44 protein-coding genes are annotated in these 46,783 nt (G+C 42.5%); 20 read left to right on the plus strand and 24 right to left on the minus strand.

Going from position 1 to position 46,783, the window contains the following annotated elements; all coding sequences use genetic code 11:
- Window positions 1-247 precede the first annotated feature (247 nt).
- A complete protein-coding gene (locus H5125_RS16565) occupies window positions 248-424 on the plus strand; it encodes a PA3496 family putative envelope integrity protein (protein ID WP_011638952.1) in 177 nt (58 codons plus the stop codon).
- A gap of 84 nt (window positions 425-508) precedes the next feature.
- On the opposite strand, the gene H5125_RS16570 is transcribed toward H5125_RS16565, so the two are convergent.
- A complete protein-coding gene (locus H5125_RS16570; RefSeq protein ID WP_101085127.1) occupies window positions 509-1,486 on the minus strand; it encodes a PDC sensor domain-containing protein in 978 nt (325 codons plus the stop codon).
- Between the two features lie 234 nt (window positions 1,487-1,720).
- Between H5125_RS16570 and H5125_RS16575 the strand changes: the two genes are divergently transcribed.
- The 4 genes from H5125_RS16575 (at window position 1,721) to H5125_RS16590 (ending at window position 6,273) form a co-directional block, all read left to right on the plus strand.
- Window positions 1,721-3,073 carry a flavohemoglobin expression-modulating QEGLA motif protein gene (locus H5125_RS16575; protein WP_182744785.1) on the plus strand — a complete coding sequence of 451 codons (1,353 nt, stop codon included), beginning with the start codon at window positions 1,721-1,723 and terminating at the stop codon, window positions 3,071-3,073.
- Between the two features lie 139 nt (window positions 3,074-3,212).
- On the plus strand, window positions 3,213-4,184 hold the full coding sequence (locus H5125_RS16580) for an HlyD family secretion protein (RefSeq protein ID WP_101085125.1): 972 nt from the start codon (window positions 3,213-3,215) through the stop codon (window positions 4,182-4,184).
- Window positions 4,181-5,152 carry an ABC transporter ATP-binding protein gene (locus tag H5125_RS16585; protein ID WP_182744786.1) on the plus strand — a complete coding sequence of 324 codons (972 nt, stop codon included), beginning with the start codon at window positions 4,181-4,183 and terminating at the stop codon, window positions 5,150-5,152. The genes H5125_RS16580 and H5125_RS16585 overlap by 4 nt, the downstream gene beginning before the upstream one ends.
- An 11-nt stretch (window positions 5,153-5,163) precedes the next feature.
- Window positions 5,164-6,273, plus strand: coding sequence for an ABC transporter permease (locus H5125_RS16590; RefSeq protein WP_101085123.1), 1,110 nt, complete (start codon window positions 5,164-5,166; stop codon window positions 6,271-6,273).
- A 44-nt stretch (window positions 6,274-6,317) separates the two neighbouring features.
- On the opposite strand, the gene H5125_RS16595 is transcribed toward H5125_RS16590, so the two are convergent.
- The 8 genes from H5125_RS16595 to metF all read right to left on the minus strand — a co-directional run bounded on the left by H5125_RS16595 (window position 6,318) and on the right by metF (window position 12,970).
- Window positions 6,318-6,716: a hypothetical protein gene (locus H5125_RS16595; protein WP_101085122.1), complete on the minus strand. Its 399-nt coding sequence runs from the start codon at window positions 6,714-6,716 to the stop codon at window positions 6,318-6,320.
- A 212-nt stretch (window positions 6,717-6,928) separates the two neighbouring features.
- Window positions 6,929-8,293, minus strand: a complete 1,365-nt coding sequence (locus tag H5125_RS16600; RefSeq protein WP_182744787.1) for a sodium:alanine symporter family protein — start codon at window positions 8,291-8,293, stop codon at window positions 6,929-6,931.
- A 204-nt stretch (window positions 8,294-8,497) separates the two neighbouring features.
- Entirely contained in the window at window positions 8,498-9,031 is a 534-nt protein-coding gene (locus H5125_RS16605) for an SRPBCC family protein (RefSeq protein ID WP_182744788.1), read from the minus strand.
- A gap of 228 nt (window positions 9,032-9,259) precedes the next feature.
- The gene (locus H5125_RS16610; protein WP_101085119.1) at window positions 9,260-9,625 is read right to left on the minus strand and encodes a cupin domain-containing protein; all 366 of its coding nucleotides are present in this window, start codon (window positions 9,623-9,625) and stop codon (window positions 9,260-9,262) included.
- Between the two features lie 54 nt (window positions 9,626-9,679).
- The gene (locus H5125_RS16615; RefSeq protein ID WP_182744789.1) at window positions 9,680-9,982 is read right to left on the minus strand and encodes a cysteine-rich CWC family protein; all 303 of its coding nucleotides are present in this window, start codon (window positions 9,980-9,982) and stop codon (window positions 9,680-9,682) included.
- A gap of 179 nt (window positions 9,983-10,161) precedes the next feature.
- Window positions 10,162-11,280, minus strand: a complete 1,119-nt coding sequence (locus H5125_RS16620) for a c-type cytochrome (protein WP_259395476.1) — start codon at window positions 11,278-11,280, stop codon at window positions 10,162-10,164.
- A gap of 10 nt (window positions 11,281-11,290) precedes the next feature.
- Window positions 11,291-11,878 carry a c-type cytochrome gene (locus H5125_RS16625; protein WP_259395478.1) on the minus strand — a complete coding sequence of 196 codons (588 nt, stop codon included), beginning with the start codon at window positions 11,876-11,878 and terminating at the stop codon, window positions 11,291-11,293.
- Window positions 11,879-12,085: 207 nt separating this feature from the next.
- Window positions 12,086-12,970, minus strand: coding sequence for a methylenetetrahydrofolate reductase (gene metF / locus H5125_RS16630; RefSeq protein ID WP_011638965.1), 885 nt, complete (start codon window positions 12,968-12,970; stop codon window positions 12,086-12,088).
- A 539-nt stretch (window positions 12,971-13,509) separates the two neighbouring features.
- Here metF and H5125_RS16635 point away from each other — a divergent pair.
- A complete protein-coding gene (locus tag H5125_RS16635) occupies window positions 13,510-14,001 on the plus strand; it encodes a DUF1097 domain-containing protein (RefSeq protein WP_162023932.1) in 492 nt (163 codons plus the stop codon).
- Between the two features lie 181 nt (window positions 14,002-14,182).
- Here the strand turns inward: H5125_RS16635 and H5125_RS16640 are convergent, their stop codons facing one another.
- From H5125_RS16640 to metB, 3 genes are all read right to left on the minus strand, one after another.
- A complete protein-coding gene (locus H5125_RS16640) occupies window positions 14,183-15,040 on the minus strand; it encodes an HNH endonuclease signature motif containing protein (protein WP_102036599.1) in 858 nt (285 codons plus the stop codon).
- Between the two features lie 510 nt (window positions 15,041-15,550).
- Complete coding sequence (locus H5125_RS16645) at window positions 15,551-17,944, minus strand: bifunctional aspartate kinase/homoserine dehydrogenase II (RefSeq protein WP_182744790.1); 2,394 nt, start codon at window positions 17,942-17,944, stop codon at window positions 15,551-15,553.
- A gap of 131 nt (window positions 17,945-18,075) precedes the next feature.
- Entirely contained in the window at window positions 18,076-19,245 is a 1,170-nt protein-coding gene (metB, locus tag H5125_RS16650) for a cystathionine gamma-synthase (protein WP_101085113.1), read from the minus strand.
- Between the two features lie 208 nt (window positions 19,246-19,453).
- Between metB and metJ the strand changes: the two genes are divergently transcribed.
- The 5 genes from metJ to H5125_RS16675 all read left to right on the plus strand — a co-directional run bounded on the left by metJ (window position 19,454) and on the right by H5125_RS16675 (window position 24,588).
- Window positions 19,454-19,768 (plus strand): met regulon transcriptional regulator MetJ, encoded by a 315-nt coding sequence (metJ, locus tag H5125_RS16655; RefSeq protein WP_011638970.1) that lies wholly within the window; start codon window positions 19,454-19,456, stop codon window positions 19,766-19,768.
- 75 nt (window positions 19,769-19,843) lie between these two features.
- Window positions 19,844-20,584, plus strand: coding sequence for a sulfite exporter TauE/SafE family protein (locus tag H5125_RS16660; RefSeq protein ID WP_101085112.1), 741 nt, complete (start codon window positions 19,844-19,846; stop codon window positions 20,582-20,584).
- 356 nt (window positions 20,585-20,940) lie between these two features.
- Complete coding sequence (locus H5125_RS16665) at window positions 20,941-21,270, plus strand: cytochrome c (protein ID WP_101085111.1); 330 nt, start codon at window positions 20,941-20,943, stop codon at window positions 21,268-21,270.
- Window positions 21,271-21,418: 148 nt separating this feature from the next.
- Window positions 21,419-23,131, plus strand: a complete 1,713-nt coding sequence (locus tag H5125_RS16670; protein WP_162023936.1) for a DUF3373 domain-containing protein — start codon at window positions 21,419-21,421, stop codon at window positions 23,129-23,131.
- A 62-nt stretch (window positions 23,132-23,193) separates the two neighbouring features.
- Entirely contained in the window at window positions 23,194-24,588 is a 1,395-nt protein-coding gene (locus H5125_RS16675) for a tetrathionate reductase family octaheme c-type cytochrome (RefSeq protein ID WP_182744791.1), read from the plus strand.
- 94 nt (window positions 24,589-24,682) lie between these two features.
- On the opposite strand, the gene H5125_RS16680 is transcribed toward H5125_RS16675, so the two are convergent.
- From H5125_RS16680 to H5125_RS16690, 3 genes are all read right to left on the minus strand, one after another.
- Window positions 24,683-25,663, minus strand: coding sequence for a pseudouridine synthase (locus H5125_RS16680; RefSeq protein WP_182744792.1), 981 nt, complete (start codon window positions 25,661-25,663; stop codon window positions 24,683-24,685).
- A gap of 112 nt (window positions 25,664-25,775) precedes the next feature.
- Window positions 25,776-26,354, minus strand: a complete 579-nt coding sequence (locus H5125_RS16685) for an LON peptidase substrate-binding domain-containing protein (protein WP_101085107.1) — start codon at window positions 26,352-26,354, stop codon at window positions 25,776-25,778.
- A gap of 213 nt (window positions 26,355-26,567) precedes the next feature.
- Window positions 26,568-27,623 carry an alpha/beta hydrolase gene (locus H5125_RS16690; protein WP_162023939.1) on the minus strand — a complete coding sequence of 352 codons (1,056 nt, stop codon included), beginning with the start codon at window positions 27,621-27,623 and terminating at the stop codon, window positions 26,568-26,570.
- 105 nt (window positions 27,624-27,728) lie between these two features.
- Here H5125_RS16690 and H5125_RS16695 point away from each other — a divergent pair, with 105 nt between their 5' ends.
- Together H5125_RS16695 and H5125_RS16700 are read left to right on the plus strand one after the other, a co-directional pair.
- A complete protein-coding gene (locus H5125_RS16695) occupies window positions 27,729-28,190 on the plus strand; it encodes a YhcH/YjgK/YiaL family protein (RefSeq protein ID WP_102036963.1) in 462 nt (153 codons plus the stop codon).
- 372 nt (window positions 28,191-28,562) lie between these two features.
- Entirely contained in the window at window positions 28,563-29,486 is a 924-nt protein-coding gene (locus H5125_RS16700) for a manganese-dependent inorganic pyrophosphatase (protein ID WP_162023940.1), read from the plus strand.
- An 89-nt stretch (window positions 29,487-29,575) separates the two neighbouring features.
- Here the strand turns inward: H5125_RS16700 and H5125_RS16705 are convergent, their stop codons facing one another.
- The 4 genes from H5125_RS16705 to H5125_RS16720 all read right to left on the minus strand — a co-directional run bounded on the left by H5125_RS16705 (window position 29,576) and on the right by H5125_RS16720 (window position 34,777).
- The gene (locus H5125_RS16705; RefSeq protein ID WP_182744793.1) at window positions 29,576-29,980 is read right to left on the minus strand and encodes a DUF1850 domain-containing protein; all 405 of its coding nucleotides are present in this window, start codon (window positions 29,978-29,980) and stop codon (window positions 29,576-29,578) included.
- The gene (locus tag H5125_RS16710; RefSeq protein WP_162024405.1) at window positions 29,980-32,013 is read right to left on the minus strand and encodes a TRAP transporter permease; all 2,034 of its coding nucleotides are present in this window, start codon (window positions 32,011-32,013) and stop codon (window positions 29,980-29,982) included. Before H5125_RS16710 ends, H5125_RS16705 begins: the two co-directional genes overlap by 1 nt.
- Before the next feature lie 203 nt (window positions 32,014-32,216).
- On the minus strand, window positions 32,217-33,170 hold the full coding sequence (locus H5125_RS16715; RefSeq protein WP_011638983.1) for a TAXI family TRAP transporter solute-binding subunit: 954 nt from the start codon (window positions 33,168-33,170) through the stop codon (window positions 32,217-32,219).
- A 332-nt stretch (window positions 33,171-33,502) separates the two neighbouring features.
- Window positions 33,503-34,777, minus strand: a complete 1,275-nt coding sequence (locus tag H5125_RS16720) for a glycerophosphodiester phosphodiesterase family protein (RefSeq protein ID WP_101085103.1) — start codon at window positions 34,775-34,777, stop codon at window positions 33,503-33,505.
- Between the two features lie 236 nt (window positions 34,778-35,013).
- Here H5125_RS16720 and H5125_RS16725 point away from each other — a divergent pair, with 236 nt between their 5' ends.
- From H5125_RS16725 to H5125_RS16740, 4 genes are all read left to right on the plus strand, one after another.
- A complete protein-coding gene (locus H5125_RS16725; protein ID WP_182744794.1) occupies window positions 35,014-35,655 on the plus strand; it encodes a DsbA family protein in 642 nt (213 codons plus the stop codon).
- A 191-nt stretch (window positions 35,656-35,846) separates the two neighbouring features.
- A complete protein-coding gene (mtgA, locus tag H5125_RS16730; protein WP_182744795.1) occupies window positions 35,847-36,527 on the plus strand; it encodes a monofunctional biosynthetic peptidoglycan transglycosylase in 681 nt (226 codons plus the stop codon).
- A 273-nt stretch (window positions 36,528-36,800) separates the two neighbouring features.
- On the plus strand, window positions 36,801-38,735 hold the full coding sequence (locus H5125_RS16735) for a radical SAM protein (RefSeq protein WP_182744796.1): 1,935 nt from the start codon (window positions 36,801-36,803) through the stop codon (window positions 38,733-38,735).
- Between the two features lie 237 nt (window positions 38,736-38,972).
- Window positions 38,973-39,407: a dCMP deaminase family protein gene (locus tag H5125_RS16740; protein WP_123776657.1), complete on the plus strand. Its 435-nt coding sequence runs from the start codon at window positions 38,973-38,975 to the stop codon at window positions 39,405-39,407.
- A 186-nt stretch (window positions 39,408-39,593) separates the two neighbouring features.
- On the opposite strand, the gene H5125_RS16745 is transcribed toward H5125_RS16740, so the two are convergent.
- Together H5125_RS16745 and H5125_RS16750 are read right to left on the minus strand one after the other, a co-directional pair.
- The gene (locus H5125_RS16745) at window positions 39,594-40,004 is read right to left on the minus strand and encodes a hypothetical protein (RefSeq protein WP_182744797.1); all 411 of its coding nucleotides are present in this window, start codon (window positions 40,002-40,004) and stop codon (window positions 39,594-39,596) included.
- Window positions 40,005-40,190: 186 nt separating this feature from the next.
- Window positions 40,191-40,640: a hypothetical protein gene (locus H5125_RS16750; protein WP_182744798.1), complete on the minus strand. Its 450-nt coding sequence runs from the start codon at window positions 40,638-40,640 to the stop codon at window positions 40,191-40,193.
- Window positions 40,641-41,424: 784 nt separating this feature from the next.
- On the opposite strand from H5125_RS16750, the gene H5125_RS16755 reads away from it, so the two are divergent.
- The 3 genes from H5125_RS16755 to H5125_RS16765 all read left to right on the plus strand — a co-directional run bounded on the left by H5125_RS16755 (window position 41,425) and on the right by H5125_RS16765 (window position 44,646).
- Window positions 41,425-42,081 carry a protein tyrosine phosphatase family protein gene (locus H5125_RS16755; RefSeq protein WP_182744799.1) on the plus strand — a complete coding sequence of 219 codons (657 nt, stop codon included), beginning with the start codon at window positions 41,425-41,427 and terminating at the stop codon, window positions 42,079-42,081.
- A 493-nt stretch (window positions 42,082-42,574) separates the two neighbouring features.
- Window positions 42,575-43,549, plus strand: coding sequence for a DUF1852 domain-containing protein (locus H5125_RS16760; protein ID WP_182744800.1), 975 nt, complete (start codon window positions 42,575-42,577; stop codon window positions 43,547-43,549).
- Window positions 43,550-43,593: 44 nt separating this feature from the next.
- Complete coding sequence (locus H5125_RS16765; protein WP_182744801.1) at window positions 43,594-44,646, plus strand: methionine synthase; 1,053 nt, start codon at window positions 43,594-43,596, stop codon at window positions 44,644-44,646.
- Window positions 44,647-44,708: 62 nt separating this feature from the next.
- On the opposite strand, the gene H5125_RS16770 is transcribed toward H5125_RS16765, so the two are convergent.
- From H5125_RS16770 to H5125_RS16780, 3 genes are all read right to left on the minus strand, one after another.
- Complete coding sequence (locus tag H5125_RS16770; RefSeq protein WP_182744802.1) at window positions 44,709-45,671, minus strand: hypothetical protein; 963 nt, start codon at window positions 45,669-45,671, stop codon at window positions 44,709-44,711.
- Window positions 45,672-45,799: 128 nt separating this feature from the next.
- Window positions 45,800-46,075, minus strand: coding sequence for a hypothetical protein (locus tag H5125_RS16775; protein WP_182744803.1), 276 nt, complete (start codon window positions 46,073-46,075; stop codon window positions 45,800-45,802).
- A gap of 33 nt (window positions 46,076-46,108) precedes the next feature.
- On the minus strand, window positions 46,109-46,333 hold the full coding sequence (locus H5125_RS16780) for a hypothetical protein (protein ID WP_182744804.1): 225 nt from the start codon (window positions 46,331-46,333) through the stop codon (window positions 46,109-46,111).
- Window positions 46,334-46,783: the final 450 nt, after the last annotated feature.

Genomic DNA, 46,783 nt, shown 5'->3' on the forward strand with positions numbered 1-46,783 from the left:
ATCAGCACATCAGCACATCAGCACATCAGCACATCAGCACATCCAGAATAGTTGATCACAAGCATACTCTTCGCACAAGCTAATTTGTTTTACTAGCAAGAAAAACATTTACTGCTAAGCTCAAAGAGAAAGGTAAAAATAGCTGTCCAACTGAGGAAAAATATTTTACTTCCCTATTTAGGTTTTTTTAGTTAGAAAATGCTCATTGAATTAATACCACGCTTTTATTCAACATGAGGGTTTTGTTATGGCTAATCTTAGTGAAAGAGTGCCTGATGACACAGAAATGGACGCGATGACAACGCCTAGAAACGTTAAATCCGCAGAAACATTACAACATAAACGCCAAGTAAAACGCAGGTTAGAAGATTTCCTCGAACAAGCTCAATTACGTAAAGCGATTGGTGACGACGACTTTTTCTAAAAAATAGGGATAAACGCTAATGTCGTTTATCCCTGTCTATTTTAAGCGAGCGAACTTAAACACTATTAAGCGCTAATTAATCGCCTATTCACTCTTAGTTTGTACGCGCCTAGTGTGCTTACCGGCTTGTGTTTGTGTGAGTAGCAGCTCAGCTTTGGCCCCTAAGTACACATATATCCCTAACCCAACCAATAGCCCAACGACCGCCAACATCATCAGAATGGCTGGTTCAATATATTGCTTTTCTCCCAGCGACGCTTTAAACATGGTCAGCAAAGCTTCAATTGAAATCGCGATCAAAATGGTCGAAATAAACCGCGTAATCGTTCTTCGGGTCGAACTGTGGCGGAAGATATCTTTATGCATAAGCACTTCTTCTTCCAAAATGGTTTTACCCAAATCAAAAATAGCTAATGCCAATGTAAGAAAAATGATAATACCAAAGGGCTGTAGCGGATCATGGGTCGCAGATATTTGGCTAAATAAGGTATAAATATCGCGGATCACGGTCCACATAAGTACACTCACCAACACAAACAGACACAGTACAATCGCAGCATAAATGCTTTTAAAAAACGGTGACATTTTACGCCGAGCACTGTCGCCCATCATAAACTCGATCAATCGTGTTAGGTTGACATCAATAACCACAATAACCACTTGTCCAGAGGCCGATTTAATCATTTGTGATGCCGACAAACACAGCCCACCACCGGAGTTAGATAAATAAGGTCGAGTGATATGAACGGTGTCGATGGCAGTCAATTGAGTAAAATAAGGTCGCTGACTTCGGTCAGCATGATGACCGCAAGCCATTAGCTTAACTTGCTGATTAATGACACTGATATTAGGGCAAATCTGCATCCCTTGCTGATCAAGTAAATAAATGAGTTCCACAAAGGGATAACTAATCGCCATGTCTTCAAAAATTTTAGCTGAAATAGGCTGTTCGAATAGATTAATGTCTCCCACACCGATCAAAATCGATTCTAATAATTCGTGTACCAGGTGTTCATATTCATGGTAACGCTCAATCACACTTAAATAGCTCATCGCTGCCATAGGTTTTCCTTTTAATCAAGACTACTTTAGCTAAAGCAGTTTTAATGCCAAATAAATAATCTATAATTTTTATAGACTTAAATAATATGACTAAAAGGGGTTGCGATATAAACTGATTTGTCGCACCAAAACAGTGCTACATTTGAGGTATTTTTTCATTGCCGTTTTGCGATCAACATCTGCTAATATAAGTGCTAATACTGCTTACAACATTCTCAAGATTAGGAAAAGACAATGTCTGACTCTTTATTGCGTTATCAACAAGATATTCGTCGTTTTTCTGATGAATTAATTCGCATCCAAGCACCGATTAAAATTTTAGATTCGATAAAATGGCCAAGACAAGTTGAAGATGACTTTTTAGCCAAACAAAGCAAAGAATTACCCAGCGTCAGTAATGATTTCTATCAATCGATTCCTTTATCATTTAACGCAGATCAGACCCAGACCGACCTTCAAGGGTTAAAAAATGCCGTTGAGCGAGGTTTAGGCAAACGCGATAAGCTAGGTAAAATTTTACTGGCTAACATTGACCAATATCGAATAGTAATAGACATGCTGCATAACCGCGGCAAGCCAATGTTTGGTAAACTCAGCCAAGAGCTATACGGCAGTGCGAGCGACAAATTACATGGCGATCGTCATACGGTACGCCAACTGGGCGATCGCTTAAGCCATATATTTTCGCTGCCAGCAGCGCGTCACATGAGTAGCCGTCATCCTAAAATAGTGACCGCCCCAGAAGCGGTAACTATTCTTAGCGAACGCTTAGTGAAGTATTTTCATAACGATGAAATTCACGTTAAATTGAGCGATGGTATTGTCTCTGATGCGGCAGTAGGTGGCGATACCGTTAAGCTCAATACCCGCGCCATGTTCAGCGAATCGGATCTCAATGTATATGAAGTGCACGAAGGCTGGGTGCATGTGGGCACCACACTTAATGGTCGGGCGCAACCACATGCAACTTGGCTCAGTGTTGGTTCACCACGAGTGACAGCGTCGCAGGAAGGCTTAGCAGTGTTGATGGAAATGCTGACATTAAGCTCAAATCCAGGCCGTGCTCGTCGAATTAGCGATCGAGTATCTGCTGTCGACATGGCAGAACAAGGTGCCGACTTTATTGAAGTCTATCGATACTTTAGAAATCTCAACCTGAGTTCAAAAGACAGTTATCGTGTTACTCAACGGGTGTTTCGTGGTGGCATGGTTGGTGGTGGCAGCTTTTTCACTAAAGATATCTCCTACGTACGCGGTTATGTTGAAAACATTAACTTTATTCGTAGCGCCATCAGCACAGGTTTACCAGAACTAATCCCAATGCTGTTTTTGGGTAAATTAGCCATCGAAGACATTCCTGTTCTGTATCAAGCTTACCAAGAAGGCATTATTGCTCACCCTAAATATTTACCCCCAATGTTTGAAGACATTAGCGGTCTGTATGCTTGGTTTGGTTTTGCGTCTGGTATCGGCAATATCGACTTAAAAGGGGTGCAACGTCATTTTGCACGCCAATTCAAAAATGTTGTCCCGACTTCTGCTGTCGACTTATTTGAAGATTCAGAATTTGATAACAACTTCGAATAAAGAGTAAACAAAGGAAACTCGCTAAGTGTGGCATAGGTCACACTTAGCTGGCTTTACAAGTGCAATCATCAAATAAGCTAATGCATTGTTACACGACAAGTTTGCTATAGTGTAATGACCACGATGGTTGAGACTTACTATGAAACACATTCTATTTTCAGCGTTATTTTCAACGTTATTCTCCAGCTTGATATTAATAAGTGGCTGCACCCCAGCCACCCCTTCACAAGCATTAGGTACCTTAGAGCGCGATCGAGTCATTCTTCGTTCAACCGCCGCAGAAATCATTACTGCACAACCCATTAAAAAAGGCATGCAAGTCAACGCCGGTGATTTATTAGTCCAATTTGATACCCAAAAACAAGCCGCGCGCTTAGCGGTAATGCAAGCCGAAGTGGTCAAAGCCCAAGCCTACTTACTAAAACTCACCAATGGCGAGCGCCCTGAAGATATCGCCAGTGCCAATTCGGCATTAAAAAGTGCTAACGCCGCCAAAATAGAAGCACAAAAGTCTTATCAACGCAGCGCGAGTTTATTATTAAAAAATCTAGTCAGTGAAGCAGAACGCGATCGTGCTTTAGCGCTTCGCGATCAAGCCAATGCAGAATATGACGCCGCCAACGATCGGCTAACCATATTAATCAAAGGTGTTCGCCAAGAAGATATTTTTCAAGCCCAAGCGGCACTCGATGCTGCCAATGCCAACCTACGTTACGAGCAGCAGGTTTACAGCGACTTAAGCATTCGTGCAACTCGCAGCGGTAAGCTAGATAACTTACCTTACAATGTAGGCGAACGCGTCCAACTGAGTGCAATCGTTGCAGTTATTCAAGCTGATGCAGCGCCCTACGCCAGAGTGTATATACCTGAACCCTATGCTGCCAAACTTCACATTGGCCAAACGTTGTCGGTCAGTGTAGATGGTATCGACGGCACATTTAACGGCACACTACGTTGGATAAGTACTGAACCAGCATTTACCCCCTACTATGCGCTGAATCAATCAGATCGGTCACGATTAGCCTTTCTAGCTGAAGTCAATTTAGACAGTTCGGCCAGCGAGCTACCTACGGGCATACCAGCCCAAGTTATATTGCCGACACAAAAATGACACCATCCGTAGACCCACAATGGGTAATTCAAGCTCATGGCCTCACCAAAAAATTTGGCGACTTTGCTGCGGTCGAGCAATTAGATTTATTGGTGCCGAAAGGCAACATTTATGGGTTTTTAGGCCCAAATGGCTGTGGTAAATCAACCACCATTAGAATGTTAACTGGTTTACTCACTCCCACCGAAGGCACCATCAATGTCATGGGGTTAGCCATCCCGGAGCAGGCTGAAGCATTACGCCATAACATTGGTTATATGACCCAAAAGTTTTCCCTCTACGATGACTTAACGGTTACAGAGAACCTGCAATTTATTGGCCGAATCTATGGTATCGACAGTAGCACCTGCAAAAAACGCATTGATCAACTGCAAAGCACTTACAAGCTAAGCCAGTATCAACATCAACTGGCTGGCACCCTCAGCGGTGGACAAAGACAACGATTGGCCCTTGCATGCGCCTGTTTAAATCAACCTAAGCTACTGTTTTTAGATGAACCCACCTCAGCCGTTGATCCACAAAACAGGCGTGACTTTTGGGAGCAACTGTTCGATTTATCTGAACAAGGCACCAGTATTTTAGTCACTACCCATTATATGGATGAGGCCGAACGCTGCCATAAAATTGCCATTATGGAAAAAGGCAGGATCAGAGCAGATGACACGCCAAAAGCATTAATGGATAACATCAATGCCCATGTGGTTGAAATCAACACCACTGATTTAAGGCTGTTAAAACAAGTATTAATCAGTCACGTTGAAGTGACCTCTGCGGCGCAGTTAGGCCATAGATTACGGGTCTTGGTCAGCAAACAAGTGGCAGATCCTATCTCTTGGCTACTGCATCAGTGCCAACAGCATAATCGCCCCGTTAACCTGCAAGATATTCACTTGGTTAGCGCTAATCTTGAAGACGTTTTTGTCAGTCATACTGGACAGCGTGTTCCAGCCTCCCATGAAGCAACATAAGGGCTAACAACATGCTGAACAGTATTCGCCATAGCTACATGCGCATTCACGCCATTACCGCTAAAGAAGTTAAGCAGCTTATGCGCGATCGAATTACCTTTGCTATGGTGATAATGATCCCGCTGATCCAGCTGTTGTTATTCGGCTATGCCATCAATACTGATGTACGGGCAATACCAGTCGCTATTGTTGATCAAAGTGACTCAGCAGCAGGGCGCTGGATAGTCGAGGCGGTAAAAGTCACCCAGGTAGTGGAAGTCACATCCTATCTCACCACAGCCGAACAAGCTCAGGCTGCTATTCGCCGTGGCGACATTAAAGCGGCATTAATTTTACCGCCTACGTTGAACGAAAAAATCGCTCGCAATGAACCGATTGGCCAATGGATAGTCGATGGTTCAGACACCATGATTGCTGGCGCGATAAAGCAACTACGAAACCTATCGCTCAACGATATTGTACCTGAGCAAACCAGCAGCCAATCTCGGTTTGAAGTTAGCTTGTTTTATAATCCGGAGCAGCGATCAGCGGTAAATATTGTTCCAGGTTTAATCGCCGTCATTCTGACCATGACCATGGTACTGTTTACTTCATCAGCCATCGTTCGTGAGCGTGAACGCGGTAATCTTGAATTATTAATCACCACTCCGATTAAACCAATAGAACTAATGATTGGAAAAATATTGCCCTACATCGTCATCGGCTTAGTGCAAATGACCATTATTTTGGGCTTGGGCAATATTATTTTTGCAGTGCCCATCAATGGCGCTATCAGTCATTTATTATTAGGCACTTTACTGTTTATTACCGCGAGTCTGACATTAGGGTTAATCATATCCACTATTGCAAAAACCCAGCTACAAGCCATGCAAATGACCATTTTTGTATTATTACCGACCATATTACTCTCTGGATTTATCACCCCATTAGAAGCCATGCCGACGGCAGCCAAATGGATTGCTGAAGCACTACCAGGGACCCATTTTATGCGGGTGATCCGAGCGATTGTGTTAAAAGGGGCGACGTTGGGTGAGTTAATTAGCGATGTGTTATGGCTGGTGGGTTTTACAGTCATTGGATTATGGATTGCAGCGATGCGATTCAGTAAACGATTAGATTAGCGCCTATTGCATGACTCCAATAGGCGCTAGAAAGATGGGTCTAGTTATAAGCCACGGTCGATGACATATGCCTCGCCGTTACACTCTAAATAAACAGCACAAGACGGGTAATTAACTTTGCCACATTGCTTCAACACAATGGCATTACCGCCTCGTTGAGTCACTTGTAATTTGAGTGACTTAGTCATTGAAGACAAACTTGGAAGATCATCTAACTTTTCAGGATCCGATGAATTTTCACAATATGACGTGGTCACATCGCCAAGAAACTGTGCTTTGAACCTAGACATTTCTGCTGAGGTGTAGGTATCAACTCCAGCTATTGTGGCATTGCCTAGCGCAATTGTACCCGCATTGGTTCGCAGTGACAGGTTAGAGCAACCCGACACTAACACCGCACTCAAGATAGCTGCAACAGAGGCAGTAAAAAAAACGTGCTTCATAAAAAATCCTTTTAAAAAAGCATGTTTATCAATGTACTGATAAACATGCTTAGCTATTATTATTGTTGAATTATATTGCTCGGTGCCATTATCCGGCGATTGCTGAATGATTTAGCCAAGCGATTCAGCCAAACAAATTATCCGAACAAATTATCCGAACAATGCACCTGCACTATTTACCCACACTATTTTACCCACACGATTTACTCACACTATGCTTTGGCTTTTAGTGCGCGTTGCTTGATAAAGTATTCACGGGTTAAGCCAAATACTACAGGGCTTAATAGCACTAACGCAATTAAGTTTGGAATCGCCATCATCGCATTCAATGTATCGGCTAATAACCAAATAAACTCTAGCGAACTTACTGCACCCAAAGGCACAACCAAGGTCCAGATTAGACGAAATGGTTTTACGGCTTTATCGCCTAATAAGTATTGAATACATTTTTCACTGTAAAAACTCCAACCCAAAATAGTGGTAAAGGCAAACACAGCCAATGCGATGGCCACAATATAATTACCCATGGGCAAAGCATGTGAAAATGCAAGAGAGGTTAATGCAGCGCCGTTTTCGCCAGATGTCCACGCACCAGAAACTACAATCGCCAAGCCCGTTATTGAACACACAATGAGCGTGTCAATAAACGTCCCTAACATGGCCACTAAACCTTGTTTTACTGGGTTATTAGTTTGCGCCGCCGCATGAGCAATTGGCGCACTCCCTAACCCCGCTTCATTTGAAAATACACCACGTGCCACACCAAAACGAATCGCAGCCCATACCGCTGCACCCGCAAAACCACCTTGAGCTGCTACTGGGTTAAAGGCACTTTCAATAATCAACATAAAAGCAGCAGGTACTTCGTCTGCATATACAATCAATACCGCTAAACCTGCGGTAATATAAAATACCGTCATCAATGGCACTAACTTACCCGCCACTTCAGCAATACGTTTAATACCGCCCATGAGTACCGCACCCACTAGCACCATTAACACCACACCAGTAACCCAATTAGGTACACCAAAGTTACTGCTCATTGCATCAGCGACTGAGTTAGCTTGTACAGTATTACCAATACCAAAACCGGCAATAGATCCAAACAGAGCAAATGCAGTGCCTAACCAGGCCCATTTACTGCCTAAACCATTTTTGATGTAATACATCGGGCCGCCAACATGGTTTCCATTAGCATCGGTCTCACGATATTTTACCGCCAGTACAGCTTCCGAAAACTTAGTCGCCATACCCACGAGCGCCGTACACCACATCCAAAATAATGCCCCGGGTCCGCCAATAAAAATCGCCGTAGCCACACCAGCGATGTTACCCGTACCAATGGTGGCCGATAATGAAGTCATGAGAGCATTAAACGGACTGACATCACCTTTTTCACTTTCATCAGTAACCTGACGACCCGACCATAATAATTTAAAACCTCGATTCAGTTTTAAAATAGGCATAAATTTTAAGCCTATCGACAGAAACAGCCCGACCCCTAAAATCAAAATCAGCATGGGAACGCCCCATACTATACTGTTAATCATACTGACAAATTGCGTGACTGCTTCCATGTAAAAAACCTCATAATGAGTAATGACTTATGTCGAATATTATAATTATTAGATGTTTGGTTATTTTTATTATGGTTACGGTGGCCCAACTCCACTGCAACGATTGCATTTTTTAGATTACCCCGATTAAGTTAACCATGGCAAGCCACTGCATGAGCTAATGAATCATCTTCAAGATGATTCATTAGCTCATGCACATACAAATTATTTTTCGAGTACCACTTTCAATGACTCTAGACCTTGCTGTAAATCAGCACCTATCATGGTTTCAAAATCGATAAACAAAAACATTAAGTTAGTTGGATAAGCAAAATGGCCACTAAAACCCCAATCAACTTTAGTTTGATTAGCATTAACGGCTGTAGTGCTCATATAGGCAGGCTCGGTCGCTTCAAAGGGTGAAATAAACCGTAATTCAAAATCGATACGTTTACCTTCATCTATGGCAATAATTTCTTGCTCGCCAACACCTACATCTGGGTTTTCACTTGCCCAAGCAGACACAAAGCCTACTGTCGCATCGGTACCGCGGTAGGCTTTCACCATCTCGAGATCCATTTGCGCCCACTTACTAAAATTATCTTGGTTTTTTAGATGTTTAACGTAATCAAAAACCTCGGAGATCGGTTTATCTATGGTGATAGTACGAGTGACTGAATAGTCTTTTTGAACAAATAGGGCGACAACAAAAGGGATCGCTATAATAGTCGCGACAGCAACGAGAATTTTTCTAAGCATTATTATTATCCTCTAGTATACATAGCGTTATATGTCAGACTTTTTGGCTTAATGGCCAACACGCAATCTCCTCAGTATACCGACTAACAGCAGGCTAACAATAAAAATTAACATTGGGTTAACAATGGCTTCTCATTAAACATCGTGTTGACGTCACACCTGCGGCTATTGCTTGAAATGCGATCGCATGAACAGAGTCCTGTCATAAATGACCAGAAAGGGTCTGCTTTATATCCACTGATCATTTAACGCAGTTCGATCGCTATCTATCTCACCCGTATTGACGACACCTCGAGGTTCGATAATCATGATTTTGCATTCTTTTTTCGCCATGGGTTTATGCTCAACCCCTTTAGGAATAACAAACATTTCCCCTGCCTGAAGCGTAATGTCCTGATCGCGAAAAGCGATCTGCAACGTTCCTTCCATTACAATAAACACTTCGTCAGTATCGGCATGTTCATGCCAAACAAACTCACCCTCGACTTTAACCAATTTAAATTGATAGTCATTCATTTCTGCAATTACACGAGGAGACCAATGCTGGTCGAACAAAGAGAACTTGTCATTGAAATTAATCACTTTCGTTGGCATAGAAACGTTCCTAATAAATGGTCATTATTATTATGGTTATAGTTATGGTTATAGTTATGGTTTGAGTTCTGATTCAGATTTTGGTTCTGGTTCTGGTTCTGGTTCTGGTGAATAAGTTTCAACGGGGTCTGTGTTGAATTGTTGCACCAATTTAGTCATACATGACTGACAAACACATTGGCCATTAGGTAAATCAACCAAAGTAGATGCGGCTTTGTACTGCTCAATAATCAATGGCATGTCTAACGTTTGCTTAGCACACCAGCATGCATCAATGGCTAATCCTTGCTCCATCGCACAACCGTTAGCTTGCTGGCAAAGTGGGCACGATTGTGCTGCTGAAGTAAATAATGTCATTGTCCAGCCTGTATGGTGATGATGATGACTGAATATACTGACATTTAGCATCATGCTCAATAAGCGCTCTGCGTATTACATTTCTGAAAATGAATTAACAACCAATAAAAATACCCACTAAGCGTTAACTTAATGGGTATAACTGACAAAGATTAATGGTTTAGACTAAGCAAATATAATTACTTTATATTATTTTTAAGCGGAAAAACCGGATACGAAGCCGTGCCCAAAACAGGTTTGCCGGCAACGGATTGGCCATAATATCCTTGGTGCTTATGATAGGTGGCTTGAGTCTTACTCACATCACCGTTAAAACGAGGATCTTGTGGCCGATCAAACGAATTAAGGTAAGCCGCTACATCCCAAGCTTGCTGAACTGTTAATTGCACGCTTTTGCCTAACGGCATATTTTCATAAATAAAGTCAGCAGCTGTATTTACCCTATGCATGCCTGCGCCCCAATTATAGCTTTGAGCTCCCCATAATGGTGGTAATGCAGTAACACCAGCAATCACTTGTCCTTGGCCATCTTCACTATGACAAACTTGGCAATGTGCTTGATAAACTACCTGACCACGTTCAGGAGAATAAGCCAGTTCAGGTTGAGGTGTTTTCGGATAGCCGCGCCCAGGAAGCTGGCTTAACGCTGCAGTATCCAAATGTTTAGCAATAGCTGCTGGCATTGGGAAATCATCCCGTTTACCGCCTTTAACCAACTCCACATCAGACAACTCAGGCACTGGGCCTGCAACCTTGTATAGATCCATTAATCCGCTCATGCCCAACCAGTAAGAATAGGCCGATATTGCCACAAGTTCAGGAGAGTTTGCCGCCGGAGCTTTACCGTTCATTGAATAGGTAAAACAACCTTGTATGCGCTCTTGAAAAGAGTTTACTTTATCGTTTTTCTTACGATAAGCAGGGTAAGCAAAGTATGCCGCCCATAAAGGCGACGAATTAGCTTGTCGTCCTGAATTCATATGGCAGTTAACACAATTGAGCTCATTGCCAACGTACTTGTCTCGTAGCTGTTGGGTGTTAACAAACAATTGATAACCTAACCGAACCTTGTCACCAAAATCCCCCTCGGGAATAGCAGTTAATGGTGCGGGTTGAAGATAAACAGCATCAACTTTTTTCTCCAGCGCAGGTAATGCAGCTTGGCGATCGGGTAGTGTCGTCGAAGACTCTGACGATTTTACCGCAGTAGGCTTAGCCGGAACTTCGGTCAATAATTCATCGGCCTGTAAAGGCAAGCTAAACAGAGCGCCAATGGTCAATAGCGATAATAATTTCATAGCCATGTCCTTATTTTATATTGGCAAAAAACTGAGATAACCCATCGATTTCGGCAGCCGTTAATTTCAGCGCAATATTGCCCATCATGTTATCAGCATCGCCTGTACGAGAGCCCTCTTGCCAGGCTAATAATTGGGTTTTAAGGTAACTGGCTTGCTGCCCCGCTAAACGAGGAAACTGCCCGCCACCCACGGCAGATGGACCATGGCAACTAACACATGCTGGAATGGTACGTGACCAGTCACCTTGAAAGGCTAATTTTTCGAACGGATCGCTAATACCAACCTTGTCACCGCGAAATTGGAGCGGAATGTCAGCAACAGGTTGCTGACTAAAATATTGCGCTACCACAGCAATATTGTCACCTTGCACCGTTGCAGCCATTGCTAACATGGTTGGATTTTGACGTTTACCTGCATGAAATAACGCAAGTTGATTGCTGATGTAATCGGCAGATAAGCCTGCTAAACGAGGGCCAATAATGTCGATACCTTGACCTTGTGCACCGTGGCAAGAAGTACATAGCTGAGCCGCAGCAGGAACCGGCAGTTGTGGGGAAGTTGTTTCTGCAGCTTCTACGGTCATAACAGTTAGCATCGTTATGCCAGCCAATGCAGCGAGCTTGTAAAAGGATGTTTTCATCATCACACCTCTTTAGTCATTCGTTATTGGTTATTGGTTATTGTCTTACCACCATAGGCTAAATATATTCAAAAAAGAATACGGCAAACGTCGAATATTTAAACAAAAACCCCGTTAATGGAACCATTAACGGGGTTTTAATTGAGTGAATTTTACACTGTACTACTTTGGACGCACGCCTAATGTATGGCAAATGGCATACGTTAATTCTGCACGATTAAGGGTATAAAAATGGAAATCTTTAACACCTTCACGGGACAATACTTTCACCATATCAATAGCAACGTTGGCACCCACTAATTGACGTGTTGCAGGGTCGTCATCTAAACCTTCAAATTGACGATGTAACCAATGTGGAATGGCGACATTGGTCATGCCAGCAAAACGCTTAGTTTGTTTAAAGTTAGTCACAGGTAATATCCCTGGAATAATCTCAACATCTATACCAGCTGTAACGCAACGGTCGCGAAAACGTAAGTAAGATTCAACATCAAAGAAAAATTGAGTAATGGCGCGGTTAGCACCCGCATCAATCTTTTTCTTTAAGTTAATTAAATCAGCCTGCGCATTACGCGCATCAGGATGCACTTCAGGATACGCTGCTACCGAAATATCAAAGTCGGCCACTGAGCGCAGTAAACGCACTAAGTCATTGGCAAAGCGAGTTGGTTTTGGGCTACCGTCAGGTAAATCACCGCGCAATGCCACGATGTCTCTAATACCAGAATTCCAATAATGCTTTGCCAGCTCAACCAATTCTTCATCACTAGCATCAACCAAGGTTAAATGCGGCGCAGCGAGTAGATTGGTTTCTTTCTGGATACGTTCAATCACGCTATGAGTACGGTCACGTACACCAGAATTGGCACCGTATGTTACTGATACAAATTTAGGGTTCAATGGTTCTAAACGACGAATAGAATTCCACAAAATCTCTTCCATTGCTGGCGTTGATGGCGGAAAAAACTCAAAAGACACATTAATATCATTCAGCTCAGACAAGCTCTGATTTAACGACTGGGCATGTTGTGCATGATGAAAAGCCATAATGTATTCCTTTAACTTCTGTAACACTTAGGAGTCTATACCAATCAGCTTAAATGATTAACTTAACCTAAATCATTTGGCCGTTTGGACGTCTATATGTCCATATACTAGTTTAACTGCATACTAAGTCAAGCTAAAAAACCATCAATAAGCAATTTGTAATAATCACATTAACGCTAGGCCTAAATCATAGACAATATAAAACGGCTGAAAACAGCCGTTTGTTCATCTATCTGCAGGCTTTTTTTTCATCAGCCTGCAGACTGTGTCATTTGATAATGTTCAAATTATTTTTTAAAAAGTGCGCTAACACTTAGGTTCTAACAAAGTTAATAGCATTAGTGACTATATCTGATGTTAATGTGCGATAGACATGATGACTCTCTGACAATTATCGAGTTGCATAACGTTTGGTTTTATTAGCAGTTGCTTTTATTTGCGAACTGGATCGACTTTTGTAAAACCTAACTGCCTAAATTTAGTTTATTGTGCTAAATTTAGAACTCACCGTTCTAATTTTAATCTTTTGTGAGGCAACCATGGCGCATCGTTGGCAAATTGCAATTTCTGCTGGTTTATTAGCAGCTGTTTGGGCTGGTCTTGCTGATGTATTTCATCTCGTGACATGGGTCGGCTTTCTGGGCTGCAGTACCTTTTTCGCTCAAACGGAAACTGGCGCTAAAGGCATGATGATGGCGATGATGACCAATCTTTCCGGTGTATTCTGGGGCTGGTTAATTATTGCAGGCAGCGGTGTTCTAGGTTCGCCAATGATCAGCTATGCATTAACAGGCATTGTCACCGCATTTATGTGCTTACAAGCCAGTAATAAAAACTTCGCCTTTATTCCCGGCACCTTTATCGGTTGTTGCATCACTTTTGCCTTAAATGCTGATCTAGCCGCTATCATTCCACCACTTATTATCGGCGCCGTACTCGGTTACAGCATGAGCCTACTCACAGGCCTATTAATAACGTTAACCGATAAAACAGCTGAATCATTAAAAGATGACGCAGTAGAAGAAGCCTAAGCACAGGCGACTTAGATTGTGTCGCCTTAAGAGTATTCGTTACCTGCGAGCAAATGGCTAAGCAAATGTTCAAATGGTATCTACCAATAATGAATGACAATGTAGTTTAAAGACGCATTAATACCATTTGACTCAGGTGAGCTCTAATTTAAAACTAAAACGAGGCATAAGGTAGTCAAGTTTACGTTTTTGTTGAGCGATTCTTATTTCTACACTTCCTCAAGAAATCTCGTGCAGCTTTCCTATCGAATCCATATCTCGGTATGCCAGAGAAAACCATTCCTGCGCCCATCTGAGGAACAGGATCGCCTATGGCTAACCCCACGGCACAATTAGTCGTACTAATGCCGCTAAAAAAACTTGAATTATTTGAACAAAATAGATAATCCGTACCTATAAGAAGTTCGATTCCGTTGAATAGTATCCTTCCTTTTGTCATGATAATTGTATGTGGTGGCTCAAAAACTAGTTGAAGTAATATTTTCTTATGACCTTCTCGAATTGTTAGTTTTTGACCTACCCATTCTATATCCCATTGCTCTGTTCGATAGATTAATTCATTGTCTTCAATTTGTAATATAGGTACATTAAATTCGTTAAATGCAATGAATTGTAATAATAACTTACCTTCCTCCACACGAAAACCAACTACCGCTAGACCATCTATGACCAACGGAGCAAAGAAAGCGGTTTCAGGGAGATCCTTAAACTGGAAAATACTATTCGCCAAAACTAATTGAACGCTCTTACCGGAGTAATGCAATAAATGATTTTTTGACACACCAGATCTTAAATTAAACGGATTGTTATTTGCTTCAATAACATTTTCTTTTGGCAATAATCCATTCGTCTTTTCTCCATGATGCTGTCTACACAATAATGTAATCTCACTCGCAACATGTCTTTTTACTTCGGCCCATTCAAGCATATGCTCATATTCGTATAACGGCATCCCACATATTACGCAGCCAAAGCCACAACGTTGTCGCACTTCTCTTTTTATTTTTTGGGATATTGGAGGCCTTTGTTCTTTGGTCATAACTCCCCTCACTTAACGTTTTTGTATTTCTCATTGGCTATTGGCCAGACATAGGATGTTATAACAGTTTATTCTTTATGATAGTTGTTCCTGTATAGCACGTCGGTTAATCATTTGTTCTAATTATAACTTTCAGGCTCAATAACATTGAGGCCGTTGAAGAAAATAGCGTGAATCCAGACATGGATGTCTGGTTAGCTTTCGAGGGGAAGGGACGCCCCATTGGAAGCGTTAGCATTTTCAAATAAGGCCGAGGCTGGATTAAAACGAAGTTAAAAGCTGAATCAATTTCCGTCGCGACCTTTTCGCTTCTCAGAAAATGTTGCCGGAACGCTGAGGGTTTGCAAAGGGGTACAAGCGCTTTACCCCTTTGCTCTGGTGTGGGCGAAGCGCCACGACGTTAGTGGCCGCAGGTCATAAAGCAATAAGGCCATAAAACGAGATCCCAGCTCACAAACATTCCCGAGAGGACATAAAAAAGACCATCAATAATGGTCTTTTTTAACAAAACTACTCTTGCAACAAGTCTTTGCAAATATGCACCAAATCCGACTGCACAGCCGCAGCAGTCACCTCACGCCCAGCCCCTGGACCGCGAATAATCAATGGATTACCTTGATAAAACGCACTGCGAATAACAAACACATTATCGCCTGGGGTTAAATTGGCATAAGGATGATTATTATCAACCCACTGCAAACTCACTTCAGCCTGTAACTTGCCTTCCACTTTATCCAGCGAAGCCACATAACGTAGCACCTTGTTCTGTTCAGCCGCAGCGACATACTGCTGCAACAAATCATCGTCTAACTCACTGATGCGTGTTAAAAAATCTTCTAGTGACAACTCTGCTAAAGCTTGAGGCACTAATGAGTTAAGACTAATATCGTCTAGCTCTACCGCTAAACCTATCTCGCGAGCCAAGATTAACAACTTACGTTGCATATCGCGGCCAGATAAGTCATCACGAGGATCCGGTTCAGTAATGCCTAAACTGCGAGCATGCAGTACTAATTCTGAGAACGGCTTACTGCCATCATAATTTTCGAACAACCAACATAACGTGCCCGAGAAAATACCACCCACGGCTTCAATAGTGTCACCACTATTACGTAAGTCATTTAACGCATGTTGAATAGGTAAACCTGCGCCACAACTGGCGTTATAACGCCAAAATAAGCGGCGATTACTCAGCTGCTGCTTTAATTCACGATAAAATGGCAATGGCCCTGAGCCGGCTAATTTATTGGCACTTACCACATGAATACCACGGGCAAATAGCTCGGGATATTGTAAGGTTAAGGCAGCACTCGCACTGATATCTAAGGCGACAATTTCATCGCATGATAACTGCGCTAATTGATCAAACAGTTGATCATAATCCCATTCAATGCCTTGCTGTTGATAATCTTGCTGCCATTGTTCAAGGTTAATTCCGTCGTTAGAAATTAATGCTTTTTTCGAACCGACTAAACCAACGAGCTCAACAGAGGCTTCGAGTTCGTGATCTAATGCTGGACTGGCGCGTTTAAACAAATCAATCCACGCCTCACCAATGTTACCCACTCCCAGCAATAACACTCCAATACGCATTCTTGGTCCAGCACAACGACGATGTACTTTTTGGGTCAATAAACTCACTTGAGCTTGCGGGACTAAGGTGACCAAACTTAATGCATCTTGATAAATCGGTTTGGCATCACGGCTGAGTAGTCGGGCAAAACTGCGTCTAAAGTGATGAGCATCGGCACTGACTAATGCCACTAGGCCTAAGTCAGTTTGGGCACTCAACTCCTCAATCAAAAATTCGCTGCTGTATTGAGTGAGCAAAGCTTGCACTTGTTTTTGGCTTTCAAGCGTTAACGCCAACTCAAACTTATGTTGTGCTAGCGACCAATAAGCTAACGGCGTGATACCAGCTTTATCCAAAATGGCCAACAATGGTTCAATGTCTGCGTTCATTTTAAAACTAAACAACACCACTTCATTTAAGTTAGTCACGACTGGCGCACTCGCAGATGAACTCAGTGGCGCAATTAAGGTGAAGTCGGTGTGCGAAGCATAGCTTGAGCGTACCGCTAAACTCACTTTAGTATTAAACAGTGGCTGTAAGGTACGAGAATGCAGTACAGGAGAGCCCAGGCGCGCTAAGCGATCCGCTTCTGCGAGTGACATACTCTTGAGTAATTTAGCATCATTAATTTTATTCGGGTCGGCGTTAAATACCCCTTCAACGTCGGTCCAAATGGTCACACGCTCAATGTCAGCTAAGCTGGCAATTAAGGTGGCACTAAAATCAGAACCATTGCGACCCAGCAATAAGGTATCGCCGTGGCGGTTAGCGCATATAAAGCCGGTGATCACTAAACGCTCTTGTGGGTGCAAGGCTAATAAGGCCTGTACCTTATCACGAGACTCAGCCACTAAAATATTGGGTACGGCGCCTTCATCGGCTACCAAAATAGAGCACGCATCGACATGAGTCGCAGCTACGCCCATTTCTCGTAACAAAGCGGCCATTAAGCGCGCCGACCAACGTTCACCAAAACTCACCACTTGGTTTAATTGGTAATCGTTACGTTGCTCTAAAGATAATAAGCTGACTAACTGAGATTTGTCGGTAGACAAACGTTCGCGTAAATCACGCGCTTGCTCGTTTGATAATAATTGTTCAATTAACGTCTGCTGGTAACTGATCAGAATTTGCAGCTCTTCTTGCCACAACTGACCGCTGTCACGCAGGCTCAATAATTTGTATAAGAAGTTAGTCGTTTTTCCGGCGGCGGATACCACAACTAAATCATCACTCTGACCATGCGTAAGTAGAATATGTGCAACACGGCGATAGCAATCTGCATCCGCTAAACTTGAACCACCAAACTTATGTAAATGACTTCGCGTCATTACTGACTCCTTAAACAACTACGACTTTTGTTGCGACTGCTAGACTTCTATTTTGAAACCAATAGTGTTGCAAGTGCATGTTTTGCTATTTTACCCAATTTGGTCGAAACCACAGCTAACTTAAACTCGAATTAAGCTGATTTTATCGCGGCAACAGCTGCTAGGCCTGCTTGAATATCGGCCAAGAGGTCATCTGCATCTTCAATACCGACAGATAGTCTCAATAAAGTCTCTTTAATACCAGCCTCTTGCCTTGCTTGTGGGTCCATTGCTCTATGGGTCATAGTGGCCGGAACGGCGACTAAACTTTCCACTCCGCCTAAACTTTCGGCAACACTAAACAACGACAGCGCCTTTAAAAATGCCACCACTTCCGCTTCGCCGCCGATTAACTCAAAACTTAACATAGCGCCAAAGCCTTGTTGTTGTTTTGCCGCAATTTCGTGACCTGGATGGTCTTTTAAACCCGGATAATACACCTTGGCCACCACATCACTGGCGCTGAGTAACTCAACAATCTTTTGTGCATTACGTTGATGCTCACGAATTCGTACCGCTAAAGTACGTAAGCCTCGGAGGGTTAAATAACTGTCAAATGCTGACCCCGTAAGCCCAAGAGTATTTGACCACCAATGTAACAACTCACCCACTTGAGGATCTTTAGCCACTACAGCCCCACCGACCACATCGCTATGACCATTGATGTATTTGGTGGTTGAGTGAATCACAATGTCTGCACCTAATAATAATGGCTGCTGTAATATTGGTGATAAAAAGGTGTTATCGACTGTCACTAGCGCGCCAACGTCATGGCAAGCGATACTAATGGCATTAATGTCTACCACCCGCAATAAAGGATTCGATGGCGTTTCTAACCACACCATTTTCGGTTTTTGAGCTATCGCTTTGCTCAGCGCTTGCGCATCAGTTTGATCAACAACCAATAACTTAAATTGGCCTTTTTTGGCCAAGTTAGTAAATAAGCGGTAACTGCCACCATAACAATCGTGCGGCACAACCAATAAATCCTCTGGGCCAAGTAAGCTAGTCACCAATGTAATCGCCGCCATGCCGGTACATGTCACCACGCCGGTAGCACCTTGCTCGAGTTTGGCGAGTGCGTCACCTAAAATACATCGAGTAGGATTACCCGAACGACTGTAATCAAACTCGCGCGGATTATTGTGGCCATCGAATGAATAATTGGTCGATAAATAAATCGGTGGCACGATAGCACCATGTTGTGTGTCTGTTTCAATACCTTGGCGAACGGCCAATGTGGCGTTTTGATGCTTAGTCATGGTAACTCCTAAAATTTCACAAACACACAAAGAGATGTCTAGACGTCCAAATTTACCTAAGAGATCCCCATCCGTCAACTTAAATAGACGTTTAGACGTCTAAACATCAAGAAATCTATTTGCAATCGGGATTAAATAGTAGCAATAATTTGACTAGAGATTGTAACGGTTTAAAATCTGCAGCGTATTTATCGTTAAGGGTAAGTTAATGACTGAGTGGAATGGCGAATATATCAGCCCATATGCCGAGCACGGCAAAAAAAATGAACAAGTAAAAAAAATTACGGTTTCTATCCCTTTAAAAGTATTAAAAGTACTGACGGATGAGCGGACGCGTCGCCAGATAAATAATCTGCGCCATGCAACTAACAGTGAACTGCTATGCGAAGCATTTTTGCATGCGTACACAGGTCAACCATTACCTTATGACGGTGATCTATCAAAAGATCAGCCTGATAGCATTCCAAGTGAAGCGAAAAAGTTAATGGATGATATGGGTATCGAGTGGGAAGAGCTCGAATAATTCACTGATTAGTCAATACCTCACAGACTTTGAAACGACCCTAATAAGAAGTCGTCATGTTTTTAAAGAGAACTTATGATGTCATTTATCGATCCAACGACCTTGATACTGGCATCGATTATCGTGTTTTTTGGCGCGCTAACCCAAAGCTTAATTGGCTTTGGGTTAGCCGTTGTTGCTAGCCCGCTGCTGTATATTGTTAATCCTCAATTAGTTCCTGTTCCTATTATTGTTATGGGCTTTGCCATTTCTGCAATGACCTTATTTAGAGAACGCGGTCATCTACAATTTAATGGTTTGCAATATGCCTTACTCGGGCGGATCCCTGGGGGGTTTTTAGGCGCTGGATTATTGCTGTTTGCCCCACAAGCCATACTAGGCTTAGTGATTGCAGGCATTGTGTTTATTGCTGTTATTCTTAGCATCTTTCGCTTTACCGCCCCTATTAATCGCCTCAGTTTATTTATCGCTGGGGTATTTTCAGGCATATTTGGCAATATCGCTGCTATCGGTGGTCCACCAATGGCCATTTTGCTTGCAGGCCAAGACCCAGGTCAGTTTAGAGCGGCATTATCTGCCTTTTTCGTGTTTAGCTCATTAATTGCCTTAGCTATTCTAACCATCGTCGGCTTAGTTGAAGTGAAGCATTTATGGCTATCACTGCTATTATTGCCTTCAGTCGTTGCTGGTTATCTTGTCTCAGGTAGATTAATTGGCCGCGTTGATAAAGATAAAACCCGCATAGTCACCTTAGTGTTATGTAGTATTAGTGCCACTGTGTTAGTGATTATGTCGACCAACACGTTAATGAGCTAATCAGCTATTCTGTACCTGTAAACAAAACCAGCCATCAATGGGCTTGTTCGCTAATAATGATTAAAATCTTCCCCTTCTATTTATCAAGCAGTCTATTTCTCACCTAAAAACGCCATCAATAAGTATCAAAAAAACCACTTTTATCTCCTCTAGCAAAATCCTCATCTTGGCGCAATAGATCCACATCACACTAGTTCATTAGATTTCTTTCAATTAACTTTTTTTCAATTAGATTTTTCTCATGGATATGATCTACTTCAAATTAACACTACTCACTTTTAGGTAACATTGTTTACAGCAAATAAATAATTAAATGCTGTTAATGCACAACCCTAATAAGCCCGACAGAGGACAAAATGATGAACACTTACATTAAAGTTGGTATCGCAGTTGCTATGGCATTATCACTTGGCACCCAAGTGATGGCCGCAGATGGTGGTAATCCTAAAAAAGGTAAGCACCTGTACAAAAAAGAATGTAAAGCCTGCCACAGCGCTAACAGTGAAGGTCCTGAATTAACCCCAATGACCAAAACCATGAGCCAATGGGATCGTTTCTTTACTCGTGATAAGCACAAAGCTAAACCTGCCGTTTTTGAAGCCTTATCAGAAAAAGACATAAAAGATATTCAACAGTTTTTATATGACCACGCCGCCGATTCAGACCAACCAGCTACTTGCGGCTAAATCATCAATGCTGAGTATCTTTTCGTTCTAAACGAAACATCAGCCAATAAACCAAACGAAAAAACTGTGAGGCTTAGCCTCAGGGATCCTGACACAAAAAATTTGCCAAATTGACCTTGTTATTTGGCAAATAAAGGGGAGAAAGACCATGAGAACTCTCATCTCAATATTAGTGGCTAACGCGCTCTTTATGAGCGGCGCAAGCCTAGCAGCAGATACCGATGCACAAAAGATTGCCGATCTTAAACAACAACTGGCTACTATTAATGAAGATCTTGATTACTTAAATTCACGAGTTGACAAAACCGAGCGTCACACAGCCTTAGACAGAATAGCCATTACGGGTGATTTTAGAACCAAAGCACATTCATTACATTATCAAAACGTCACTTGGAACCCAGCCATGAACGTTAACTTTTCTGACTTTGGCGCTAAAGCCATGTCAGGAGTATTTGGCGATCCAAACAGTGCTACCTCACCGTTAGGCCAAATGATGATGGCAAACCCTGATTTAGCCAGCGCGTTTCAAAGCGGTATGCTTCAAGGCGTTATGCCAATGCTGTTGGGCCAAAAAACCCAACAGGACATTGATAACGATATATTTTACACCACGCGCTTACGCCTAAACATTGACGCTAAAGTGTGGGATAACGTCAGCTTTGCAGGACGTTTAACCATGTTTAAGAGCTGGGGAGACTCTGCTGGAGTTAAAGTATTCGACTCATGGAACTCATTCACCATGGACGGCACCAGTAGCGGTAGCACCAGTGGTGATGAGTTAAAAGTAGAGCGCGCCTATTTTAATTGGAAAGACATTAATGGTAGTGGCACTTACCTTTCTATTGGACGTCGCCCTTCAACGTACGGTCCACCAAATCATTATCGTGAAAATGAACTCAGAGGCGGCACGCCATCAGGTCACTTAGTCAATTTCAACTTCGATGGTCTGACCTTAGGTTACAACTTGGGTGATATTACCGGTATTGAAGGCCAAACAGTACGTTTTTGCTATGGCCAAGGCTTTGAATCACAGTACGGCAATGGCGAATTGTTTGGTGACATCATCACTAAAGATACCCACCTCGGCGGGTTTAATATCGACGTGATTAATGACGGTAACCATTTCTTACAGTTCACTTTATTCGGTGCTAAAGATGTCAATGATGGCTTTACGGGCACCATGGCATTCCCTACTCAACTGGCGGGTATCTTTGCCCCAACCATGTATCAAGACATGCAAAAATTCGACAACTTTAACTTCGTCACCCGCGTACAACCAAGCGGTGTCATTGGTGATATGTACTTAGGTGGCCTAGGTTATGCCTATGAAACCGATGACGACCTGAAAATGTTTGCCTCATTAGGATGGACTCGTGCTGAACCTAACGGCAATGCTGGTTTGTTCGGTGGCATGTTAAGCGATGCAGTATTTGAAGCAGAGTTGAACAGCACTGGAACTGAAATCATTATGGTGCCAAAAGAAACCGTTGATAGCGACACCAAAGATGGTTACGGCATTTATGTGGGCATGCAAATTCCTGCACCATACGGCAAATTCGGTTTGGAATATAACTACGGTTCTAAATACTGGAGTCCCTTCACCCAAGCACAAGACGACCCAATCGGCAGTAAGTTAGCCACTCGCGGCCACGTTGCCGAAGCTTATTATATCTTTGATATTAATCCAAAAATGTTTATCAAGTTAGCCGGTTTGTATTACGACTATGAATATACCGGAAGTGGCTCACCAGTAGGTGCACCGATGAAGGTTGACGATGTGATTGCCGGTAGCGCGTACTCAATGTTGCCCGTTGTTGACACCGCCTATGACGTCAATGCCTCACTGACCGTTAACTTCTAACGCTAACTTAACCTTCTAACTTGGCCCCCCTGAGCACAAGCTCAGGGGTAAGGACAAATATCATGAAACTATTATCAGCACTGGCTGTATTACTGTTATTAAGCAGTAGCGCACAGGCTGCCTTTAACCACAAAGAGGCGCTGAAAGGGCCTTTTGCTAATGGCCCTGAAGTGACGACACAATGCTTAACCTGCCATAAAGAACATGCTGAAGAGTTTATGAAATCTTCACATTGGACTTGGGAGTTAGAGCAAAAACTACCTGACCGCACAGTGATGCGTGGTAAAAAGAACAGCATTAACAACTTTTGTGTATCGATATCGGGTAACGAACCGCGTTGTACCAGTTGTCATGCCGGTTATGGTTGGAAAGATTCTACATTCGACTTTAAAGACATGACCAAAGTCGATTGCTTAGTCTGTCACGACACCACAGGAACTTACATTAAAGATCCTGCGGGCGCAGGCGAGGCCTTAGCAAGAGTCAATTTAGCCAATGTTGCCCAAAATGTGGGTGCTCCCGTGCGTGACAATTGCGGCAGTTGCCACTTTTACGGTGGCGGCGGTGATGCGGTTAAACACGGCGATTTAGACTCATCAATGTCTTATCCAGACAAAGCGACCGATGTCCACATGGATACCGATGGCAATGACTTCCAGTGTCAAACTTGTCACGTTACTGAAAATCATCAAATTACCGGTAACTCGATGGGCGTATCACCTGGTGGTGAAAACAAAATTGGTTGTGTAAATTGCCATGATGCTGCGCCTCACAAAAATAAAAAGCTCAATACACACACAGCAACTGTAGCGTGTCAGACTTGTCACATACCATCATTTGCTAAAAATGAACCCACCAAAATGCGTTGGGATTGGTCACAGGCAGGTCAAGATCTTCCTGAAACAACAGACCAATACGGCAAGCACACCTTTATGAAAAAGAAAGGCAGCTTTATTTGGCAAAAAGACGTTAAACCACAATATGCCTGGTTTAATGGCCGCGCCGATGCGTATATGGCTGGCGATAAAATGGACCCAACTAAAACGGTTAAATTAGCTTATCCATTAGGTGATATTCGCGACCCTAAAGCTAAAATCTACCCATTTAAAGTGCACACGGGTAAGCAAATCTATGATACTAAACTCAATATTCTAATAACCCCTAAAACGTACGGTGAAGGTGGCTACTGGGATAAGTTTGATTGGGACTTAGCTGCCAAATTAGGCATGGAAGCTAACCCAACCATGATAGAGAAAGGACTTAAATACAGTGGCCAGCATGGTTTTGTTGAAACTGAGATGTGGTGGCGCATCAACCACATGGTGTCACCAAAAGACAAGGCACTACAGTGTAATGACTGCCACAACAAAGGCGAGCGTTTAGACTGGAAAGCCCTTGGTTATGATGGCGACCCAATGAAAAATCGTAAAGGTATTAAACATACTAAAGCTGACTAATACTCAGATAAGCTCACTGCAACAGCAATAAGCTGATACAAAAAAACCGCTATCGACTTTACGATGGCGGTTTTTTTATTCGCTAAATAACCAACTAAAAATCCAAACCTTGGCACTGAAAATCTTGTTCAATAGCACTGATTGGATCGGTAAAGCGCAACCGTTTAGCCAACAATTGCAATGGTTTATCAAAGTTGTCCGGCCCTTTAGGTTGTAGCACTGGATAAAAGCGGTCGTGTAAAATCGGCATGCCTAAACTTTGCATATGTACACGTAATTGATGAGTTTTACCGGTAATCGGACTTAACTCAAATAAGCCAAAACCATTTTTTACCGCCACTAAACTGATTTCAGAATGACTATTCGCCTCGCCTTCAACCACCTGCATGGTAAAGCTTGGATTTGCCGCCACAATACGATTTTGAACAGTCCAATGAATAGGAAGCGTACAAGTATTATCGGCTAATTCACTCACCAACCTAGGCGTTAATTTAGCGATGGCCTGATAATCTTTAGTGATCTTGTCATCTAAAAATAGTTGATGATATGCATGGCGTGTTTGCGGATTGAGCGTCATTAACATCACCCCAGCCGTATCTTTATCGAGCCTGTGCGCCGGTGCGACCGTATCTATTTGAGTGGCGATACGTAAGCGATGCACTAAACATTCATTGACGTAATTTCCGCCTGGGGTAACAGGTAAAAAATGCGGTTTATAAACCACAATGGTATCAAGATCTTGATACAACACCTGCTCAGCAAAAGGCACTTTCGTTTCGGCCAGCACTTCGCGGTAATAATACACTTTGGCAGTGGCTTGATAGACACTGTCTGCGGTAATTAACTCACCATTTTGCCAATGAACTTTGCCATCTTTGATCCGTTGCTGCCACACACTGGCATCGATTTGCTTAAAATGATCGACCAAAAACTCAACTACTGTGTGGTATTGCTTACCTGCTAATTCATTAGCACGCGGCAACACAATATACGAAGGCTGAGCGGCAATGGCAGCGCTTGGTGTTTGGGAAGAGGATTGAGGATGATCCGCAGTGTAGTTTGATGAATTAGGCATAAACAACTTGGCTATATAAAGATGAAGGTAAGGTTCAAACGAGAAGGTATCTTATCAGGCTAGGCCGAAAATGTATCTTGATTATCTCGATACCGATAACACAATATTGCGCTTATACATCCACGTGAGATTTTAGTAATTGCAGCACAAAATCCATGGTTTTATGGCAATTAGGTTGTTCAACTAAAATCAGCTTATCACGGTTATACATAGGTAAAACCTCTAACCAACGCTGACTCACCCAAGCGGCATCTTCTAAATGCGTTTGTGAATACAATTCCAGTAAATCTGGATTCACTTGATAAAATTGTTCAAGTGCGGCGCTGATAATTTCAAACTCACCCGCAATGGGCTCATGGCACCAATTAGCGCAAGGGAGCGCACGAGCAATCCAACAACCATCTCGTTTTTGCGCGGCAGATAAAATTTTAAGACGCTGTGTTCCCTCAACAACGATGCTTAAAGAATCATCATCTAACTGGTTGAAATCAATAATATTGCATTGGGTTGCTGCAATATAACAAGGCAGTTCGCTATTCACTTTCAATGGCGCAAATGCTAAACCATAGTGACCTTTTAATACATCGGCAACCATGGCTAAATCACTCGGTGCCACAACTCGAATTTCAAGTCGTCCACCGGGTAATAGCACTGCATCTTGAATCAGTAATGCTACTTCTTTTGTTTGCATAACAGCCTCCTACACCATAGGTGAAGTTACTGAACCAAAGTCAAATCAATGAAACAAGTGTAGCAGTGGTTAATTATTCAACAACTTAAGCAGCATAATATAATGCTTACTACCGACATAACCACCCGTTTTCGCTACGCCCTACTCCAATAGACCTTAATCAATACGACTATCTTTCAAAAAAAGTACAAAAAACATTCAATTTATTGAATCTTATAAACGCTCAATACGATCCATAATAGTGCCGGAAGCGACAATCTCAGCAAACTCGTCAGCTAATACCTGGCTTTGTTGCACGCTTTGCTGCCAATAAGCAATTCGACTTTCAGTATCTAAATTTTTAAAGTCTTCACGGTCAGGAATTTTACTAAACGGCAAGCTTGCAATAAATTGCTTACTGGGCGCTAAAATTAATCCATTGTGATAATTCGCTTTCGCTTTACGCCACAACAAGGATTTATCAAACCAGCCTGGGCTCATGTACGGATAAAAGTGCGGATACAAACTTAACCCTGTCGCAGCGGGTAATGGCATATCAAAATGATAATCGGTTATGCCTCCATCGTAATAATGGCCTTTTGGCGAGCCTTGCAGATCTTTTACCGGATCGAGCAATAGCGGGATCGATCCTGTCGCTAGTAATCCATGACGGATATTGTCTTGAGTTAACTCGACATGTTTGGTGGGCAAATCTTTCAAACGTCTAAAAGGTGATGCGGCGTCTTTATGGCTTAAAATAACCCGCTCGAAGTGCCAGCCTAAGCTTTTTCGATTGATGACATTACTTACCGCTGCCATCGATAATCCCATCATTAAGCCAAATTTGGCATGAATGCGATTTAAATGACGGGCACGGCAGGCCACCATATGATGACGAATTAACGGATTAGCAATAATATCAGCGCCTTGCTGTTCACCTAAAATGCCATCAACAATTTGCAATACTTGGGCACTGACTTGTTCACGCGTCGGCTTTTTTTCGTAATTCTGATGAATATAAAAATGCTCTAAACGTTCATAAGCCGCTAATGGATCTTGTTGCGCCATACAAGCTAAACGCCACGCACCCGACGATGCGCCCATAGTATAAAGAGGATCTTGGCGCCCCTGAAAAAACTCACTAAATAAATATTTATCTAAGCCTGCTATCGCCAGCCACTTAGGCCCGCCTGATGCAGCAAAGAGCTGAGTAAATAATGATTGATCTAAGCCATTCGCTTCTAGTTGTTCGTAAGCCGTTGGTCCAGCAAGTAAACGTAATGCAGGCAATGTACAATCCTTCTTATATTTGTAATGCTGTTATCTTGGTAAAACTGTATGCTTTAGCGCTAACACGCTAGCATATTTTTATGGTTCTTATCTTACGGAATTTTTATGATTGTTGATACTTTAGCAAATCGCCACCTATACACTCAACTTAGCCCGAGATTAGCCAAAGCATTAGCTCATCTCGCGGACACCGACTTTAGCCAGCTTGAAGTGGGCAACTATCCGCTTGAAGGCAAAGACATTTTCGTTATCGTCAATGACTATGAAACTAAGCCTAAAGAGATCGAACCCTTTGAAGTTCATCAACAGTATATTGATGTGCAGTATGTGGTTAGCGGTGAAGAAGAATTTGGCTATTTACCGTTAGCCAATCAAACGCCTTCTAAGCCTTATTTTGACAAGCATGACTATGCTGAATACGACTATGAATCTAACAAAGATGATGCGGCGTTTATTCCGCTAAAAGCCGGCATGTTTGCATTGTTTTTTCCTGGTGACATCCATATGCCGGGCACCAGCCCTACACCACAAAAAGTCCGCAAAGTGGTGATAAAGGTACGGGTATAACCTTAAAACATGACCAACGCTCAGTCCTACTACTGAGTTATGAGTAAGACATCGCTATTTGATAGAAGTCTGCTAAAGTTAATTCGAGCACAAGAAGCACCTCGACAGAGCACTTGAGATAGTCTCAATAGAACACTGAAACAGACTTCAATATCATTGTTATACCTAAGCTAAAGACAAATATGCACTTACCCTGTGTAAAATAGAAAAGGCCCCGAGACTCTCCGCTCGGGGCCTTTTTTTGTCAATTAAACACGCATATCATCATGGATAACACTCATATGGTAAGTTGAACCGTTGAAGTGGTATTTTTTAATGCGATGAAGATCAATTCTTGTTAAAATCAGGGCAACTTTATAGGAGAGTCTTTCAATGGCAATGTATGTAGTGGGTCACAAGATCCCTGATTCAGATTCAATTTGTGGTGCTATAGCATTAGCATATTTAAAAAACCAAATCGATGAACCGGCAATTGCAGCCCGTTTAGGCGAGCTATCACCAGAAACCGCATTTATTTTAGAAAAATTTGGTTTTGAAGCACCAGAATATAAAACCAGTTACGCTGGTGAAGAAGTCTATATTGTTGACCATTCAGAAATTACTCAAGCGCCAGATGATATCGCTCAAGCGACTATCGTCGGTATTGTCGACCACCACAAATTAGGCGACCTAACCACTTCTACTCCGCTAGAATGTTGGATCCGCCCAGTAGGTTGCAGCAACACCGTCATTAAAATGATGTTCGATTTCTACCAGGTAGAAATTCCAGCAAACATCGCTGGTATCATGATGTGCGCTATTTTAAGTGACACGGTAATATTTAAATCACCTACCTGTACCACTGCCGATATCCGTTGCGTTGAAGCGTTAGCTAAAATCGCCGGTGTAGAAGACTTTAAAGAACTCGGCATGGACATGTTTAAAGTAAAATCAGCAGTTGCAGGCACGCCAGCGCGTGACCTTGTTATGCGTGACTTTAAAGACTTCAACATGAACGGTAACCTAGTGGGTATTGGCCAATTAGAAGTTATCGATTTGTCTGTATTTGACGACATCAAAGCTGACCTAGAAGCTGATATTGCTAAATTGAAAATTGAAGGCAATCGTCACAGCGTATTATTGCTGCTAACCGATATCATGAAAGAAGGTTCAGAAATGTTAGTTGTTTCTGATTCAGCAGACTTAACTGAGCGCGCTTACGGTAAACCTACCGTTGATGGTCGCGTGTGGTTAGACGGCGTATTAAGCCGTAAAAAACAAGTTGTACCTGCACTGCAAGATGCCTTTGCAAAGTAACTCGTTGTAAACATCTCAAATAAAGAAAAAGCTGAATCAATTGATTCAGCTTTTTTTATGCTTCAACGCCTATCTATTATGTCGATTAACTAACTTGGTATATCACAGCCCCATAGCTCAATGGAGGGCTGCTCAGTGGTAGGCTCACCCACCCAATAACTCATAGAATGGCATTGTTGCCCAGCCTGAGTCGATAACACACATAACTGATAATCGCCTGCTTCTGGCGTGCGGCCCAACTTTAGCATTGGCAAAATAGGCAAATGCGCTTTGTAGTGCCAACTGCCATCTTTTAACACTGCATCGGCAGGAATCTCCATTCCTGCGCCACTGCCTTTTACCCTTGCTTGTTCTAAAATAAAACCTTCATTAGTTAATCGATAATCTTCGGCCCAACGAATTTTCTCAATTGTGTGAGTCCAAGACAATGTCATCTGTTCAGCAGGCACTTGAGCCCAAATCGTGCCTGCTAAACCCAAACATAGCCCTAGCATTATTCGCCCTGCGCTAAACGTTTTAGCTTACGTGCTCGCCATACGTGGTGCAAAATAAACGCCAGTGCCAAACCAAAACCTAACTCATCACTCAGCGGTGTCGCCATAATCAAACAGCCACCAGCAATAAAGCCTAAAACACGTTCCCACCAATAAAGGTTCTGTAATAAGTAGCCGGTAAATATCACGCCCCAAATACCAATAGCCACCGTCGCTTTAAGGACCACATAAACCGTTTCTAGCACACCACCACTTTGGAGCATTAACGCAGGGTCGTACACCGCCATAAACGGAATAATAAACCCAGCAATGGCAATGCGAATGGCCCATAAACTGATTTTTAAGCCTTTCTCTTTAGCGATTGGCGCCGCGGCGAAACACGCTAGGGCAACTGGCGGTGTAAGGTCTGCCATAATGCCAAAATAAAACACAAACATGTGTGACACAATTAACGGCACACCTAAATCCAGTAACGCTGGCGCGGCAATTGAGCTGGTAATAATGTAGTTAGGAATGGTCGGGATCCCCATACCTAATACCAAACACGTCACCATCGTCAGCACTAAAGACAAAAATAAGTTATCTTGGCCGACAGCCAGAATATAGCCGGCAAACGTTGAAGCAATACCGGTTAGTGACACAACACCAATAATCACGCCCACTAGCGCACAAGCAATACCTACAGGTACAGCATGGCGAGCACCTTCAACTAATGCATGCAAACATAATGTGAGAGTTTCTTTACCACCTTTAACAAACCAACAAACCACCACCAGCATGGCAATAACGCCAAACATCACCCCAATACCTAACTGGAAAAAGCCTGCGCATATCACCCCTAATGCTATCCAAAAAGCAAACCGCATAGCAGCAGATGATAGATTGAGAATAATGGCCGAACCTAAAATTACAATCGCAGTCAGTGCTAAGCCAACCATGCCGGAAAACAGCGGTGTACGACCTGAAAACAACAAGCCAATCAAAATAAATAATGGGATTAATAAGTACCAACGCAACTTAATTGCTGCCCACGGATCTGGACATTGGTCTTTAGGTAAACCAGATAAATTGGCGCGTTTAGCTTCTAAATGCACCATCCAGAACACCGAACAAAAATACAATACCGCGGGGATCATTGCCGCTTTAGCAATTTCAATAAATTGCACATTAATGGTTTCAGCCATAATAAAGGCTACGGCGCCCATAATCGGCGGCATAATTTGGCTGCCCATACTGGATGTGGCTTCTACACCCCCCGCAAAAGCAGACCGATAACCAAAACGCTTCATTAGCGGAATAGTAAATTGGCCAGTGGTGACCACATTGGCAACCCCCGAACCGGTAATAGTGCCCATGAGTGCCGACGATACCACCGACACTTTTGCAGGCCCACCCACTTTATGCCCAAATAAGCCCATAGCAAAGTCGGTAAATAAGCGGATCATTCCAGCTTGCTCTAAAAAGGCCCCAAACAGAATAAACAAGAAAATATAGGTCGCGGACACATAGGTTGGCGTGCCGTATAAGCCTTCGGTACCAAAGGCCAACTGGTTAACTATTTGGTCGAAACCATAACCTCGATGCATCAATTCACCGGGTAAATACTCACCAAACAAACCATAGGCCAGAAACATACCGCAAATAATCGGCAGGGCTATTCCCATCACTCGTCTTGCGGCTTCAAACACTAAAGCCACTAACACCACACCAATAATCATGTCATTTTGGGTTAAGTCACCGGAACGTTGAATTAAGTCTGCTTCAAACACCCATTGATAAACTGCGGTAGCCATACCCGCTAAACCGAGTATCCATGCCAAAGGTTGCCATGGCTGACTCTTGCCTATACCTGGATAACTAATAAACACCACTAATAATAAAAAGCCCACGTGTACGGCGCGCAATACTTGTGTCGAAACTGGATGAAATGCCGCGGTGGTAATTTGGAAAATAGAAAAAATCAATGCTACTGCAAACAAGGCTTTTGGCCAGTTGCGAGTATCGGCACTTAAGCCTTGCTCTGGTTCGGTAATTTGGGTTGGATCGCTCATGGTATGCCTCGACACTTACTACAACTAATAACCTCAGCTCAGAAAAATGAGTCAATTAACAATGACGTTGACTCAATCAGTCACTCTTGATCTAAAACGGAAGTTAGCAAATATGGTTGAAAGACAGAAATAAACAAGCGCTTGCTGGGTTTACCAAACAAGCGCTGTTAACTTAAGACTATTACTTATAGCGCATTCACTTCTTTGTAATAGCGTTCTGCACCTGGGTGTAGTGGAATAGGCAGATCTTTTGCCGCTGTGGCTAAACTGATCGCCTTAGCAGCTGAGTGAGCAGTACCTAAACGGTCTAGGTTTTCAAACATCAGCTTAGTCATTTGATAAGCAATCTCATCAGACACCTTACTGTGGCTTACCAATAAGTTTTGTATCGCAACCGTACTCACATCTTCTGTTTGGCCTTCGTAAGTATTGGCCGTAATCACCCCAACTTGATAAGCAGGATTATTAATTTTAGCGACAACATCCGCAGGGATAGCCACAAAGTTGATATCCATTGTTGCGGCTAAATCACGAATGGCAGCCATACCTAAACCAGACGATTGTAAAGTCGCATCCAATTGGCGGTTTTTAATCAGCTCAACAGATTCGGCATAAGGCAAAAACTCCACTTTACCCATGTCGTCGTAACTGAGTCCTGCAGCAGCAAAAATAGCGCGAGCGTTTAGCTCAGTACCTGATTTTGGCGCCCCGACAGAAATACGTTTGCCTTTTAAATCTGCAAGACTATTAATACCGGCATCTTTATTGGCGACAATTTGGATGTAGTTAGAATAAGTTGCCGCAATAACGCGTAATTTTTTAAGCGGTGCTTTAAAACCGGCTTCCTGATCACCTTCCCATGCAGCCGATACCGAATCACCTAGTGCAAGCGCTAATTCACCACGCCCAGCTTGTAATAAATTGAGGTTTTCAACCGACGCTTTAGTCGCTTGTACTGAGGTTTTAGAGCCCTCAATGCCATTGCTGTAAAGTTGAGATAAAGCCACACCGATAGGATAGTAAACACCACTAGTTCCGCCGGTGAGAATATTGATAAATGTCGGCGCAGCCATAACAGCCGTACTAATAGATAGCGCTGCAGCTGCGCCAATCATGCAAAAACGTTTGGTTAATTTCATCCTGCAATATCCTTATTTTTTATATTGTTATGAGTATTATTATGTCGTTACACTACCACTGACATCCTGTGCAATCTATATAGACTAAAGGCTAATAACATCATTATAAATCGCCTTTATTCCGCGATTTCAGTTACTTCGATACGACACCAATAGCAACATTAGCATTTTTCATCACCAACTTGCTTTAGGGCTGTCTGGGCAGCGAGCAATAAATACTCTGCCATCCACGAGTATAGTTAATTGAAATAAAAAGGTGCCAACAATGTCGGCACCTTTTTAGTCTATGGTGTAAGCCCTAATGAAATGAAAGGCTGGAATGTTATTAAGCCTTACATATTCATACAGTTAGCATAATATGTCACTGTGGCAGGCCAGTCAGAAAACACCCCTATTACCCCGACATCTTTTGCCAGTACATCTAACAGCTCAAAAGTATCACCTTCGTTATCAATCACGTCAGCAATACTCTGATAATACCAACCACCGCCGCCTTGACTCAGTGGCCCCGAACGCTCTAATGACCAAGCAATAATCTTCAAGCCAGCGGCACTTGCTGCTTTGGCATATTCAGATGGCACTATCGCGTTATTGTCTCCTACGGTAACCAGCATCCATAAAGGTGGTGCAATAATCTTGACCCCGTCTGCCGCTAAGGTGTCCATACTCGGTGACCATGTGGCACTGTTTTGCGGATCAAATCCAGCTTGCTCGTCACGGCCATCAAGGTATACCGCTTGATCGGCAAATTCAGGTGCGTTGGCTATCCAATATTTTACATCGTCTAAATTAAACGATTGTGGAAACACTTGCGATGCATCAACACCTGCTGCGGCATATTCATCTAGCATTTTTTGGGCGTAATCTTGTTGGGTAAATCCATCATATGGCATGCTGACACTGGCCGACTTAAGCTCGGGAGTCATCTTTACTCCAGCAGCTTTGAATAAGGCAATACTTTCAGCGTGAGTCATTAACGTGCCATTACCGGCATATAAATCGGTGCGCCAATTTGGCGTGCCATCCATAAACTCTTCTACTGTGGTGGCATTAGGGTTAAAGCCGTCCATTTTGCCTTTTAAGGTTGTAAACTCTGCAAGACTAATATCGCTGGTACAACAGGTTGCCGTTGCACTCACGCCATTGACGGCATCGGCTGGTGAAAATGGCACTGAACATTTATTGGCTAGGGCCGGGATAGCAAGAATATTGGTGGTAGTGGCTAAATCACACTGCGAGTGACGGCAAACTAACTCTTTATCTGCTGTAAATGTCACGTCACATTCCACAATACCTGCGCCCGAATCGATAGCTGCTTGATAAGCTTCTTTGGTATGCTCAGGAAATTGCATTGATGCGCCGCGATGACCAATAGAAAAGTCAGTACGGTAAAATGAATTTGAAGCACATTGCGCTAATTGATCTTTTAACTCACTGTCTTGCATTTGACCGACTAAAAATAGCGGCCTAGGGCCTACTTGAGCGCTAACACTTTTATCCACTTCTGCAGTGGTGTCATTATTGTCGTTACTGTTACACCCCGAAATCCATAACGTACTGGTTAAAACTGAAATGATACCCAGTGTTACACTTTTTTTCCTTGTCATCTTATTGCTCCATGTTGTAATGCGGTAATGTCAGTTGTAATAGTTTGCTGAAAAATTCATCATCAGGAACAGCTTACGCAATAAATATGACTGAATTATCGAATTAATATGACAACCTTAGTTTCTACTGTTTTACCGACCGATTGAATAATATAAAACATGACCCTAACTGCGGTAACGGTAAATAGACAAACAAATAAACGATAGTGAGTAAACAACTAACAATGAGGTCCACAATGGCAAACACAACACTTTATTATGTTCACGATCCAATGTGCAGTTGGTGTTGGGGATATCGCCCCACATGGGATGCTCTGCAAGTTCAACTACAACAGCAGTTTGGTCAGCAATTGAGTCTACAGTATCTAGTGGGTGGTTTAGCGCCCGACTCCGACCAACCCATGCCGCAACCCATGCAGCAAATGTTACAACAAACCTGGCAAAAAATTACTCAACAGCTTGGCACCGTGTTTAATCACGACTTTTGGCAGCATTGCCAACCAAGGCGTTCAACGTATCCAGCATGCAGAGCTAGCATCATTGCTCGCCAATATGGGCTAGAGCAACAAATGATCAACGCCATTCAACAGGCTTATTACCTTAATGCGCGTAATCCATCTGATGTTGATACTTTGGTATCGATTGCGACTCAATTAGGGATCCCCGCAGACTTGTTCACAGAGCAATTAAGCGCTGATGAAACAGAAGATAAATTACTCAAAGAAATCAATTTTGCTCGCCAACTTCCCATTCAAGGATTTCCCTCATTAGTGCTGATGGTCGATAACAATGCCTATCCTATTCGGCTTGATTATCATCAATGGCAAACCAGCTTGGCAGACATACAGACTATCTTGTTAACAACCCAACCGAGTTAATTAGCCCATAAGGACATTAGGACCGCATGACTTAATGACTCTACGCACCGTCACGAGGTAAACGTCAGTTAAGATATAAAGTTTGCACGACGTTGATTAGCCTTTGGCCTTAATGCCCAATATCCTATACTCTGCACGTCGAAAACGACAACGCCCCACACAGGCTTGTTAAACATAACATGAGGCAGTGAATGACAGATCGTAAACGAGGTTTTTTCGGTTGGACATGGTTTGTCATGTGGCGATTTTTGCTATTACTGGCGCTATTGTTACTGCTGCTTAGATTTGTGCCACCACCGACGACGTCATTTATGCTGCAAAGCGATTATCCGGTTAGTCAGCACTGGGTAAGTATTGATGAACTGCCAGCGCACATGCCTTTAGCCGTAGTCGCCGCAGAAGATCAACTGTTTCCAGAGCACTTCGGGGTCGATTTTACCTCCATAACTAAAGCCCTTAACCAGTACGACGACGGCCAAGGTCTGCGTGGTGCCAGTACCATCAGCCAGCAAACCGCCAAAAACCTATTACTTTGGCCGGGTAGAAGCTTCGTTCGCAAAGGGTTAGAAGCCATATTGGCCGTGAGCCTTGAAGCGATTTGGGGCAAAAAGCGTATCTTAGAGGTGTACTTAAACGTAGCCGAATTTGGTAAAGGTATTTACGGCGTAGAAGCGGCTAGCCAGCACTATTTTAATAAATCGGCCCGCTATTTATCCAACAACGAAGCGGCGCGCCTAGCAGTGTTGTTGCCGAGTCCGCGTAACCGAAACCCTAACAATTTAACCCCATACCTGCGCCAAAGAGTCGCTTGGGGTGAAAAACAAATGCGCCAACTTGGCTCTGGCTATTTAAAGCCTATTCTTACCAATTAACCGTCATCAGTTGCCCGTTGTTATTGCTCTTTGTTAAGAGCAATAACAACTCGAACTGCCCTTCATATTTAAAAGATCAAAATATTGATCATTGATAAGCCATTAGCCTTTAATATCATTCAAAAAATACTATTCTCTTCCAATCGTCATCATGTGGCGAAAACATGATACCTACTAACAAGCCAGATGAAAGCCGGAATTAACAGGATTTGAACTATTTTTACTGTTAGAATGCGAGCTCATTTTTATCCGCTTTTACGATCAAGGCAGGCTATGACCGTTCTTCTAATGACTCCACCGATGACCCAGCTGAATACACCGTATCCAGCAACAGCGTATTTAACCGGTTTTTTACGCTCACGAGGCTATGAGGCGGTTCAGCGAGATCCTGCGATTGAGCTTTTCCTTGAGATGATGACAGCGCCTGCGCTGGAGATTATTCGTCAGCACGTAGAAGAAAACTTCGAACACTTTGAAGACGACGAACTGCCAGATGTCATCTTTAATTTTTTGGCTGAATTTGAGCGTTATCACCTCACCGTAGAACCTGCCATTCGCTTTTTACAAGGCAAAGATCCCAGCCTTGCTATGCGCATTAACACCCGCCGTTTTTTACCCGAAGGCCCAGCGTTTGATGCAATTGCTGAGATGGAAGCGGTATCTGGCGACGTGTTGCAAGCCGCCTTTGGTAATTTAGGCGTACAAGATAAAGCCAAGTATTTGGCCACTCTGTTTATTAATGATCTGTCGAACGTTATTACTCAGGGCGTTGATCCCTACTTTGAAGTCAGCCGTTATGGCGAAAAATTAGCTGCGGCTAACCCAAGTTTTGACAACCTCTATGACACCCTCATGGGTGAACCGAGTTTCAGCTCTGAAATTTTGGAGCAGCTGGTCGAGATGTATCTGGAAGACACCCAACCAAGTGTTGTCGCATTAACCGTGCCGTTTCCCGGCAATATGCTGGGCGCGTTACGTATTGCCCAAACCTGTAAAGCCATTAATCCAGACATTCCTATCGTCATCGGCGGCGGGTTTGTTAATACCGAGCTGCGCGCACTAAAAGATCCTCGTGTATTTGAGTTTATTGACTTTATCTGTCTGGACGACGGCGAACGCCCGCTTATCACTTTGCTGGAATACTTTGAAGGCAAACGTGAAATAGACGATTTAGTGCGAACTTATTTTCTCGCAGAAGATGAAAATGGCCAGCCCTATGTCCATTTCAATGAAAACACACAGCTGCACGATATTCCACAAAGCGAAGTTGGCGCCCCAATTTACGATGGCCTGCCACTAGGTGACTACCTGTCTTTATGTGAAATGCTTAATCCAATGCACCGTATATGGAGTGATGGACGTTGGAACAAACTGACCATAGCCCATGGTTGTTACTGGCGTAAATGCAGCTTCTGCGACGTCAGCCTGGACTATATCGACCGCTACGATACTGCAGGCGCCGATGTGCTGGTTGACCGAATCGTAGAGCTTGTCGAAGAAACCGGACAAACTGGTTTCCATTTTGTCGATGAAGCCTTACCACCAAAAACCTTATTTGCGTTTGCAAAACGTCTCATTGAACGCGGCGTAGTGATCAGTTGGTGGGGCAATATCCGTTTTGAGCGGACTTTTAGCCCAGATCGTTGTCAATTACTGGCAGATTCAGGTTGTATCGCCGTCAGCGGCGGCCTTGAAGTAGCGTCAGATCGTCTACTTAAACTGATGAAAAAAGGCGTCAGCGTTGAGCGCGTAGCCCATGTAACCAAAGCATTCAGTGATGCCGGTATTATGGTTCACGCTTACTTAATGTATGGTTTCCCAACACAAACCGAGCAAGAAACCATAGACTCGCTAGAAATGGTGCGTCAGATGATGGAACTAGGTTGTTTCCAGTCAGCCTATTGGCACCGTTTTGTCGCCACCATCCACAGCCCGATAGGCATGAATCCAGAGCAATTTGGTATCACCCTTGCTGAACGCCCAGAGATCTTATTTGCTGAAAACGATGTCGATTTCACCGACCCGACCGGAACGGATCATGACATGCTGGGCGAAGGACTGCGTAAAGCAATCTACAACTACATGCACGGTATCGGCTTCGACCAACCAATGAGTTTCTGGTTCAACGAACCCGTTTCCCGCACTTCAATGAAGAAAGACCTGATATCAAAAGCGATTAATAACTTTATTCTGAGTCATGAAGAGTAGGTAATGAAGAGTAGATTCGGGCTATTTTATTAGAATAAGTAAACGCGACCTAAATAATTGGCAGTCTAATTCTGCTATACAGACGCACCATAACCCTACTTAATATAAGAAAGAGAAAGAGTAAGTGGCTCCAAGGTTAGAATATTGAAGGTTGATTTATCACTGTTCTGCATAGAGAATAGCACCTAATTGAAATAATAATTAACGTGATACATAAAGCATAGGAACGGCAATAAGATGATGACAAAATGGGCGACACGCTTTTTACAAATGGCCGAGCTCGTAGCATCTTGGAGTAAAGACCCTTCCACCCGAGTTGGCGCAGTAATCACCGAAAACAATCGCATCGTCTCGCTAGGCTTTAATGGTTATCCTCACGGAATATCAGATAGCGCTGAAACCGATAACCGTGAAATGAAACTGCTAAAAACGCTCCATGCAGAAGAAAATGCCATTCTCCATGCCAAACGAGATCTCAGTAGCTGTGAGATTTGGGTAACCCACTTCCCCTGCCCAAACTGCGCCGCCAAGATTATCCAAACAGGATTACGTGCCGTGCATAGCCCGCAACCCAACGAAGATTTCCTGTCACGCTGGGGAGATAAGATTAAAGTCAGCGAAGATATGTTTGAGCAAGCAGGCGTTCAAGTCGATTGGATGCAGGTAGATTAACCTTACTTTTTCACCGTCGTTCCGGCAATGCGGTTGAGCCGGAATCCAAGTGTTTATTCTTTGCATTTATGGCCTGCGTGGCACTTCATCATAGTAAAGGGTGAACAGTCTAGCTTCACTTTACTAGCTGGCTTTAAAAGGCTAGGTAAAAATTTAACAATGGATGCCATGATTAATTCGTGTCGTTTACAAGCTTTCTAAGAATATTTGCCAAGTAAAAAATAACAACCACAGAAGGCCAAGCATAAAAGCGACATCTTCTTTAATCGATGAGCCAAACTCTGAGCTATTATCACCAAAAAAGTAACCTACTGGTTTGGAATATATTACTGCCGCTAAGCATAAACCTGGCACAAGATAATACAGCACCCAATCTTCTAAATACGTGCTTGTTTCATCGACACCCATGACAACGTAACTGTGCCCATACATTAGCAAATAGACTACGTATACAAGTACAAGAATAACGGCAAAATACTTACCCCATTTCCATTTTTTTAAGTTATCCGAAAGCGATAAATCGAATTCATGATTTGAATAAATGCCAAAAAAGATCAATGGCAGTATCAGTAAGCAAATGCCTAGAAAAGTACTCAAAATACAGCTCGCTCCAGAAATTTAATAATGGGTGGCATGGTTAACGCCCTGAGCGGATAAAAATGGTTGGTTAAAATCGCGAAGCTATAACCAACTGTTTTTTAGTCCGTTTAAGCAAATTGTTAACTGGTTGCAACGGCAAGATTAGGAACAGCTTTAGCCAAAAAGCTACCTTTTAAAAACCAGTTAACGCATTGCTAATGGGCTGCCGCAGCGCAGCGTAGGAAGTCCCGTGGAGGCCACGCTTTTTGTGGCCGGAACGAAATTGAGCAACTTGTTATGTGTAAATTTTAACTGAACTTTACCGTTTATAACTTCTAAGTTACCAAACTCACCAACAACCTTAAAGCCTTGATTTGTTATAATTAACGAATCTATATTGCCATAATCAATTGAACCATTTATATCTATGCTTGGGTTAACGCTACTTTGTTCAGAAAGCCCTGAATATGAAGTAAAATCCGTAAATTGAATTTCACATTTACGGTAGCAAGTATATTCATCAGGTTTTGGATTTAGATAATGAGGTGAATCAGGCCAAATGCTAGCCTCAATTTTGAATGTGATTTCAGTTGCATTTGAACTCCAACCGAGAACAAACAAGTCATTGAAATCTATACCTTTGAAAATATCCATATACTCGACGATATCCGTTTACACATAACGTTTTAGTATTTATGCGTTGCGCTGTTTGCAAAGCATAAATCGCTTGTTGAACTTGGCCGATGCCACATCCATATTAATCGGTAACTATTAACATAACATGCTATCGGAATTTTCTTTTTTGCGGTAGTGATTTTTTGTACAATATTTCTGCTAATCGATTGTTCTAATTACACCTTTTAAGATGTATTTTTTAGTCATTCAGCCGATTTTTACCATTCATCACAGAATCTCATTATGATGCTTGGTTTAACATTTTCAGGGTTCCATGAATTGAGGTCGTTGAAGAAAATGACGTGAGTCCAGACATGGATGTCTGGCTAGCTTTCGCGGTACAGGATGTACCATCGGAAGCGATAGCATTTTCGAATAAGGCTGAAGCAGACACAAATGCCGATCAAAGTTAAACTTGACCCCATGGCGACCTTTTCGCTGTTTGAAAATGTTGCGGGGCGGCAGGGAGATCCAAGAGGGAACAGCCGTTGGTTTCCTCTTGGTCTGGTGTGGGCGAAGCGCCACGACCTTAGTGGCCGCAGGCCATAAATACAAAAAATAGAGCTGGATCCCCGATAAAAGCACTCGAGGATGACGGCTTAGCGCTAAATTCCAGATCAACAACATTACCGGAACAACTGTGGGTTTGGCCTTTGCAAGGTGTCACTTTAGACCTGTAATTTTTATATGAAAACTTAACAATGGTATGGTTAACTTGAGCTTAACAATACCAACCACGTATTAAATTAACCCAGGGAATCACATGAATATACTGCAACGTTATAACCTACTGTCCACCAGCATATTAATGTGTTGTTTCTTTTTTAGTGCGGGAGTATTTAGTTCGGGTGTGAATAGCTCGGAAGTGAATAGTGTCGATATGAACAGTGCTGATATGAACAGTGCTGATATGAACCGCGCAAGCAGCATGGCAAACATTGATACCAGCAAACTGGGTGACATTAAAGCGGTTAAGTTTAATAACCAACAAGTGATTACCTCGGGTTTACCGACAGAGCTTCAATTTGAACAACTTGCTCAAGCGGGTATCAAAACTGTGATAAACCTTATCCCTAACGACAACCCAAATGCCTTGCCAAATGAGCAGCAGATCGTCACGCAACTGGGCATGAACTATCACAATATTAGTGTGGACTGGCAGCAGCCTACACAAGAAAATCTACAGCAATTTTTTAGCCTGATGGAACAGAATGGCGACGCCCCCGTGTTAGTGCATTGCGCTGCTAATTATCGTGCATCAGCCTTTTATTATTTATACCAAACCCGCCAAAACAAAGCACCGACAATGGCTGAAGCACTAACACCTTGGGGCGACTTACAACAAAGCTTTGCTGAATATCCTCAATGGCAACAACTGATAGAAGATGCAAAACAGCAATATCAAACCAAACAACAGTAATGTAAATACTGCGCTCCCTTTGGCCAGTGCCGAATGAAAGTGCAGGATAAAATCCTGCACTTTCATCCTAACCAATTACCTGTCGCAGGCTTTAGTACAAATAATACCTCCGCTCTCTTCAACAAGCACTAGCTAACTAAGTTAGATGACCTTGTGCTTCAAGACTCATATTATTCAAGACTCATATTATTCAAGATTATCGTCCGACACCGCAAATAATTTCTAGGTACTAACGCTTATTTATAATCATGAATATTGCTCATGCTGCAGGTGAAATAAAACCGTTTTTCTTCATGTCCCGACCCACGTATAAATTACTCATGCTTTTAGCGCCAAACAATATTACAGCTGCTCCCTAATTAAGCCATCAGGCACAAAGCAGACAAAGCTGTAACAGCGACTTGTTAAGAAAATCAGCACTAATAGAACATATCGATAAACAGCAAAACGTAAATTCAAGCTTTTAAATCACAAAATTGGATACCAGATCATCATGAATAAAGATTTCACATTTACGATTAAGAGCATTCGCCTCGATGAAGATTATCATCCATCAGACAGTACACGTATCACCACCAACTTTGCTAATTTGGCCAGAGGAAGCTATCGCCAAGCAAACTTGCGCAACGCGTTAAAGATGATTGATAACAGTTTTAATGCCTTAGCGAATTGGGATAATCCTAAAGGCGATCGTTACTCCGTCGAACTCGAAATCATTTCTGTTGATATGGATATTGAAGGCAGTGGTAAAACCTTCCCATCGATTGAAATATTGAAAACGAATATTGTTGATCATCAAACTAACCAACGCATTGAAGGTATTGTAGGAAATAATTTTTCCTCTTATGTGCGGGATTATGATTTTAGCGTATTACTGCAGGCTCATAATAAAGACCAGCCCAACTTTAGCACTCCAGATAACTTTGGTGAGCTGCATGGCAAGCTGTTTAAGTATTTCGTTAATTCAAAAGCTTACAAACAAAATTTTAAGAAAACACCTGTTATCTGCCTTAGTGTTTCAGATAACAAGACCTATCATCGAACTGAAAATCAGCATCCTGTATTGGGGGTTGAATACCAGCCAAATGAGTCGTCTTTGACTGAGCAATATTTCAAAAAAATGGGGCTACAGGTACGTTATTTTATGCCGCCAAATAGTGTTGCGCCGTTGGCTTTCCATTTCTTTGGCGATCTACTTAATGATTACACTAATCTTGAGCTCATAAGCACCATCAGCACCATGGGAACCTTTCAAAAAATCTACCGACCAGAGATTTATAATGCGAATGCCGCTGCTGGAAAGTCCTATCAACCCAATTTGAAGAACCTGGATCATTCATTAACGCAAATTGTTTATGATCGAGAAGAACGTAGCCAGTTGGCTAATGAGCAGGGAAAGTTTGCTGAGAAGCACTTCATCAAACCCTATCAAACGGTGCTTGAGCAATGGTCTGCCAATTACGTTTAATCGCTGCGTTTAATCATTACACCCAACATACGGCATGACTTATTATGAAAACATTGATTAACAAAAGAATACTACCCACTTCAACTGCAGGCAGTTTACCTAAGCCCTCTTGGCTTGCTGAACCCGAAACACTTTGGTCAGCTTGGAAATTACAAGGTGAGGAATTAATTGAGGGCAAACAAGACGCTTTACGTTTGTCATTACAAGATCAACAACACGCAGGCATTGATATTGTTAGTGATGGTGAGCAAACACGCCAACATTTTGTGACTACGTTTATTGAACATCTTAACGGTGTTGATTTTAATAAGCGTAAAACCGTTAAAATTCGTGATCGCTATGATGCCAGTGTACCAACGGTTGTCGGCCCTGTTAGTCGCCAAAAATCAGTTTTTGTTGAAGATGCCAAGTTTTTACGTCAGCAAACCACGCAACCCATTAAATGGGCTTTACCTGGTCCCATGACAATGATTGATACGCTTTTTGATGACCATTATAAAAGTCGTGAAAAGCTAGCGTGGGAATTTGCTAAAATTCTTAATCAGGAAGCCAAAGAATTAGAAGCCGCAGGTGTTGATATTATTCAATTTGATGAGCCAGCATTTAATGTTTTTTTTGATGAAGTAAATGATTGGGGCATTGCTTGTTTAGAAAGAGCCATTGAAGGACTAAAGTGCGAAACGGCTGTGCATATATGTTATGGCTATGGCATCAAAGCCAATACTGATTGGAAAAAAACACTGGGCTCAGAGTGGCGACAATATGAAAAAGCGTTCCCTAAACTGCAACAGTCTAATATCGATATTATCTCACTAGAATGCCACAACTCTCATGTGCCAATTGAGCTGCTTGAGCTCATTCGAGGTAAAAAAGTGATGGTTGGTGCCATAGATGTAGCAAGCAATACGATTGAGACACCAGAGGAAGTCGCCAATACCCTCCGAAAAGCACTTCAGTACGTAGATGCCGATAAGCTTTATCCATGCACCAATTGTGGCATGGCGCCCTTACCTCATCATGTAGCAAGAGGTAAGTTACATGCCTTAAGTGCAGGGGCTGACATTGTTAGAAAAGAGCTATCGGCCCAAGGATTATGAACCTTAGGGATTAATATTTATTCAATCTAGGGCGATTTAATCGCAGCGCGAGCACACATCACCTACTGTTGAGTATGAAAACCTTTCAAATCCATCTTATACAAGGGTGCTGGGATCATCTCTGAGGTGATAAAAACACTGTTACCATCTTGGCTGAAACCCACGGCTTCAGCTTGTTTTATCGCTGGCAGAGAAATCTCTTGTGGCGGCGTAGCAAACAACGTTAACCAATCACCTGGCTCAGTTTGAGTAAAATAGAACGCGTGAGTGTAGGTTAATACCACCGCCGATAAACCATCAGCTGATATATCCATGGCTGTGGGTTTCCCGGCAAAACCAATCCAGGTATAGATACTGGCGTAATCGAGCATGGCTGTTGGTAATGGCGCGATTTCGCCTAGCCTTTTGGCCTGTTTGTTAACAATTTGAACCGATGAATTGCTTGAAGCGCTTTGCCCTAAAACCGGAGCGATTAAAGGCAACTCGAATAATATTGGCAGTTTATCGCGTTTGCTCAGTAACAGTATTTTTTGCTTGGCGACATCAACGGCCACAGATTCACAATCGTGTGCACCATCTGGGTAGGTGAATGTCATGCTCCAAACGGGTTTAGCCGCCAGTGTTTTTTGACCATTAAGCTGGCTTAAATCTGGCTCTTTGATCAGATGTAACTGATATTGCGATCGTTTAGCTTGGTTATCACCCACATCGGCGATCAATAAATACGACTCACCTTGATAAACAAACGAGGCGATGTCTTCCCAATCGGTATTCCTAACACCTGTAATGTTGACTGTGGCCAACTGATGACCTTGGGTATCGATGGCAAAAATCCTTGCGGTGTCACCACTGTCGTTATGTACCCACAATATATTGTCGTTGAGCCGCGATACCGCCAAACCACTGGCTTCGTCAATGGTCGGGGCGGTAATACTACCCGCTTGGGTCATGCCTATCGGCATAGCACATGCACTGGTTGATAAAGCTAAGATTAAATACAAAAACACAGAAATACGATTAAACATAATGATGAGTTACTCGAGCAGCCGCAGGCAAAAGTTGGTGTATTCTAACAACAATATCCGAGATGGTTACTAAAAAGATAAAAAACGAATAACTCATATTCATCGAAATTTTAAAGATTACTGATTTGTTATAACCATGCTCGTTCAAATGCATTTGTCATATCAAATGGTTGATTAATACCTTTCACTAACTGCAGTTTACTTCGGTATCTCGCAGGTAATGAATCAAACTTTTTTTGCGCTCTCAATTCTGAAACAGAAAATATTAACAATTTTATTTTGTCTATTTCTTGACCGACAAAAGTATTTTGTTTTTTCTTATTTTCATATTCTAAGTCTAAAAGCACTTGGAGTAACTCTGTGTATTCATCTCCAACACAAAGTCTCATCGCTTTAAGATGCAAATAACCTAAAGCCTCCCCAGCTGAAATGGGTAACTACTTCAGAATGTCTATACTGTTCTCAGATAATTGATTCATTTTTGACATACTTAAACATTTATCATGTTTGATTTCAAAGGCAGTAAATTTATCACCCAATAAATTTAGACCAAAATCTAAGTACTCATCCGCTAAAACTTGTGAAGATGAGGTAGTTAAGATAAATAATAAAAACGATAATATCTTCATTTTACTTTGCAACCATAATGGACTGATTTCCAAAACAATCTCTCCTTTGATGAGATTTCAGATCTTAACATTTGCATACCTGAAATTGTTTCAATTTGATTAAACACCGCCACCTTTATTATCGAATGAAATACATTCTCTATTGTCTAGCGCAAGCTCATAGTTGTCTTGATTTTTATAGCGATAATAATGTCACGACGGTTATTATCTAATTCCCCACGATACTCATATTTTTGATACTCGCTGACTTATCTGCACCTGAGATTTTGTCTCTTCGATTTAGCTTCATTTATAGAAAATTGTAAAAGCAAAAATATTGAAATAAATCCATAGGTGAGTAGTTTTAGTTTTTTACATGACCCATATGAATTGAGGACATCGAGAAAATTCCGTGAGTTTGGCATGTATGCTGCGCTAGCGTTCATTAGGCCAAGGGCGGCCCGTCGGAACCATGAGGTACTGTTGTATTAGACGACAATGGTA

Origin of the sequence: Shewanella sp. SR44-4 (genome assembly GCF_014163715.1) — a bacterium.
In the GTDB taxonomy this organism is placed as follows: Bacteria; Pseudomonadota; Gammaproteobacteria; order Enterobacterales; family Shewanellaceae; genus Shewanella.

What these genes read in the sequence shown, in the direction of transcription:
- H5125_RS16720 (WP_101085103.1), bottom strand. Translation starts at nt 34,777, where the DNA reads ATGACAAGGAAAAAAAGTGTAACACTGGGTATCATTTCAGTTTTAACC.
- metB (WP_101085113.1), bottom strand. Translation starts at nt 19,245, where the DNA reads ATGACTAAGCATCAAAACGCCACATTGGCCGTTCGCCAAGGTATTGAA.
- H5125_RS16625 (WP_259395478.1), bottom strand. Translation starts at nt 11,878, where the DNA reads ATGCTAACTGTTATGACCGTAGAAGCTGCAGAAACAACTTCCCCACAA.
- H5125_RS16615 (WP_182744789.1), bottom strand. Translation starts at nt 9,982, where the DNA reads ATGACATTATTTACTTCAGCAGCACAATCGTGCCCACTTTGCCAGCAA.
- H5125_RS16725 (WP_182744794.1), top strand. Translation starts at nt 35,014, where the DNA reads ATGGCAAACACAACACTTTATTATGTTCACGATCCAATGTGCAGTTGG.
- H5125_RS16670 (WP_162023936.1), top strand. Translation starts at nt 21,419, where the DNA reads ATGAGAACTCTCATCTCAATATTAGTGGCTAACGCGCTCTTTATGAGC.
- H5125_RS16575 (WP_182744785.1), top strand. Translation starts at nt 1,721, where the DNA reads ATGTCTGACTCTTTATTGCGTTATCAACAAGATATTCGTCGTTTTTCT.
- H5125_RS16700 (WP_162023940.1), top strand. Translation starts at nt 28,563, where the DNA reads ATGGCAATGTATGTAGTGGGTCACAAGATCCCTGATTCAGATTCAATT.
- H5125_RS16585 (WP_182744786.1), top strand. Translation starts at nt 4,181, where the DNA reads ATGACACCATCCGTAGACCCACAATGGGTAATTCAAGCTCATGGCCTC.
- H5125_RS16605 (WP_182744788.1), bottom strand. Translation starts at nt 9,031, where the DNA reads ATGCTTAGAAAAATTCTCGTTGCTGTCGCGACTATTATAGCGATCCCT.
- H5125_RS16590 (WP_101085123.1), top strand. Translation starts at nt 5,164, where the DNA reads ATGCTGAACAGTATTCGCCATAGCTACATGCGCATTCACGCCATTACC.
- H5125_RS16600 (WP_182744787.1), bottom strand. Translation starts at nt 8,293, where the DNA reads ATGGAAGCAGTCACGCAATTTGTCAGTATGATTAACAGTATAGTATGG.
- H5125_RS16760 (WP_182744800.1), top strand. Translation starts at nt 42,575, where the DNA reads ATGAATAAAGATTTCACATTTACGATTAAGAGCATTCGCCTCGATGAA.
- H5125_RS16645 (WP_182744790.1), bottom strand. Translation starts at nt 17,944, where the DNA reads ATGACGCGAAGTCATTTACATAAGTTTGGTGGTTCAAGTTTAGCGGAT.
- H5125_RS16740 (WP_123776657.1), top strand. Translation starts at nt 38,973, where the DNA reads ATGATGACAAAATGGGCGACACGCTTTTTACAAATGGCCGAGCTCGTA.
- H5125_RS16610 (WP_101085119.1), bottom strand. Translation starts at nt 9,625, where the DNA reads ATGCCAACGAAAGTGATTAATTTCAATGACAAGTTCTCTTTGTTCGAC.
- H5125_RS16750 (WP_182744798.1), bottom strand. Translation starts at nt 40,640, where the DNA reads ATGGATATTTTCAAAGGTATAGATTTCAATGACTTGTTTGTTCTCGGT.
- H5125_RS16640 (WP_102036599.1), bottom strand. Translation starts at nt 15,040, where the DNA reads ATGACCAAAGAACAAAGGCCTCCAATATCCCAAAAAATAAAAAGAGAA.
- H5125_RS16755 (WP_182744799.1), top strand. Translation starts at nt 41,425, where the DNA reads ATGAATATACTGCAACGTTATAACCTACTGTCCACCAGCATATTAATG.
- H5125_RS16580 (WP_101085125.1), top strand. Translation starts at nt 3,213, where the DNA reads ATGAAACACATTCTATTTTCAGCGTTATTTTCAACGTTATTCTCCAGC.
- H5125_RS16595 (WP_101085122.1), bottom strand. Translation starts at nt 6,716, where the DNA reads ATGAAGCACGTTTTTTTTACTGCCTCTGTTGCAGCTATCTTGAGTGCG.
- H5125_RS16565 (WP_011638952.1), top strand. Translation starts at nt 248, where the DNA reads ATGGCTAATCTTAGTGAAAGAGTGCCTGATGACACAGAAATGGACGCG.
- H5125_RS16695 (WP_102036963.1), top strand. Translation starts at nt 27,729, where the DNA reads ATGATTGTTGATACTTTAGCAAATCGCCACCTATACACTCAACTTAGC.
- H5125_RS16660 (WP_101085112.1), top strand. Translation starts at nt 19,844, where the DNA reads ATGATGTCATTTATCGATCCAACGACCTTGATACTGGCATCGATTATC.
- mtgA (WP_182744795.1), top strand. Translation starts at nt 35,847, where the DNA reads ATGACAGATCGTAAACGAGGTTTTTTCGGTTGGACATGGTTTGTCATG.
- H5125_RS16635 (WP_162023932.1), top strand. Translation starts at nt 13,510, where the DNA reads ATGGCGCATCGTTGGCAAATTGCAATTTCTGCTGGTTTATTAGCAGCT.
- H5125_RS16765 (WP_182744801.1), top strand. Translation starts at nt 43,594, where the DNA reads ATGAAAACATTGATTAACAAAAGAATACTACCCACTTCAACTGCAGGC.
- H5125_RS16675 (WP_182744791.1), top strand. Translation starts at nt 23,194, where the DNA reads ATGAAACTATTATCAGCACTGGCTGTATTACTGTTATTAAGCAGTAGC.
- H5125_RS16715 (WP_011638983.1), bottom strand. Translation starts at nt 33,170, where the DNA reads ATGAAATTAACCAAACGTTTTTGCATGATTGGCGCAGCTGCAGCGCTA.
- H5125_RS16620 (WP_259395476.1), bottom strand. Translation starts at nt 11,280, where the DNA reads ATGAAATTATTATCGCTATTGACCATTGGCGCTCTGTTTAGCTTGCCT.
- H5125_RS16665 (WP_101085111.1), top strand. Translation starts at nt 20,941, where the DNA reads ATGATGAACACTTACATTAAAGTTGGTATCGCAGTTGCTATGGCATTA.
- metF (WP_011638965.1), bottom strand. Translation starts at nt 12,970, where the DNA reads ATGGCTTTTCATCATGCACAACATGCCCAGTCGTTAAATCAGAGCTTG.
- H5125_RS16570 (WP_101085127.1), bottom strand. Translation starts at nt 1,486, where the DNA reads ATGGCAGCGATGAGCTATTTAAGTGTGATTGAGCGTTACCATGAATAT.
- metJ (WP_011638970.1), top strand. Translation starts at nt 19,454, where the DNA reads ATGACTGAGTGGAATGGCGAATATATCAGCCCATATGCCGAGCACGGC.
- H5125_RS16705 (WP_182744793.1), bottom strand. Translation starts at nt 29,980, where the DNA reads ATGCTAGGGCTATGTTTGGGTTTAGCAGGCACGATTTGGGCTCAAGTG.
- H5125_RS16685 (WP_101085107.1), bottom strand. Translation starts at nt 26,354, where the DNA reads ATGCAAACAAAAGAAGTAGCATTACTGATTCAAGATGCAGTGCTATTA.
- H5125_RS16735 (WP_182744796.1), top strand. Translation starts at nt 36,801, where the DNA reads ATGACCGTTCTTCTAATGACTCCACCGATGACCCAGCTGAATACACCG.
- H5125_RS16770 (WP_182744802.1), bottom strand. Translation starts at nt 45,671, where the DNA reads ATGTTTAATCGTATTTCTGTGTTTTTGTATTTAATCTTAGCTTTATCA.
- H5125_RS16680 (WP_182744792.1), bottom strand. Translation starts at nt 25,663, where the DNA reads ATGCCTAATTCATCAAACTACACTGCGGATCATCCTCAATCCTCTTCC.